The organism is Novosphingobium sp. GW835-FHT14H07, assembly GCF_058793515.1.
On record NZ_JBXAFX010000026.1, the window covers coordinates 1 to 53,671 of the forward strand.

Sequence of the window (53,671 nt, forward strand, 5' to 3'; positions counted from 1 at the left end):
TACGCCCTCCGCCGATCCCGACACACCGTATTCTCATCTTGATTGTCGCGCTTTCTCACCCTGATCGTCGCGCGACATGAAGCGGCTCACCAGCAATGGGAACAGGTCGCCGATGCCCTGCGCGAGAAGTTCCCGAAGCTGGCCGACATGATGGCCGGATCGCGCGAGGACGTGCTTGCCTACATGACCTTCCCGAAGGAGCACTGGGCGCAGATCGCTTCGACCAACCCGCTGGAAAGGGTGAACAAGGAGATTAAGCGAAGGGCCGATGTCATCGGGATCTTTCCGAATGACGCCGCCGTCGTCCGCCTCGTCGGAGCACTCATGCTGGAACAGAATGATGAGTGGGCGGTGTCACGCCGTTACATGACGCTGGAAACCCTCGGCTCGGTGAGCCATAACCCCATTGTCAGCCTGCCAGCTCTGGCTGCCTGACCCGAACCTGATCCTACTGCGGATCGACGGTTCCTACACCACCCCGTGGGACACGACCCATCGAGACGATCCTGATAAGGACCGATCCGCGGCAGCGGCTGGACTTTGCGCTGATAGTTGAACGCCGCCTCCGGCGACCGGATCGCTTTGCGGACGACCTTCCGCGACAAACGAAGGTCACGAGCGATCGCCTTGATCGCCTTACCCGCTGCATGCTCACGCCGAATCCGAACCACTGTCTCCACGATCAACATCCCGTTCTCGCCAACTGATCAAAACCAGTCGGCCGACTAAATCCCCGGGATGAAGGGGTCCTTTTTGCACGCCGATCACCCCACGAAGGGGGTGCCTATTGCACGCTGATCCTCAGTTCGTACCGATCAAATCGCCAGAGCAGCAGGCGGCGTTGTCAATGCACCGCAGTCGAGATTTGCTCGTCAAGCAGCGCACGCAGTTGGTCAACATGATGCGCGGCATTTTAGCCGAGTTCGGCATCGAGATCCCACAGGGCCTTCATCGCGCACTTGAGATGGCACGCGCGATCGTCGGAGGAGAGGCACCAGACGTACCGTCCGACGCCGTAAAGGTCGTCGCTCGGCTTTCGCAGCAAGCGCTGGACGCTCATGCCCAGCTTCGAGAAATCGAGCGCGACTTACTCGCGTGGCAACGCAGGAGTGACCTCGCAACTCGTCTCCTGACAATACCGGGCATCGGCCCTATCGGAGCAACGGCGATAGCAGCATCGGTTACCGATCCGCGCCAGTTTCGCTCTGGTCGCCAGTTCGCCGCCTGGCTGGGCCTGACGCCTCTGCAGAGCTCGAGCGGCGGTAAGGAACGGCTTGGACGCATCACCAAGATGGGCGACAAATATCTTCGCAAATTGCTGGTAGTAGGCATGACATCGATGGTGCGACGAGCGAAGAACAAGCCCCAAGCGGTAGATCCACGCCTCCTCGCGCTGATGGCGCGAAAACCGATGCGAGTGGTGACCGTCGCAATGGCGAACAAGACAGCCCGGATCGCCTGGGCAGTCATGGTGCGTGGCGAGGTCTACAAGGAGCGTCACGTGCCAGCGCTAGCTGCATAGAATGATGAGTTAGCTGAGGAGATCAGCTCAAGGAGTTGTGAGAGCAAAGCGAGATGATGGCGAACCGGTCAGACCGGGAACCGGGACAACCCAGCAAATGACGAAGGCGCTATAGCCTGCAAAGCAGTGTGGGACCCAGTTCGCGGATACCATCAGGGCCAGCAGTCTTTCTGACGACTGCACAAACAGGCCGGACAGAAGTCTGCACCCGACCAACTGCCAGATTTTCAATTTTGTGCTTGCAACGCGGGAGCCATCCACAGAGGTCACTTTGATGTGTGGCGAGGAACGACCGCCGGGTCTGGGGCGGCAGCTGCTGGTGCGGTGCTTACCTCGCCAAATCCATACGACGCTTGCGCCAGCTGAGCCTTCTCGATAACCTTATTCGGCGGTACTCAAGCCATGCCGAAAGGTGTGGTTATGAAATTCTACCTCATCGCAGCGCTCATCGCGCTCAGCAGCCAAGCGGCAGGCCAAGAGGCCAAGCTTGAAGACTTCTCGAGCAGCACACCCCCAGAATTCTCGGTCCTGGTGCCCGGAGTGCCTGTCAAACCCCCGACCGGGCAGCCGGAGGCCAAGCAGCCCGTTCCCGGGGGTGAAGGGACTGCCTTTGCGGAAGAGGCGATCACCCCTGTGAGTCCCACGCCCCCATTGTTCTACATCCCGTCCTGGATGAGACGCGGAAACTCTGCCGTCATTCCCACGCTGGTGAATGCATCAAGACTCGGGTCAGATCCCGATTGCCTCTCTGGAGGATACTTCCCGCGCCATGACCTGTCCGAGGTGGCACAATCGCGACGCCGTCTCTATTTCCGCCACGTCGCTGCAGCCGCTTGCGAAGCCGGCGTTCCTGTGCGGCTGTTTGACGCGCTCGTTGCTCATGAAAGCCGCTACCAGCCCTTTGCGCGCAGTCCTGCCGGGGCCATGGGCATGGCGCAGCTGATGCCGGGGACTGCAAGTTATCTTGGCGTTTCAGATCCTTGGGACCCTGTCGAAAACCTCCGCGGGGGAGCGCGTTACCTGCGTGAGCAGCTCGATCGCTATGGCTCGTGGCATCTTGCTTTGGCTGCGTACAATGCCGGTCCGGGCAACGTCGACAAGCATGGCGGAGTTCCGCCCTTTGCTGAAACGCGCAGCTATGTCCGCAGCATACTTGCATCGCTCAGCGGAAGCACTGCCGCGCCAGTCTCGCTTGCCCGGCGAGGAGCGGACAACCCCTTCAGGTCGGTCAGCCTTCTCGCGTTCGCTGGACGGTCAGATGTCCCAGAAAACTGAAAAACCTATGCAAGAGGCATAGTAGAGGCTGATAGCCAGGATCACCGGTGTGCCGGTGAGATAGTTGGCTTGCCAGCGCAGCCAGAGCTTCGGGAGCAACAATGCCTTGTCGAGTGTGCTTGTGCGCGCGGGAGCCCATCGGCCAATTCGCCAGTCATTCAGGGTCACGATTGTCGAAAGTGCGGCGCAGATCAGCGCCATGATGCCGACCGCGATATAGAGCGATGTCCAGGCAATGAGCGCTTCTTGCTTCACCGGCAGACTGTCCCTGATCCTGGAGGCGATTGCTCCGCAACGCCAGCTTGGCGGCGAACATATGCCAAGCTGCGTGTTCATATCATCAATGGATCAGCGGCGCTTCTACTAAGCGTGCGTGCTTGGCTGACGCTGCAATTCGCTTGCTCAGCCGAATGAGCGGTCAAACAGCGCAGGGTCGTGCCGCCGTGCTTCCAGCGCTGTATGGTGCCTGGCTATAGCGCTCGAGGTGCGCTGCGCGATGCCGTGGCATAGGGCTTCGCGGATGGGCTCAAAAGTCCCATCGCACGCGGCCATCTCCTCGCTGAGCTGAAGCGCGAGGGCAATGGCAAGGTGGGCAGAGGTTTCGCAGCAGGGGTCTTCATAGGACTCTGGGCTGACAAAGCAGTGGACGGCGATCGCTGCTCTGACGGGATCGATGCCAAGCCTTTCGTTGATCCGGTTAAACTCGGCTGTCGACATACTGCCATCAGCGATGCGCTCGAACAGACCGCTGCGGTGGCTGCTCTTGATGATCCCCTCGTCGACAAGCCTACGAAGACTGATCCCCTGCCGGTTCATCTGGTACTTGATCAAATCGGCGTACTCAGCTTGCAGCCTATGACAGCTCTTGCGCTCGTTTGGGTTCGCCCCCTGACCCATCCTTGCCTCCGTCAATTCTCCCTATGCAACTGCATGATGTGAATTCTAAAATGCGGCTTTGGCAAGAGAAATTTGGCGCAGACTGATGGCGAGGGCGCAGAAGATCACCGTCTCACGCACACCGCACTGGTCTCCCGTGACTTCTCCGAGGCGGGCCTTGAGGGTGTCAAATTCGGCATTCAGAGCGCCGCTTAATCTGAGATAGATCCTTACCCGCCCATCGCAGGGCCGGTGCCGGTTGAATGCGGCGAGCAACTCCCGATTGGAAAGATCTGGAGCGCGAATCACATCTGTGATCACATCTCTAAGGCGCTGAAACTTCGACCGTTCTATTGTCAGCCATTTGATGGCGTCCGCAATGATCACAAAAGCATCCCGACTCACCAGCAGTTCGTGGACGACCTCTTTTCCGCTGGCCATTGCGTTTCCTCCCGCCATTGTTCGCTACTGATCGGGGCCCCTTGGCGTCGGTTCCTTATCGCCTCGCCGAGCGGCTGCAACGATTCGGACCGGTGGTATGAAAAACAGACCCACGTGGTCATGGATTCATGACCAGGGTGGCGTGCTGGTGATACCACGTGGTCCTGAATCCATGACCACGTGGTCCTAAAAATCGAGCCACCCGGTATCAAAAATCGGACCACCTGGCATCAAAAACAGTGATTCGCGGACTTCTCCGACTTCGCTCTACACAACAGTGATTGAGAAAACCTTTCGGCTCCGGCCCCTTTGGTGACGACGCACCGCGTCATTTGGTCAACCAGAAGGGGAAGACAATGAAGGTCCATGATCTCAAAGAGGCAGGGGGGACGTTCGCCGTCGCCCTTGCTGTCGCCGCCGCCATGAGCGTCTTCGGTATCGAAGCTGCCATGGCCGGCACGGACGCCACGTTCAATACGGCGCTCACGCGGTTCACCGGCTTCCTTCAGGGGTCGGGCGGACGGATCATCACGGTGCTTTCGCTCGCCGGCGGCATCGTTGCCATGGCCAGCGGGCGTTTCTCGCTCGGCCAGGTCGCGATCCCCGTCGGCGTCGGCGTGGGCGCTGGCACCGGCGTGCCGATCGTCACTTCCACGGTCACAGCGACGATCTGAGCGAAAGCACAGGTCATCGCGAACGGGGGGCGCTGCTCCATTACCGGCATGGGAATGGCAGCAAACCTTTCTGGCGGAGACGATCTTTGGACAAGTATTCCATCCCAAAGCATCTCGACGATCCCGAACTGATCGGGTTCTGGTCGCTTGATGAATTCCTCGTGCTCGTGATCCCATTCACCTGGGGAATTCTGGCGCAGCATGTTGTCATAGGCCTGCTTCTGGCCGTTGCTGCATGGCTTGGGTACCGCAAACTCAAAGCTGGGCGCTCGATGTATTGGGTCCTGCATTTTGCCTATTGGCATTTGCCGGGTGAATTCTTCGGTCTGAAGGTCGCTCCGCCTTCCCACTTGCGTGTGATGGCGGGCTGACATGGAACTTTCATTCGCACACGAGGCGTCGCAGCGGACCCTCAAGCAGCGCAACATTCTGGCTCTGGCCTGCATCATTCTGGGCGCCCTGGTGCTGGTGATGTTCGTCGCGGCAACGACGCGGGACCGGGAGGTTGTCCTTCAGCCGATCCTTCCCAGCGAAATGGTGCTGAGCTCAGCGGCGGTCAGCCCCGAATATCTCGAGGCGGTGACCCGCGACACGGCACAGCTCGCGCTCAATCGGTCACCTGAGAACCTGCAGTACTGGCTCGACGGGCTCATTGCGATTGCCGCGCCCGAGGCGCGCGGTCCGCTCAAGGCCAACCTTCTCAAGATCATCGATGAGCAACAGGACTCGCAGGTCACCCAGTTCATCACGATCGACTGGATCCGCACGGACCCCGAGAATCTGACCAGTCAGGTCGGCGGCGTGCTCCATACGATCGTCGGATCGCGCGACGTTCGCCGCGAACACAAGATCTTCGAATTCCATTGGCAGCACACCGGCGTCTCGCTCCGCCTCAAGGGCTTTGGCGTGGTCGTCAAGAAGGAGCAGGAACAATGAACCCGATTGTGCCTTCGCTGCTGATTGCAACCGGCAGCATCCTCGCTTCCCGCATTGACTGCCATCTCTTGCGCCTGTGCGGGGTCGTACTGGTCGGCGGCGCGCTTGCTCTGACCGCCGTTCCGGCTCTCGCCGACGAGCATATTCTAGCAGCCGACAATGGCGAGGTGCGCTGCCAGGCGTCGAAGTCGGACCTTACCCGCATTTCGCTGAAGGATGACCAGTTCGTCTCGGTCTCGCGTGTCCAGGCGGGTGTTCCGCAGGAAGACTTCTCGATCGTGCACGAGCCGACCCGCGGCGACATCTATCTTTCCGTTCCGGACGGTTATTCCAAGCGCAAGATTTCGTTCTTCGGGACGACGCGCCGTGGCTTCGTCTACAAGTTCGACTGCGAGGTATCGGGTGAAGCGGCGCTGCAGGTCTTCGTCGCCAATGCGGATCTCGAAAACCCTCAGGGTGCGCCGCAGTCGCTCGAGGCCTCTGCAACCCTCGATGATCGTGCGGTCTCGCTGGTCCGGGCCATGTTCGAGCAGCGCCGCGTTGCGGGTTTCGAGATCAGCGATGCTGCCCGTGCCCCGGTCAATGTCGGCGACCTCAAGGTCCAGCTGGTCAGCGAATATCGCAGCCCGACCATGACCGGGAAAGTCCTGCGCATCGAGAACAAAGGCTCCGAGCCGATGACGCTCAAGGAAGAGATCATCGCCGGAGACGGCGCCATCGCGGTCAGCATTTCCAATCCCAACCTCGCCAGCGGCCAGGCCACCGCCGCTTACGTCGTCGTACCGTCAGGAGGGTAAGTCAGATGGATTTCCTCAAGCGCAAACCCAAGGACCTCGATGCCAGCGAGGCTGAGGAACATGACACCCTCGATGCGAGTGGTGCCATTGCAGAGAACTCACTGGTCCAGAAGCGGCAGAAGATGCTGATGTTCGGTCTTGCCGGCGTGATCGCGGTGGCTGGGGCCATGTATGTTCTCGATACCGAGGAGACCATCGAAGAGGCGACGGAGAAGGGGGCCAAGACAACTGTCTCGACTGATGCACTTCTGAACCGGCAGCGCGTCGATCAGGAATGGGTCGCGATGTACGAGGGCGAGATGAACTCGACCGACGTGCGTCTCAAGGGCCTTGAGGCGCAGGGCGCGCAGTTCGCCCAGATGCAATCCGAGATCGAGGCGCTGCGCGGCGAAAATGCGGCCATGGCGCGCGATGGCCAGCGTGTCCTGGAAGCCTACGAGCGCGAGAACGAGCAACTGCGCCAGCAAGTCCAGAGGGGCAACGCGCGGCCGACAGCGCCAGGACCTGTCGCGGCGGCCCGCGAGATGGGCGTGCCGGCGTCACCAGAGGCCGGAGCGGCAGAAGCCCCGCCCGTGCGCCGCGGGAGCGACGTCCAGATGGTCTCGTTCACGTCAGCAAGCGGGACGGCATCGCGTATCGACCCGACAAAGTCGCCCGCCGTCTATACGGACTCGCCCAACTATCTGCCCCCGAATTCGATTGCCAAGGCAACGGTGGTGGTCGGCGTCGATGCCACGACCAATACGCGCAGCCAGAGCGATCCGCTCCCCGTCCTGCTCCGGATCACCGGGCCAGCGCGCTCGGTCTACGGTGATGGGAAGCTCCTCGCGACCCGGGTGCAGGGGTGCATGGTCAACGGCGCAGCCTACGGGGACCTCTCCTCGGAGAAGGTCTATGTGAAGCTCCAGCGCATGACCTGCGCGCAGCCGGGCGGCCGCTTTGCGGTATCGGAGGTCAAGGGGTTCATCGCGTTCGGCGGCAAAGTGGGCGTGCGCGGTCGCGTGGTTAGCCGCGAGGGCTCGCTGACCACCCAGGCTTTTCTGGCAGGTCTCGTGAGCGGCGTCGGCAACGCGCTCAGTGAAGGGTTCAATCAGCCGATCATCGCGGGCGAGGGCCGACGGACCCCCGGCGCTGGCGAAATCGGGCTGCGTGCCCTGGGCGGCGGCGGACAGCAGGCCGGCACCACGGTCTCGGAATATCTCATCGAGCGCGCCGAGCAGTATCAGCCGGTTGTCGAGATGCCCACCGGGGCGGCGGTCGAGGTGGTCTTCCTCGACGGCACCTTCATCAGAAACTGAGGGGACCACCATGGAGCGTAAATGGAAGACATGGCAGATCGCGGCAGCCGGAGGTCTGGCAGCCAGTGGCCTAGCCGCTATCGCGGCCGTTGCTCATGCCTCGGCAGCGAGTGACCCCGCTTCGATCCAGGCAGCGCTGACCAAGCGCCTGCCAAAGACCGAGATCACATCAATCGACTGCAAGTCCATCGACGGCGTCTGCGAGATTCAGGCCCGCCAGAACCTGTTCTACATCGACCATAGCGCGCGCTACCTGATTATCGGGCGCGTCTACGACATGGAGACCAAACAGGACCTCACGGCTGCCCGTCTCCTCCAGATGAACCCTGACATGCTTGTCGGCGGTGCCGGTGCAAGCGATGAGCCCGAGGCCAAGCCGCAGGCAGGCGCTACTGGTTCGCCGTCAGCAGCAACCGATGCCCGGATTGATCCGGCAGCCCTTGCGACCTTGCCGAAGAACGGCAGCATCGTGATGGGCCGTGGAACCAGGACCATAACGGTCTTCAGCGACTTTCGCTGCGGCTACTGCAAGCGGCTTCACGAGACGCTGGGGACCCTCAATGTCAAGGTGATCGAGCGCCCGATCTCGGTGCTCGGCACAAGGCCAATCTCGGAGGCCGTGATCTGCGCACCCGACCGGCGCCGGGCAGTAACCCAGGCGTACGAGGGCGGGGCGGTCACATCTGCAGGATCGTGTGACACCAGCGGGCTCGATGCCAACGAGGCCTTCGCAAGGCAGCACGGCTTCAGCGGGACGCCGGTCATCGTCCGCGAAGATGGCGCGGTTCTCCACGGCTACCGCCCGCGCGACTTTCTGCTCAGCTGGATCGAAGGAAAGGCATCATGATGCACAGAAATCTGCGTTCGCAAGCTGCCATGGTCGCTGCGGTCCTCGGGGGCCTGCTGTCGGGTTGCTCGACGCTTGGGACTAATGTCAGCGCGAACTTCCGCTGCAATGCGCCCGACGGAATCTGCGCCCCATCGTCCGTGATCGACGATACTGCGCTTGCCCGGATCGAAGAGACCAGCTCGACCGACCTTCTCAATCCCGCCGGACCCTACCGGATGGATGACGGGATCGATGCACCTGTCCACGACACGCATTTGGCAAGTGCAGCACCTGTGGCGCGCAGCGCCCCGCGCTATCAACTCTCTGTCGTCTTCCCCGGTTTCACCGATGCCAGCGGCACGACGCATGCGCGCCGGGTCGTGAGCACCGAAGCACTGCTTCCCGGACGCGGGGACGCGATGGAACAGATTGCTCAGCGGGGTCCGAAGGTTGCGCGCAGTCGCGGTCTTCTTGCCGCAGCAGAAAGCGCTCCGCCTTTGCTCGCGGCGTTGCCGGAGGGGAGCGACGCAAAGGCCGATCCTCGCAAGGGCGCGGCCGGGACTGAGGTCGCCACGGCCGACGCGAAGAATCCGATCGCCGAAATTCAGGCGGAGGTTGCGCAGCGGCTTTCTGCCAAGGGATCCCGCGCCCGGCCCAAGCCTGCCGCTTTCAGCGGCGTCGTGGAGTAAGGCGCGATGTTGGGCTCGCTCGTCGATCTCGTTGTGGGAGACAGCCGCAAGCCGGAGCGCAGCGCCCGCGCGCCTGATGTGCCGATGCTGTCGCATTTTCTCGGCTATCGCTCCTTCGACGAGGAGAAGCGCATCTTCCACCAGGTCCGTTCGAAGGGCTTCATTCTTGAGCTTGCACCGCTCGTGGGTGCGAATGACCGGGTCAGCGAGATCATCGGCACGATCTTCTCCGATATTCTTCAGCCCGGAACGCGCTTCAGCGTGACAAACTTCTCAAGTCCCAGGGTAGCCGAGATGCTGCAGGCCTGGGCGCTGCCCCGGTTCACGGCTTCGGGCGTCTTCCGGACACTTGCGCGCCACCGCCTCGACAAACTGCTCGCCGGTGCCTGGTCAACGCTCGCGAGCGATGGACCATTTTTCGTGCGCAATTTCCGTGTCGTTATGTCGGTGGGCATCGGGCAAGGGTCCAGTCTCACCAATGATGACCTCGTCACGATGCGCGACGGGATCATTTCGGCGCTGGAATCGATCAACGTTCCGGTCCGGCAGTTCGCGCCAATCGATCTCATCCGCCTGTTCGACGAAATTCTCGCGCCATCGAATGGCGCAGGAGACGAGGTCCCTGACTACAACAGGTTTGATCCGATCAACGAACAATGTGTCCGGCGCGACCTGGTGACGCATGTCGAGAAGGACCGCCTTGTCCTCCATGCTCAATCGCTGCGGCCGACCGGCGCAGTCGCATCGGGTGTCCCCGAACTGAAGGACTTTGTGCCCGAGCGGTTCGACGTCCGTACCATGGCGGTGCGAGGATTCCCTGATCGCTGGGCACCTTGGGATACCCAGAAGATCATCGGCGACATCTTCAATCCCAAGCTCAGTCTTCCCTGCCCGGTGCTTCAGACGGTCTGCGGGATCATCCCGGGCCCGGAATCCTCGGAGGCAAGGGCAGGATACAAGTTCGCGCGAACGACATCGCTGGCCGATGGCAAGGGCGTCAAGCTCGTTCCCAAGTTACGCACCGAAGCCGCCGAATGGCAGTTCGTGGCCGATAGGGTCAAGCAGGGCGAGAAGCTGGTCTCCTGCTACTATGCCGTCTCGATCATTGCACCCAAGGGCCGGGGCGAGCCCTGCGAGCGCACGCTGAAAGCGCTCTACAAGGCCACGGGATGGGACCTGATCGACGAGACCCATATCCAGTTGCCCGCCTTTATGGCGCACTTCCCGCTGCTGCTTGCCGACGGGCTCGACCATGATCTGAAGCGCATGAAGCGCCTGCGGACGATGCGCTCGGCCAATGTTGCAGCGATCGCGCCGATCCAGGGAGAGTATGTCGGGGGGAATATTCCGCATCTGCTGTTCATTGGCAGGCGCGGTCAACCGCAGTTCTGGTCGCCGTTCCAGAATACTGCCGGCAATCACAATGTTGCGATTGCAGGCAAGTCCGGTTCGGGCAAATCGGTTCTCCTCCAGGATCTGACAGCGAGCTTTGCAGGGGTTGGAGCCAAGACCATCGTGATCGACGATGGCCGCAGCTTCGAGCATATGGCCAAGGCTCTTGGCGGCACGTTCACCGAGTTCAAGCTGTCCTCGGGCATCTCGATCAACCCGTTCCGGATGATCGATGAGCATCTTGCGCGCGAGGACGATGACTATCTGGTCGACTGCCTCGCGATGCTCAAATCGATCATCGCCCAGATGGCGCGCAACGAGACCCGGCTGAACGACACCGAACGGGGGCTTATCGACCAGGCGGTCAACCTCGTCTGGGAGGAGCATGGTCGTGACGGGACTGTCGACCAGGTGATCGCGGCGCTCGGGGAGGCCCGGCACCCGTGTGCTTATGATCTGGCTACCTCGCTCCTGCCGTTCGCGGCCAAGGGCACTTTTGGCCGCTTCTTTCTGGGCGATGCCAATCTTGACCTGTCTGCTGATCTGACGGTTTTCGAGCTCTCTGATCTTGCGACCCGCGAGGAGCTGCGCGGCGTTGTTCTCACGTCGATCATGTTCATCGCCTCGCAGGTCATGCGCCGGATGGATCGCGCCACACCGAAGCCTTTGATCATCGATGAGGCCTGGCAGATGCTCAAGGGCGGGGCGATGGCCGACTTCGTCGAGACCTATTCGCGCACGTGCCGCAAGTACGGCGGCGCGCTGATTACGGCCACCCAGTCGATCCACGATTACTACAAGTCGGAAGGCTCGCGGGCCGCGCTCGAAAACTCTGACTGGTTCCTGATCCTCCAGCAGAAGGGCGAGACCATCTCGGACTTCCGCAACTCGGATCGCTTCGAGATGGACAACCTCACCGAGGCGCTGCTGCGCTCGCTGAAGCGCAATGGCACCGATTATTCGGATATCTTCATCCGCGGGCCCGATACCGAAAGCATCGGACGGCTCGTCCTCGACCGCTATTCAGCAGCACTCTACTCATCGAGCCCTGACGTTTTCGCGCGCATCGAGGCTTACATCGAGCGTGGGCTGCCGATGCACGACGCGATCGAGGCCGTCGCATTTCCCGAAGGCTACCAGCAGGCGGAGGCGGCAGAATGATCGCGTTGCCTCGTTCCCGGCAGAGGGCGGATCTTGTCCAGCGCGGCCAGGACGCGCTGTTTGTGGCCCTGCGCCTCGCAGGGTGGGGCGCGACGACCTTGCTCGCGGCGCTTGGTACGGGGCTGCTCGTGTTCGTTGCGCTGGGCAGTTTCACCTTTGCAGGGCTGATGCTGCAGCTCGGCAACCTTGCATCGCGGTTCGCAGCAGCGGGCCCTGCCAGACAGAGTGAATTCGAGGCCCTCGTGCTGGCCATCTTCGCGACTGTCGTGGCGCTCACCGCCTTTTTCCGCCGCGCGAGCCTTCGCGCTGCCCTTACCGTGCCTCTTGTTACTGGGGGAGAGGATCAATGAGAGATCTGTTCGATGAGCTGCCACCGGCCCACGTGGCTGTCACGACAGCGGCGCGAAAGCCGACCGGAACGCTCATGCGACGCCGTTTTGCCGGCATGTCGACGCGGGAACTGGTCTTGCTTGTAGCCGGCATCGCCATGTTCATCTGGGGCACCTGGGTGACACGGAACATCGCAGCTTCGTCGGACTCGAGGCAGGAGTTCGTCCAGCTGCAACTTCAGGGGATCATCGGCGAATATCTGCAGGCGCAGTCCCGTTCGAGCGCGGACGAAACGACGGCTGCACGCGAGACGGCTGTCTTCATGGCGGCGCTCGATGAAACTGTCGCCAGCCTCTCCAAGAGCGGCAAAGTCGTGCTGGTTCACGAGGCCATCGTTGGCGGCAATGTGCCGGACGTGACGCAAAGCGTGAAGGCGGCCGTCTATGCCAAGGTCCCGCGGCCGACGCCCGCTCAAGCGATGCAAGGCATGGGATCGGGCGTGAGACCAAAGGGCTCCGCTGCAAATGCGGCTCGCGTCGAATCCGAGATGCAGGCCTTCATGGCCGCGAATGGCGGAGGGCAGGGTGGTGGAGCGCGCTGATCCCAAGGGCCTTTCGCTCGCACAGAAGCTCGCGGTCATCGCCGTGCTGAGCTCCCTCGCGATGGGATTCAGCGCGCTGGCCCGGTGGAGCGGAACGCACGCCCTCATGGTCAATGCTTCGGACTCGCTTCCGAACTGGGCCTTCCTGGTAGAGAGCGGCCGCTTCCCGAATCGCGGTGACTACGTGATTTTTCATCCGGGCCACGACCGGGTGACGACCAAGTACTTCGGCACCAACCCGCCTCCCTTTGCGAAGATCGCGGTCGGTTTGCCGGGAGACGTCGTGACGCGGCGGGGCGCAGACGTTCTGGTCAATGGTCAGCAGGTTGCATCGCTGAAGCCTGTGACCAAGCGCGGCGACGCGCTCGAGAAAGGCCCTCTGGGCATAGTGCCAAAGGGCTGCATCTTTGCAGCGACCTCGCACAAGGACGGGTTCGACAGTCGCTACGCGCATATCGGCTTTGTCTGCCGCGACCGTCTGGTTGGCACCGGAAGGGCAATCCTGTGAGGGGCGGGCCTGTGAAGCGCGGAATCCTTCTTGCGCTGCTGGCGCCGTTCGCGATCGGTGCAGGCGTGCCCGTTCCGCCTACGCGCGTGGGCGTCGATCATGGACAAATGGGTCAGACCTGGCCCGTTATCGAGCCTGACCTCCTGGCGGTCATCAAGGCCCGTCTCGATACGGCGCAGGCGAGCGGCAAGATCGATGCGCTGAACCGCCAGTTTGCCGAGAAGGTCAAGCAGCGGGTCATGCAGCCGGTGGCTGTTGTCGGAATGAGCCCTGCGGGTGAGACCCGCAGCTGGGAGTTTGATCCTGCCATCGTGGTCGAGAACGACATTCGCGACGATCACGGCAATCTCATTGCTGTCGCAGGTCAGCGCGTCAATCCGCTGAGCTATACGGGTCTTTCGAAGAAGCTCGTCTTCATCAATGGCAACGATCCGGCAGAGCTCGCCTGGGCCATGCAGCGGGGAGGCGATGAAGCGGCCAAGATCATCTTCGTCGACGGCTCGCCGTTCACCCAGATGCAAACGCATCGCCGGCGCTTCTACTTCGACCAGGATGGGCGCCTGATAACGCATTTCGGTATCCGCCACACGCCGGCCGTGGTCGAGCGCAAGGGTGATCTGCTGCAGGTCACCGAGCATGTCATCCGCCGCAAGGGGCAGCCGACATGACCGGGTGGCGCGATCTTTTGCCGGTGCCGCTTGCTGCCCCCGAAACCCCGATGCTGCGCGGTGCCCGCGTTCGAGTGATCATGGGCTGCGCGGTGCTCGCCGCAACAGTGCTCTTCTTTGGCGAACTGCGCACGCTGGCACGACCCCTGGCGCTTCCCTGGCTGGGCGCCATCGTCACCTTTGTCATTGTTCAGGGTTGGCTTTGGCTGAAGGCCAAAAATGCGGCCGACGATGCCTGGCTCATGCAGGGCAGGGAGGACCAAGATGCTACTTAGGCTTCTGGCTCCCATCGTTGCTCTGCTGGTAATGGCACTGGCGATGCCGGCAGCGGCTCAAGGTCTTCCGACCGGGCCAGGCCGGTGCTCGGGCAGCTTCGTCAATCCTGTCACCGATGTGTGCTGGGGATGCATGTTCCCGCTCTCGCTCGGCTCGCTCAAGATCTGGCCGTCCTCCCGGGCCGACACCAAGAATCCTGACCTCCCGATCTGTGCGTGCGGCACACCTGTTCCGCGCATTGGCCTCGCGATGGGTTTCTGGGAGCCGGTGCGGCTCGTCGACGTCACGACAAAGCCCTGGTGCTTCCCCAATCTCGGCGGGATCAAACTCAATCCCGGCTTCTCGATCGGCAGTGGCTATGCCTCCGATTCCTCACAGGTCGGCGGTCAGGCGCAGAACAGCGCCAAGTACCACGTCCATTACTACATCTACCCGCTGCTTTACTGGCTAGAGGTGGTCACGGACTTCCTGTGCCTCGAGGCGAGCTCCTTCGATGTTGCCTATCTGAGTGAGATTGATCCCCTCTGGCAGGATGATGAGCTGACCACTCTGCTCAATCCCGAGGCGGCCCTGTTCACTTCGCCGTTGGCGCAAGCCGCCTGCTCGGCCGATTGCATTTCGGCGAGCGCAAAGTTGCCGATGGATGAACTGTTCTGGTGCTCTGGCTGTCAGGGTCCGATGTACCCGATGAACGGCAACATCGGCGCGAACGTTGGCATGAAGCAATCTGCCCGGCTCGCAGCCGAGCGGATGATCTACAAGATGCACCGGCAGGGCCTGGCCTGGGGCACCAGCGGTCCGAAGGCGCTGTGCTCCAAGTACCTCATGCCGATCCTCAAGAAGAGCCAGTACCGCCTGCAGCAGGTGAACCCAACCGCAATGGTGAGCGGACGCGAGGCCTGTTCGCCCATCGGGGCCACAACGCTCCTGCCCAAGGCGGGGCAGGTCTACCCTGTGAAGGGTGAAGACGTGGGCTTCCTTGTCTGGCGCAAGCGCAACTGCTGCGTCCTTTAGCCGGGAGAGAGATAGTGAACCGCACGCTCGCTTTCTGTCTTACAGGTGTCGGTCTTGCAGGCTTTGCGGTGGCGGTCTTCGCCCAGACCGTTGAAGGTCTCGATATTCAGGCTATCGAGGCGCGCGGGCACGCAGTGCAGGCCGATGCGCAAGAACTGTTCGATTTCGCCACCGCGAGGAGCGAAGCGCATCGCAGTGAGGCGCAAGGTGTCGTCGATGCAGCCAAGGCTTCCGTGCAGGATCTCGATGTATCGGACATGGGCGGGGTCAAGGGCCCCATTGATTTCGACGCGATCGTAACCGGCGCAAAGGCCGGCAATGTTCAGCCGCAGGGCGCGCCGCTTTTCATTGCCTTTGCCAGCCTGTCGATGCCGGAGGACGCGCTCGCCCGGCTTATTGCGGACACGACCAAGGCTGGGGGCGTCGTGGTTTTCCGCGGCTTTTCCTCCGGCAATCCCCAAGCCTTCATCACGGGTATCCGCAAAGTTGTGGACCAGGCGGGGGCCACCAACGTCGCGATCGACCCGCGGCTGTTCCGCTCGCTCCGTGTCGACCGGGTGCCAACCTTCGTGGCGCTCTCGACGGATTTTGAGCCTTGCGACCAACTCGACTGCGTAACCGCGCCGCCACCCCACGACCGGATCGCGGGCAATGTGAGCGTGGCCTATGTGCTCGAAACTTTTGCTGACGCCAACGGCCCGGGCGCACCGGTGTCTCGGGTCGCGCTCGCGAACATGAGGACGGCGCGGTGAACCCGGTGCGTCTGTCATTTGCTTGTCTTGCGTTGTTCGCGTCCGGGCACCTTGCTCATGCCCAGATGACATCTGGCGATGCGCGCGCCGATGGCGAGGCCATGGCCCGCAGCCTGCGCGATGGCACGAACTCGGCTATTCTGAGCGCGGGCAGTGAAGCAAGTGTGCCCGGTTTTGGCGGGACGGACATTCCAGCACGGCGCTATGTCGATGACCCCAAGGGGTTGACGACGGCCGGCGAAGCACAGCGCTACCAGGAGCAATACCGGACGGTCGTGGATCCGCGCCGCAAGGTCGTCGATCCTGCGACGATCGATTTGTCGTCTGCCTCGGCAATTGAGGGCGATCCCGATCGTTACCTCGGGGCGGGAGCTGGGATCGGAGGGGAAGCCAACACCTGTTCGCCGCTCCCCCCGGGCGGCGATGGCGCAACGACCTATCTTGAAAGCTGCAACAGCGGGTCGCAGCCCTTTGACGCACCACGGACATGCAATGCCGCGCTTAGCGTTCAGACCGAAGGGCGGCGTTCATGGGAATATGCTTGTGAAACCGAGGAGTTTGCCGAGCGATCCGATATGTGCCCGATGCTTGCCAATGCGCAGGGTTCGGGTTCCTGCACCCTCGAGAGGAGCGTGCGCGTCGGTCAGCGGTGTCTGCAGTGGGTAGCAGAAGATAATGGCCGCAAATGGTGTTCGGAGCCTGGAGAGCCGATCTACCGCCAGGTCTGGCAATGCCCTTCAAGGCTCAGCGGCGTGCCGGGCGGAGTCGAGCGAAACAATGCTCGGATCGTCGGCGAAACGAAAGACGAAGCTGCTTGCCGGAGTGCCACCAATGGCGCCACCTGCACCCTTGCCAGCGAGGTCTGCACGGCCCCTGACGAGACGCGGGTGATCAATGGTCTTTCGGTTACGCGAAGCTGTTGGGAGTGGCAGCGCACCTATCAGTGCCAGGGTGTGGCACCGGCCAATGACTGCGCCGCGTTGGAAGCACGCTCTGATTGCAAGTTCAGTCATGATGAATGCCTGAGCTTCGATCCCGATGGCGTGACCTGCAATGTCCACGACCGCTGGTACCAGTGCACCCTTCCCCAAACGGGCACGTCCGCTTCAGCCGCCTATGTCTGCGCGGGCGACCTCTACTGCATCGACGGCGAATGCACGCAGGTGACGCGCGAGGCGTCCACCGAGTTCAAGGACGCGATGGTCGCCATGAACGTCATGGGGAACCTGCGCGATGGCTTCGATCCCGACCGGTTGAAGATCTTCAGCGGCGAGCATCTGCGTTGCACACGGAAGATTTTTGGCCTCTCGAACTGCTGTAGCGGGAAGGGCGTTCCGCTCCTGACACCGTTCCTGTGTGACCGCGAGGACCGCGAGGTCGACAAGCGCGATGATGCTGGCCTCTGCCACTTTGTCGGCACCTATTGTTCAGCGCGCGTCCTCGGCGTCTGTGTAACCCGCAAGCAGTCCTACTGCTGCTACGGAAGCAAGCTGGTCCGCATCCTCAATCAGCAGGGGAAGGCCCAGCTCGGGATGCAGTGGGGAACCCCGAAGCAACCTGACTGCGACGGCTTCCTGATCGCACAATTCCAGCAGCTCGATCTCAGCCGCATGGACTTCCGAGAGGTCTACGCCGAGTTCGTCGACGCGGCAAAGCTGCCCAGTGAGATCGAGATGTCGATCCAGATTCAGCAGAAAATCGAGAGCTACTATACTCGTCATGGAGGGACCGGATCATGACCGGTGCCACGGTCCTGCCATTCGGGAGAGAACGACCTTTCCCATCTGCTGAGGTTCTCGATCTGGCGGTTGCGGTTGCGATCGGTCGCGATCTCGCGCGGACCGAGGCCGATCTTCTTGCGCGGGTCGAAGACTGGTTCCTGCATCCGGCGACACGCAGCGAGGTCGCGAGTTCGGTTGCGCGCCTTCTCGACAAGGATTGGGCGCGCCGTTCGGGCACAGATGACTGCGGCCTGTGCCTGACAGAAGCCGGCGTCGCGGCCACGACCACTCTTTCGGGGGGAATGATCCGCATGATCGACCGCGGCCGTGGTCTCTTCAAAACCGCCTTCCTCCTCCAGATGCTCGACCTCGGGAAAGGACAATGCCCATGAATAAGCCTGTTTTCCTTGCCCTGAGCGCATTCGGCGTGGCGTTCGGTGCTCCTTTGGTGGCGCAGAGCGCATCCCCCGCCCCGCGCGATGCGTTCTATTGCGATGAGCGCAAGCTTGGCACCTGGTTCTACTGCAATTCGGAAGAGGCCAAACGAAAGGCGCGGGAGCGAAGCCAACCGCAGCCGACCCAGAGCCCGCCTGCGGTTGACCGCATGGCGGCAATTACCCGCCAGCTCGACGAGCTCAAGGCGCGCGCGATCCTCGAGCCGACCTCGGAGAACATCGTCAACTACATCCGCTTCCAGCGCGAGCAGCTCGATCGTGCGTCGACCTTCGCCGACGTCTGGAGCCGTGCAATCTGGCAAAACCCCGAGCTCGATTACACGCTTGAGCGTCCAGTCTCGACCCTCGCCAAGCAGACCTGGCTGACCGATCGCCGCCAGCAGCGCGAGGGATCGATGGCAGCGCTCACTCAGCGTTACGGCGTGTTCTACTTCTACTCCTCGTCATGCTCGGCCTGCCGGACATTCTCGCCAGTCATGCGGGCCCTGTCCGATAGTTACGGCCTCGAGGTTCTGGCGGTGTCGATGGACGGCGGCCCCAACGAGGCGTTTCCCAACTTCGTGGTCGATAGCGGACAATACCAGCGCATGGGGCTGCAGGGCGGGACCGTTCCTGCCCTCGTCCTGTTCGACACCCAGACGAAGCAGCCCATTCCGATCGGCTATGGCGTGATGGCGGCCGACGAGGTCATGCAGCGCATCTTCTACCTCACCAAGATCGAACCAGGGAGCGACTACTGATGGCACGCACCACCACGCCAAATTCGGCGACCCGGCTGCTCGCTCCTATCCTGAGGCGAGCGGGCATTGCCCTGTCAGCGCTGGCAGTTGCCAGCATGGCCGCCGGCCCCGTGCATGCCAATGTGGGGTCTGAGCTCAACAGCTTCTTCAATGACATGGGCGCGGCTGCGAACGCCACCGGGCCGGTTGCCTACCAGGGCCAGTCTGCGGGCTACTATTCAGGCGGCAATATCTGGACCCGCTTCCCGCAAAGGAGCGTCAACCCGGTCAATCTCCAGCTGCCCTCGGTCAAGGCTGGCTGCGGCGGGATCGATGTGTTTTCCGGATCCTTCTCGTTCATCAACTCGGACGAGATCGTGGCGATGCTCAAAGCGACGGCCAACAATGCGTTAGGGTTTGCCTTCCAGCTCGCGATCAAGTCGATCAGTCCGCAGATCTCGGCCACGATCGAGGAAATGGCGCAGAAGGCGCAGCAGATGAACCAGTTCAACATGAACAGCTGCGAGACCGCACAGAACCTCGTCGGCGGCCTGTGGGGCAAGTCCGATCGCATGTCGTCGGAGATCTGCAAGTCGATCGGGAACAGCCAGGGCCTGTTTTCCGACTGGGCCAAGGGGCGGCATGAATGCGGGACGGGTGGGCAGCGCGAGGCGACCCTGAAGGCGAACAAGGATCCCGCCATTCCCGCGGCAAGCTACAACTTCACGTGGGAAATGTTGAAGCAGAGCTACCCCAGTTTCTCGGTGAACTTCCGCGAATACCTGATGACCTTCGTCGGCACCGTAATCTTCTATCAGGACGGCGATGCCAGCGGCAAACGCGGCTACCAGTTCGTCGGGCAGGGAGACCGGGCACTGCTGACCGCGCTGCTGGATGGCGGGGGCTCGGTCACGATGCTGAAGTGCGACACGAACGACAAGTGCCTCAATCCCACCACGCAGAGTATGTCTGTTTCAGCCTCGCAGGCCCTCAAGCCGCGTGTGAGGGCGATGATCGAGAGCATGAACGGCAAGGTGCGCAGCAACGCAGCTCTCACGCCTGACGAGATTGGTCTTCTGGGGGCCACTACTATCCCGCTTTACAAGATCATCTCGGTCAACGCGGCCGCAACGCTTGGCGGCATGACGGCCAATGACATGAACGATCTTGCCGAGATCGTTGCGATGGACCTCCTCGATGCGCTGGCACAGCAGTATTACGGCTATGCCTCGCGCGGCGTCGGCTCCTTCCAGAATGCCAATGAGGAAGCACTGTCACAGTGGCGCGCGCAGATCGTCTCGGTCCGACAGGTGCTCGACACATATTCCCAAGGGATGAACCTCCGCCTCGAACGGACCCAGCATGTCGTTCAGCGGGCTGTTTTCCTCGAGGGCACGTTGCGTAACAACCTTTCGCCCCAGATGTCGGCTGCGCTGCGATTCAGCACATCCCTCTCAAATCAGGGCCTGCAATAGGCCCGGCGCGCGGCAGGAGGGACGAGCCATGATGGAGATCTTCACGATCGGTGGGGGCGAGTACCTGGTCAACATCTTCAATGCGGTCAGCGCCTGGACCGGGGGAGGGGGCTTCCGCGCGCTGCTGCGTGTCGTGATGGTGATCGGGCTCATTTATACCCTGCTCATCGTGGCGTTCAGTCTCGACTGGCGTGCTTGGTTCAACTGGTTTCTCGGCGCGACGCTGATCTACGGCGCTCTGGTCGTCCCAGTGACCTCGGTCCGGATTACCGATCGCCTCAATCCCTCGCTCGCGCCGGCCACGGTTGCCAACGTGCCCATCGGTCTGGCGATGATCGCTTCGGTCAGCAGCCAGGCCGGGGACTGGCTGACACGCACCGCCGAAACGGTCTTCGTGATGCCAGGTGCATTGCAGATGTCGACCAACGGGATGATCTACGGTGCGCGGCTTTGGGACCGGACCCGCGACTTTCAGATCCGCGACCCGCGTATCAGCGCGAACCTGGGTGAGTACTTCAAGCAATGCCTGTTCTACGACATTCTGCTCGGACACACCTCTTTCGACACAATCGCCAACTCGAACAACATCCTTGACGATATGGGGCCTGGGTCACCGGCGCGGGGAATGAAGTTTCTGCCTGCGAGCGGGCCACCGATCATCGTCACTTGCCAGAATGCCTATAGCGAGCTGCAGACTGGCATCACCGCCTATACCGAGCTGGGTCTGCAGCAAGAGGGCCGCAAGCTGTTCCCCGGCCTGACGCCGGCTCTGGCGAGAGCGAAGCTGGTTTCTGATCTCCCTGTCATCGCAAACCAGTTCCACGGGAGTTCGCAGACAGCTCAGCAGGTTTTCCAGCAGCGCTCTCTGGTGAACGCTTTCCTCGAGGCGCGGGCCAATCTTGGGGCCGCGGACGGCGATACCTTTGCGATGCTTCGAGCAGAGGAGCAGGCGCGCAACACCTACAGCTCGATCGCTCAGCAGGCGATGACATGGGTGCCGCTTCTCAACATCGTCCTGACGGTGGTCTTCTATGCGATGTTCCCGGTCATCTTTCCGCTGTTTCTCATGCCGCGGACAGGTACGGTGGCGCTCAAGGGCTACTTCACAGGGTTCTTCTACCTCGCTGCGTGGGGGCCGCTTTATGTGGTCCTGCACATGTTCATTATGGACCGCGCTTCCGATGCCCTGAACGCCACCGCACCGGGCGGGATGACCATGGCGGGGATGGCGGGGATCGATGCGGTCAATGCAGATACGGCAACGATCGCGGGCTTTCTAATGATGTCGATCCCCTTCCTCGCCGGCGGAATGGCGAAAGGAGCCATGGCCGTTTCGTCGCAAGCGACCTCGATGCTTGCCCCAGCGCAGGCGGCAGCCGAAGCGGCTGCCGTCGAACGTACGACCGGCAACTATTCCTACGGGAACGAGAGCTTCATGAACCTCTCGAGCTTCAACCGGCAGTCCGAACAATGGAATGCCGCTCCCTCTTTCACCGGCGGGGCGCCGGTCATGTCGACGGTCAATGCGAATGGGACGACGACAAAGACCATGACGGATGGTGCGAGCGTCTTTGACACGTCGCCGGGCATGAGCCGATTGGCGTTCGGCGCGTCGCTCAGCCAGTTCGCCAATGCCGAGCGGCAGCAGACCCTTTCTGAACTTGAGACGGCGCGGAACACTCTTTCGGAAGAGCGGTCGCGAGCGGTTGCCTTCCTTGACCGCGCGTCGACGCGGCAAACAAGCGGAGTGCGCAACTCCAGCGGAAGTGAAAGCTCGTCCGGGTATCGCTCGGGTGAGAACCTGCAGCGGTTCGACAATCAGTCGCTGGATGCCAGGGACACCGTCAGCGAAAGCGATCGTGTCACGCGGTCGAGGGGGGATCAGCAAACCAATATTGATCGTCTCGAGACGAGCCGCAGCGGCAGTGTCGGGTTGTCCGGCAGCGTTGCAGGCACTCGAGGTGGCGATGCCGGGCCTGGGGGCAAGGGGAGTGTGGGCGCCAATGGAGGTGTCCAAGCTGGCATCAGCGGTAGCCGCCAGCGAACAGACGTTGTCTCTCGAGGAAATGATCGGAACGAAACGCAGGGCTTCGAGTCCTCGACTTCGGACAATCGTTCGAATGGTTCGAATGTCACGCAAGACAGTGGGAGCTACGCTCAAAGCGGAAGCTTCAGCCGGAGTGAGGGCTATTCGGAGAACGCCTACTCGCGTGAACGTGCACTCGAGGAGATCCGGCGGATCGATCAGCGGATCGCCCAGATTGACGAGCTGGCGACATCACTCACCGATAGTACCTCTACACGGGAGGGATTTGGTGCCAGTCTCGCCTTCGACATGAGCCAGATCGTGGCAAGCCGCTATCAGGAAAAGGCGGCGGAACTCGGGATCACTGCACCCAGCCTTGCTCGAACCGACTACAGTCCGCAAGAGCAGGCTGTCTACGAGCTTGTCGCGCGCGAGATCATCTCCGACTACTACGATCAGCGGGTGGCGCCTTTCAATGATCTCATCCCGGAAAAGGGAACGCTTACCGGCAAAGTCGCCGGGCCCGGTAGCTTCACCGAAACTGACCTTAGGGCTCGAGCGCCACAGCGTTCTGGCGGAAGCTCCCGGAATCTTGTCGAGGGATCGACCGATGACTCGATTGGTGCTCGGATAAGCGAAGGGCAGGGGAGCCTGAAGGAGCGCTACGAGGCCAATGGCACCCGCTTTGATGATCGGCGTCGGGAATTTGACGGGGGTCGTTCTACTTCAGGTGGCGCTGACGAGCGCTTCAATGAACGGTTCTATGATCGAGATCAGCGGTAGAGCGGATGGGGAGTTGTGGCAGCGCCCGGATACGATCTCGCAGTTATCAGCTGAGCAAGCTGAATGCGATGAAACCGATGGAAACCAAAATCACGATCCAAGGTCCAGCGCTGTTTCTGGGGTGGCTATCCAGATGAGATCGGGCATCGTTTTCTGGAATACGTGATTTCAAGAAATCTGGATCACCATTCCCAGTCAGGTCGTCAGGTACTGCTCGTTTCGAGAAATCGACAGTTCGCCAGTTTTCATAGTCTTCCATCGTCTTTCTCCAATCTGAACATACCATTATCATGGTTCGATGACAACGATTGGAGGTGGTGTTGGGGACTGGCTGGAATTGAGCGAAGCAGCATAGGAGGCTGCATTTCGCAGGCGTTATGCTAAGTTGAAGCCCGTAGAGAGCGGCAAGCGCCATGGTGGGCGAGCCGTGGGGAATTCATGCTGTCGAAGATTGACGCGACCTATATCGAGCTGCGTGAGCGGGTCATGCTGGGCGACTTGCCGCCCGGTACGTCGATGACCGCTGACGACATTGTCGCGCATACCGGCGTGTCGTTGTCGATGGCTCGCCATCTTCTGGTGTCGCTGGGTGTCGGGGGCTATCTCACCAAGCGTGGCCGTGCCTATGTTGTTTCGACCTTCACGAGAGAACAGATCGAGGAATGGCGCCTTGCGCTGGGAGCGATCGTCGAGATCGGCGCCCTTCGTCTGGCATTGGCGGGAGGTTCGCGGTTGCAGGCGGTGGCCGAGAGCCTTGAGAAGGACGTCCGCAGCCATGCAGTGGAGGATGAGGCGTTCTTTCTCGGGGCGATGTCCTTCGCGACGATCATTCTGGGAGGACCGCAGAGCACCTTGTCCGAGCTGGTCGAGCAGTTCATCCCGCAGGCCTTTTTCAGGCTACTCTGGCTCTCGGACATCTATGCCGAGCGCACGGGTTTCCTGGTTGAAGCTGCGGACAGCTATCTGGTCGCGGCGTGCGCGGGTGATCTTGATGGCGTACGGAAAGCGAGCCGCTTCTTCTTCGATTCAACCGCGCCGGCGCTCCACAAGTTGATCGAGCAGATGGAGCGCAAAGACTTTCCAAAAAGCGCCCAGTATCACGCCCTTCAGGCCATCGAGCCCCAGGTCAGCGGATTGCCGACGTATACGGGGAGTACGAAGGCCGCGCGCCCGCTGCTTGGTCCACTGAGTGATGCCGGCGCGGCCGCGCATCCCTTGTAGCAGCGCTCACACCTCAAGCCGCAAAGGCGGGCTGCCGGGGGTGGATCCGCATGGCAGTCGCAGCGGCAGCGCAATCGCGCGCGTCGCCCTTACAAAGCAATTGGACCATGGTTCGGGCAGATGTCGTCATGCCCTCTATATCCGTCAGGTCCAGGGTCGCTGCTCGCGCATAGACCTGTGCAACGCTAGCGCGCCTTGCATATTCCTCGAGCGTGGCGACTTCGCCTGTCGCTGCGACGACACTGACCATCAATTTCTGGTGCGCGAGGAGTGAGGCGAGCGCTTTGCCGGAAGCCGTAGTTCGGTCGAATGCTTCTAGCCGCCTCTGTATTTCAGGGATGGCAGGAGAAAGGTCCATCGAGACCAGTCTGACGATAGCCGTAGCCTCGATCCCGGCTAGAACCGCCTGCCGCTCCCACATTTCGTTCTTCGTCGGCCGATACCAAACAAACCTAGCCACATCCGCCACAATGAAGCCAAATGCGCGGAGTTCGCCAAACGCATATTCCCCCCAATCCGCGCCTTTACCGGACGCCTCGGCGAGAAGGCGTGGGTCGGGCTCAAGGGGTACACCGTCGCCCCGGATCACCGCGCGGCGGAGATGCTCGATATCGGCATCAGCGCTTTTGGCGAGCTTCTCGATCGCGGTCCGATAGAGCTGGTCGATTCCGTTGGGCATTGCCGGAGGATAGCAGCGAAGGGTGGATCATCAACCGGTCAGCGGCCAATCGCCCCCGTTGAGCTCCTTCACCAATTCAGCAATCCGTTTCCATTCAATGGCGGTTTCATCAAAGGGATCATGGGTCAGAATTCGTGCGCAAGCAGCATCGATCTGTTCAGCGTCGACCGGAATGCTAGCATCGCTCCGATATGCTTCCAGGGCGGCCAGCAAGCGCTTGAAATCCTCGTAGTGCCCCATCAAAGCTCCCGCTGAGAACTGATCCAAATCTAGGCCCAAAATCCGCAGACTGTCGAGCCACTTTACAGGTGATCGACAGCTTCGCACCTGGTTACTTCCCTGTACTGTAATGCAAAACCCTCGCCTCTTGCCCACTTAGGCAGCCTGCCCGCGATCCAGAAGTCCGGGATGCGGCATAAGCTGCCCAGTTCGAAAACAGGACACGACCAATGGGATTTCTGACGCTCGCTTCGGCTGCAACTTTTGTCTGCACGACCATTGCTGTCTGGGACGGTGATGGCCCGATCTGGTGCAAAGAGGGGCCGAAAATCCGGATCGCCGGAATCGCAGCTCGCGAAATGGATGGAACCTGCTCGCGGGGGCACCCTTGCCCCCCATCCTCGGCTGTGGCGGCCAGGGACGCTTTGGTTCGATTACTCGGTGGCCCGAAGGGCGTGCGCGACACTGGTCATGTCATTGTGCGGGCACCCGCAATGCGGTGTTCGGCAGACGGGCAAAGCTACGGCCGTGTCGTTGCCAGTTGCAGGCTTTCCGACGGTCGAGACCTTGCCAGAGCAATGCTTGCGACGCGGACTGTGCTAGCTTGGAGACGATAAGCGGTTACGCGTTAAAGAGGTAGTGCGCTCTATGCCATTCAAGTTGGCGGCGATGTTCGTGATCGAGCGGGATTGGGCTCGTACTTTCAGGAGCCAACAGTTTCAGCGCAGCTTCGCTTAGCTCGGGCTTTAGAAGGGCGCGTCCTTGATCATCGAAGCTAACTAGTCCGCGATCAAAGGCTGCATCCCAGTGTGCTGCCAGAAGCAATCCGTTGTGGACGTCCAGACGCTCTTCATCGCTGCGACATTTGGCCCAAGGCACGATATGACTGGCGCGTAATAGAGCCTCGTCACTGATGCCTGTAAGTGGGCAACGGCCGTTCCAGTAATCCATCAAGGCTCGCCTGAAGTAGGACTGCCCTACCCGCTCCTTGACGATCCTCTCCACTTCGGTGTTCCCCAGCTCGGCAACTTCGGCTTCGTACTGCGCGAGGGGGAATGTCGGCAGGCTACGCGCCAGATGGAAGGCGCGGGATAACGCTGCGCGAAGCTCAGCCTGCGTCGCAAAAGCGAAGGCGCCCTTGAAATGCGCGGGTGGATTGACCGCCATTTCCGGCAACTCGCTTCCGAGTTTGGACGCTACACCAGCGTGCTCGACCGCCAGAAACCAGGGAGAACCGTCAGAATTAACACCGCTGGCGAGCGCCACTTCTCCAGGAACACCCTCGTCGGATTTGAACCAGAGCCACCCGTCTGCAACGCCGTTCGCTTTGCGGTAGCCGTGGTTGTAGGCTGCCTGATCGAGCTCGATCCGGAAGATTGGGTGCGCGGTGGTGTGCCTGAGTGAAAGAGGCTCGTTCATTGCCAGAGCGGCCTGTTTTGCCAATCTGCGGGAAAGCCCATTGCGGCAAGGTCAGTTGTGGGGTGGGTTCGAAGGTGCACGGCGAGATCCTGCATCCATGTGGAAGCGGGGGCAACGGTTCGGACTACGTGCCCGATCATGCACAGTCCATTGTATAGCCGGGCCGGAGCCTGCGTGGCGTTCTGATCCAAGGTTCTCATCAGGGGATCAGGCTTCTGCGCCAGCTTGGGGGGCATCCGAAAGCCTCGGTTCCAGAGACGGCCATGATGGGCACAGATATTGCGGACATCGACGATGTGACGCACCAACGGCACGAGGACAGTTTCGGGAAGGCCAAGCGGCTGCGCAATCCGATTGCGCAAGGCACGCTCCGCAAGGTTCGAGTACCACCGGGAAAGCTGGCCGAATGACATCATTTCGGCGACCATCCAGACTGGCGGCAAGGCCGGGTCGTGATAGTTTTCCCGGTAGTGTTTGATGTAGGTTTCGCTTGACCAACCGACCTCACCGGCAAGCTTGGCAAGATTGGCGTGGAACTCCTTGCGGTCTGAATAGAGGCTTGCGTCCAGATAACTGTGGCCGTCGCCGAGAAGGGCGAGCTGGTAAGCCCAGTTCCCGCGTAAAGCGACTTCAACGTGCTCCGTGCCCCGCATCACCAAGCGGCGCAACACTCGGTCGAAATCGTAGAGTGCGGTGACGGAATCGAAGCTGGTGCCGCGGCGAAAGCGTGGGCCATTCTGCCCTTTCGGATGTTCAAAATAGAGCCAATAGGCGCTGAGCCGGTAATAGCTGACATGGGTAAGCCAGTATCGCGCCTGGGCTTCGTCCTCGATGGCCATGCCTTTGCCGCGCAGATGCGCTATCTGCTGGTCGATGGTCAGCGCAGGTTTGGCAAAGCTGTCTGTCATGCTGCCGGTCTTGTATGTTCAAGCAGCTGAAAACAAAAGACCCGCCCAGTGTGCATATCCTTGCGGATAGAGGCCGGGCGGGTGCGATTGGCTTGCAAATAGGCCGTACTTCCCAACAAATCAATAACCGTCGTACTCGGCTCGTCCTGCAAATCCGAGTTAGTTGGCGCGGGCCTCACTGCGCGGCAGTACTTTTGATCAGCCGGACCGCCGCTAGCGCGGCCTTCCGGAACAGGGAAAGGTCCAGCCCGTCGCGGTAAACGGTCTCATCGTGGGTGTATCGAAACACCTTGTCGTCCTTGTCCCAGATCCAGCCAAGTGGCTTATTACCGCTCTTGAAAAGTGGCCTGCTTCCGCTCCACAGGCCGCACCCCAACTCCACGTCCGAGGTGGTAGCCTCGTTGGAACCAAGATAGAGCCACATGTCGGCTCGTATGCCCCTTGGTTTGAGCTCGAATCGTCGCTCGAAATAGCCCTCCGACCAACGGATCACCGGGTCGAGGCTCAGATCATCCACGGCGGGGTCATGCGGTACCGGCTGCCAGTCTCCGCCAAGGGCGGGCCAGACCTGATGCCACATTTCGACCATATCCTGCACAAAGTCGATCTGGGTCTGCCGAGCGGCTAGGCATGCCTTGTAGAAGTCCGCGATCTGCTTGGCCGTAAAAGCCTCGGGCATATATCCGATTTTCCGGTCAAGCAGGAGGTTGACCGCGTGGCGCACCTCCGGGCTTTCGAGATAACTCCGAACACTTTCACGGTAGACAAACGGCTTCGGTTTTCCGGTCATGATCCATAGGCCCTGTTCCAGACTGTCCGGCGGAACCGGCGATAGTCATCGCAATCGTGCTGCGGTGGAAGCTCCTGCTCCACATCGCACAGGAAGGTCCACCAGCTTCGGGAAGCCCAATCCGGATTGGCATCGAGCACGGCGCGGTTCAGGCTACCGGGCTGAGGAGCCACGACCAGAAACACCGATTGCTTGGAACACCAGTTCGGCCTGCTCGTGGCGTGTTCGTGATAGCTCCCGAGCTGGCGGGCGCTCAGTTCAGCGCCGAATTTGGCTTCGATCACCACCCCGGCGCATGAGCCATCGTCAAGGGTCAGCTCCAGCAGGATATCGATGCGCTTGCCTTTGCCCACGGCCAGCTCGGCTTCAGCCGCCACATGCGAAACAGTGCGGCCCCCCAAGAAATCGCATGAACGACCGGCAGAGCGGAATGCGGCCCGAAGGAAAGCCTCTGCACGTGACTTGCAGCGCGTCAGCAAGCCGCCGGTCAGGTAATGTACAAAGCCGCTAGTGATCTGCGGCTCGTGAAACCAGGCCCAGACGTGCGGTGCTACCGTGAAGCAATGGCCCTTCCGCTGAAGCCCGAAGGTGGAGCGCAGTGCGCCCAGTCCTTCTTGCCATACCGGCGGCGGCAAATCGTTGAGCCGGGATGACAGGATTTGTTCGTTGCCACCGAATAGCCGTCCGGCGTTCAAAAGTGCCGCTGCATCAAATGCCGGAGCCGGTCGCTTGGCGAGTCTTGCGATGTCGCTGCCTTGCAGGCCTGGCCCGGTACGTCGCAAGGCAGGCCCGCGCAGGCTCTGCTTACCGGCAATGCTCACCGATACCCCTCCACTCTCGGCCGCATGCCTTGCATCGTCAGTTCGTCGTAGGCGGCGAGGACGAGGCGGCGGGTGCGGTATTCGCCGTGGCGGGCGATTTCGTTCTTCTGGAGGACGCGGAAGGTTTCGCTGGGGTAGTCTTCGCCCATCACGTCCTTGGGATCGAGGACGTAGCGCAGTTCGTCGCGGGTGAGGCCGTAGGCGAGGGCATACCAGGCGTCGAGCTCGGCGCGCAGGTGCGCGCGGCGGTCGTCGTCCCATGCGAAGGGGGGGCCTTCGTAGCCGAGGTCGCGGGCGAAGGGGGCCATGGAGTGGCTGGTGTAGGTGAGTTCCAGCACGCGCGGGACGATGAAGGCGAGCGCGGCTTCGTCATAGGCGCTCGGAGGGAGGATGGGGAGTTGTTTCAGGTAACCATAGGTCAGGTGGAGCCCTGCGACCTTCATTCTCGCGATAAAGTCCAACGGCAAAGAGTTAAGGTTTCCCAGTAGTGCCGACGATAGAATTGCGCTCGTTCCTGGAAACATGAGCGGCAGGGTGTGGCCAACACCAGACATCGGAAGTGCGGTAGCAATTACCGTTCGCTCGTTAGTCGCAGAGGTCACATCTTTCCAGCCAAGTAGCCAATCGTAGTGCCACTTGTCACGAAGCCGTGCCTCAACTTTAGCCTTCGCAATGTGATAGTATGACTCGTTCTCAAACGAAGGATCTTGGTGATCCTCGAGGGTCGCATCCGGAAGAACCCGGTATCCTCTTCCCTCAGAACGCTTGAAATACCCAGATGCGCGATGGTCGAAGGCCGACACCATCTTGCCCTCGAAAAGTGGAAGATACCGGGATACGTCGGCGTCGGTCACCTTGTTTGACCGCACGAAGTCCTTCGACGACGAACCCATCATGAACATGAGCTGGAACTCAACCGACCATGAGTTCGCAGGGGAATCGCCCTCCGTCACGAAGGGTGGGATCAATAGGTGAACCTTCTTAGAAATCTCAGCGTCTGCCTTTGACCGAAAGGTCGGCGCGGTTCCCGTGTTAGGATTGATCTTCTGAATGGCCATTTTATCGAGCGCAAAAAATCGTTCTGACTCGCTCAACTGATTTACGTTCGATATAAAGCTAGCAAACTCGGCTTTATCGTGATCCCTGCCGAGGATCATCATTCCGAACTTGAAACGACTATCAACATCAGGGAACATACCTTCCCGATTTTCGAAATCGACAAACTTATGAATTCTCTTCTCGTCCATCAGCCGATTGAAGAGGACGGAGTTGAAGCTATCAGTCGTGATGCCCGATGGAACGATGAGCCCATTGAAATCTCTGGGGTTTAATGAGATGGACATCTCGAGAAAAAGCGGAGCCGTATTGAGGCGGCCAAACTTCGAAGTCGGATATCGACCGGAAGAACGGATGAAGTTCTGAAGTGTCCAAGTAGGACGCGCGTATTCGAGATAAGATGCATACGTTTCAGGACGCTCGACCTCCATGAGCTGGAAAATCTGATCCTTCTCGCTCTTGTTCAGACTTTCAGACTCGATTCCGACCGTCGATAGGAAGGCGGCGGGATCAATCTCGATTTGCTCCCACGGCGGATTGCCGAGCACCACGTCGAAACCGCCCTTGCCGACCATCACATCCGGAAATTCGAGCGGCCAATGCAGCACGCTCGCCGCCCCTGCGACTTCGCGCGCGGCCCCCTCCAGCGGGCCGTAGACATTGCCGCCCGCCAGTTTCTGCCGCACGTCGCCGGTGGTCGGCACCATGGCGCGCTGGTAATTGAGCGGCACCTCGGTCTTCGGCATCAGGAAGGCGGCCATGTAGAGATCGCAGGCGACCTCGGTGGCGTAGCGCGCCGGGTCATTCTTCCACGCCTCGAACGCCTGCCGCTTCTTCTCGACCTGGCCGACGGTGTCCTCGGGCATGGATTTGATCCGACCCAGTCCCGCCGCAATGGGCTTGGCGGGCATGGAACCGCCGCCGCCTGCGAAGTCGAAGCTGCCCTGCCCCTTCTTCGCGTCGCGGTTCAGCTTGAGGTAGAACTTGGCCGCGTCCTTGCTGTCGCCGGTGAGCGGCTTGTAGGCTTCGTCCGGGATACCCTCTTCGAGCACGGCGAGGTCGAACACGCCGAGCAGCGCATCGCCGCAGCGGATGTTGGCATCGAGGAAGCCGAGGGGCTGGCCGGGCGAGACGGACTCGATCCACAGCGCAACCTTGGCGAGTTCGACCGCCATCGGGTTGCGATCGACCCCGTGGATGCAGCGGGAGACGACATCGCGCAGGGCGGCCTGGGTTTCCTCCTTGCCTGCATCCTCGTTGCGCAGGCGCGCGACCCGGTCAGCCATGCGGCGGGCGGCGCCCAGCAGGAAGTGGCCCGATCCGCAGGCCGGGTCGATGACCTTGAGATCGAGGATGGCGGCGACTTTTTCCTCGGGCGTGGCGCCGGAGGCCTCGGCGCGTTCGAGCACGGGGTTGAGGGCAGAGTCGAGCAGGCATTCGACGAGGCTGTCGGGGGTGTAGTAGGAGCCGGAGGTCTTGCGGTCATTGCCCTTGGCGCCGCTGCCGAGCTGGAACTCGCCCGCGGCGGTGAGGCTGGGGCGGATTTCGAGGAGGCCTTCGTAGACGGAGCCCAGTTCCTCGGTCTTGAGATCGCGCCAGTTGATGCGGTGGGTGATCCCGTCCTTGCGGATGAAGCCGAGGCAGAAGAGCGCGGCGAGGAAGGCGCGGTTGGGGATGGTGGCGGCATTGAGGTGGGGGGTGGAGGACCCGGCGAACAGGCCGCCCAATGCGGGCAGGCCGAGCATCTCCTCGCCATGTTCGAGCGATGCGAGCGTGACCTTCATCGCCTCCCAGGCATCATGGTGGCTGTCGCGCGCGACCCTTCGCCGACTGCGCTCGCGCCAGAAGGTGAAGCTGTAGCCCTGGGCGTAGAGCTGGCGGGCTTCACGCGGGGTGCGGCGGGGGTGGAGAAGATCACGGTCCTCGGCGACGGCGAGGAAGATGAGGCGGTAGACGGTGCGGAGCAGTTCCGCGAACAGCGCCTGCATCGGGAGGGCGCCGGTGGCGAGTTTTTCGCGAAGGTCGGGGTTGGCGGTGACGATACCCTGCCCCAGTTCCTCCAGTGCGGTTGCGACATTGGCGTAGAGGTCCTTGCGGGCCTCGACGCCCTGCTTGAGCCCGGCTTCGCGCCATTGCTCGAGCGGGCAATCGGAGGGGGCGGCATCCTGCGCGCCGAAGCGGGTGGCGTGGGCGAGGAGCCAGAAGGCGGTGAAGTCCGCGAACATCTCATCGCGGAACATGTCGGCGAGGTTTGCCTCGATCCATGCCGGACGGGTGAGGCTGGCATTGTCACGCATGATCCGCACACGGTCGCCGGCGAAGACGAGGCCCCACAGGGCGTGCTCGGTGCCGTTGAGCCAGTCTTGTAGCAGCGCGGTGGGCGAGCGGCGAGGTCGACCACCTTCGCCATCGCCGAACTCAGGCTGCGATTTGGCGAAGGCATCGCTGCCCTCGACCGGAGCGGCGACGACTACGGGGACGCGCCCACCCTTGCCTTCCCATGCGATGCGATAGCGGCGGGTGCCCTCGCGGTGTTCGACTGGGCCTTGAAGGTCGGTGAAGCCGAGGCACTGGGTTAGCAGGTCACGGGCGAAGGCGGCGGTGCGGGCGATGGTCTTGGCATCCGCCTGATCGTAGTCGCGCCAGATCGCCTGACCAATGCGGAAGAAGCGCGCGATCTCGTCGCCGAGGCTGGTGCCTTTGGGGCAGGCGTAGCTGTCGGCGGTCTTGGGGGTGCGATCGGCGGCGATGACCTTCTGCACCTGTTCGGGTGCGATCAGCCCGCCCTCAATGGTGAGCGCGACGAGGCCGAGTTCGGTGGAGGAAGAACGACGTGCCATCAGTTGGCCTCCGGCACGAGGACGTAAAGGCCAATGACATCGGCGGGCAGCACCGGCACGACGGTAGTGGTGACGCCCTCGCCCCTAGTGGCGGACTTCACGCGTTCATGATCGTGCGAGAGAGCGGCAGCGCGTTCGGCGGCATAGGCGGCGATGGCGGGCTGAAAATCCGGATGGCGCGCGAGCGCGAGGTCGATCTGGCGCTGGTTCGCGGGCGGCTCGATACTGCGGGTGGCTTCGTGCTCCAGCAAGGCCAGTGCCTCGGCACCAACCGCAATGGGCTGATTGGACTGCGGGCCAAAGGCAATGCCGGTCGCCTCCTCGGCGAGCAAAGTACGGCGGCCGCTGGTGACCAGCTTGAAGCGCAGACGCAGAGCGAGGAGGACCGTCAGCTTGTCGACGCCGCGGGTCATCCACACGCCGGTTCGTCCGAGGGTCGCTTTGCCCTCGACACCGTTCGGATCAAGCGCGCCCTCGGCCATGGTCCCTGCGAGCGTTGCCACAAGCGGATGGGTGCGTCCGACCTGCGCGACGTCAGGGGGCAACTTGTCACGGAAACCGATGATGCGGGTGCCGTTCAGGCCTCGTGTCGCGAGCTTTTCACGCAGCTGCTGGGGCATATCGTCATAGCGCACACGCCAGTGTGGGCCTTGCTGCCCCAGCGGCACATCGAGGCGGGCGAGCGCGCGGCGGGTGAACCGCTCAACCTCGTCCGGCCCTCCGAGGAGATCGCGCAGCTTGTGCCATTCGGGGAGCACCTCCTCAGGCTTCAGCGCCGTCTGGGCATAGCGGGTCTGGCTCTTCTGGGCGTTTTCCTGGGCATTGCGCCACTGGGTCTCGAGCTTGGCCTCGGCATCGCCGAAATCGAACATGCCCTGCGCGCGCGGCCTGCTGGAGTGCAGCAGCATGGCCTGCATGAGCGCGTTGGAGACGCTCGACGAATCCTCAGGCACCGGGACGACAACGCCGGTTTCCTTCTGGATTCGCTTCATCTTCTCGGTGATGACCTTGATCACCGCGCCATCGATGATCGAGTTCGCGCCGAACATCATGACCGACCAAACTTGGTCGGCTTGCTGGCCGAAGCGGTCGACGCGGCCATCGCGCTGCTGGTGGCGGGTCGGGTTCCAGTTGAGGTCGTAATGGATCACGGCATTGAACAGCGACTGGAGGTTGATCCCCTCTGACAGGCAGTCCGTGGCGACGAGAATCCGATTGGCATGATCCTCTAGCGCCTCGACCCGCTCACGCCGCTCCTCGGGTGTCAGGCGACCGGTCACCACCTCAACGGTGTGCGACTTGAAGCGGGCACGCAGCGCCTCGCCCACGGCTTCAGCCGTTGCAATGAAGCGGCAGAAGATGACCGGGCGGGCTTCCTTGTTGCCCGTCAGGTCCTTGACCTGCGCCACTAGCTCGCGAAGCTTGGGATCATCGGCAAAACGGGAAGACAGATCCTCGGCCTTGGCGATCAGCTGGCGAAGTTCCGCAATTTCCTCACTGTCCCCCGCGGTGGCTGGCTCGATATCCGTGTCGGCGAATTCGTCGTCATCGTCGTCGAATAGGATGGGCCCAAGCAGCGCCTCTTCAGCCATGCCGGAGAGACGGTTGCGCAGCGCGCTCAGCGCGGCAGCAGGCGATGAACCCACGCAGCGCATGAGGGCGAGCGTGCCCCAGAAAGCCAAGCGGCGCGCCTGTGCGCCATCCGCCCTTGTTGCCACGCCGAGGCAATACTCAAGGACATCCTCCTGAAAGACCTGGAAATCACCCGTCAGACTGTAGGGCGCGTCCGCCTTCATGGGCTCAGCAAAGGAATCGCTCTCGCCCCACTTTCCCGCAATGTCGGGACGGCGACGCTGGACGAAGTGCTGGGCAAGCCGCCGCCGATAGCGTTCGAGCGCATTGGCATCGAGCGTATCCGGCGAACGCGACAGATCGGGATGAAGCAAGCTCAACAGGCGGGCATAGGCGTCCTGATTACCGCTGTGGGGCGTGGCGGTGAGCAGGAGCATGTGGCGAGCCTCATCCTCGACGAGGCGTTGCAACAAGGAGAAGCGCTGCTGGGTGCCCTTCTCACTGCCACCTACGCAGCTATGGGCTTCATCGACGATCACGAACTTCGGGCAAGCCTGCGCAAAGCCTTCGCGGCGACTATCGGCCTTGATATAGTCGAGGCTCACGACCGTGAACGGATGCACGCCAAAGATCGTATCGCCAAGGGCAATGCCCTGCTCCAGCGAGCGCGCCCGGGCAGAGGTGACCGCCACGGCATCGATGTCGAATTTCTGCGAAAGCTCGCCCACCCATTGGTCGACCAGATGCGGCGGGCACAGGACGGTGAAGCTGTCGATCTCCCCGCGATCCAGCATTTCGCGCAGGATCATGCCGGCTTCGATCGTCTTGCCGATCCCGACATCGTCCGCGATCAGCATCCGCTTGACCTCGAGCCGCAAGGCCATAAGCAGCGGCACGAGCTGATAGGCCCGCGGTTCGACGCCCAGATGGGCCGCGCTGCGGAATGGGCCCGCACCCCGGCGCAAGGAAAGCCTCAGAGCATCGGTCAGCAGCCGCGCGGCATCCTGGGTGTCCAGCTGCGCTGCGTTGGGCAGCGCAAAGCTGGCCTCACGCACGGGCTGGCGTTCCAGCCTCGGGGCAATGAGGATCGCATCGTCCTCGGAGCCGGACAAAGGCCGAACGCGCAAGAGGCCCTCAGACGGCTTTGCCAACACAATCCACTCGCGTCCCCGGGCATGCACCAGGTCACCGATCTGGAGCTGGCCGGGGGCAACGGAAACGGACGTCATGCAGAAACTCCCAATGCGTTCGCCAGATCTGATGGCGGCGTCGTGCCGGGTTCATCGGGCAGGACAATCAATTCTCGGCCGAGCTCTGCGCAGCGATCACGCAAGGCGTCTGATGGGGGTTGGGTAACTGCCATCACCATGTGGCCCGGCCAGACCATGGAATACTCGGTCCCCGCACTGGTCTCGCTCGAGGGCGCAGGCAGACCCCAACTAGCGAAGGCAGCAAGCCAGGGAGAAGAATGAGGATCAGCGCTCGCTGGACCTGCCGCCGGCCAATCTCTCTCGCACGCGGCAAGCCCGAGTAGCGCCTCAAGAACTGCGTCGTCACGCCGGTCGATCATTTCGTGATCGGGCTGATTGTAATAGGACAGAACGCAGCGGTAGCAGCCGGCGACACAGGCATCCTCTTTCTCGACAAGCCTGCCCTCTTCAAGCCGGTAATGCATGAGATCGAGGGCAACCTCGGCCAGACGCTGCCAATGCTCTGGCCCATCCATCAGCCGCTTGAGAACCCCCGCCCCGCCTTCCGAGGCTTCGTAGAGCAGGATCGCGCGGCGATCATCCTTGGTTGGCAGGGGTTCGCCGAGCAGCTCCCCGGCTTCAAGCACATGCTCAGTCTCAATGGCGCGAACCAAGGCGTGCTGGATGGTCGCCATCTGACTGTTGTCGAGCTCGACCGGAGGCATGAAACGTAAAAGAAGCGCGTTCTTCGTGTCTTCGACAACCGGCACGATAGTCTGACGCTTGGCACCGCTGTCGACGTGCCCCTCATCCTCGCCCTGCGCTTCATTCTTGAGCCAGCGGCCCGTGATCGTGTCGATGTCGAAGCCCGTGTGCTCCTTGTGCGCCCGGCGCCTCAAGCCAAGGTTCACGCGCGAGAGCTTCGTCTGAGGGCCGTAGCTCAGGGCTGCCAGCGGTCCATCCTGCGTCTTCAGCAGCAGGTTTTCTTCACGCGCCTTATCCCACTCGAAGATTGTCCTGAGGTCGAAACCGCGCCGCTGGCGGTCCTCGTCATTGGCCGTGATCCGCGATCGCGGAGAGGCATCGACGTTCTCGATCCGGTAGAGCTTCGAAAGCCGCCCCTCCTCGGTGAGCGGCTCATGACAGACGATGCACCGTTCGATCGTCTCGCTGCTATGGGCTGCGCCGCAAGCCTGGCAGCAGCGCATTGTGGTCGTGATGAGCTTGTTGTCGTTGTCCCGCGTGCCCGCAGGCAGCTTGGCGCGATTGCAGCTGAATGCCTTGCCCTCATGATATACGAGACTGTTTGGCCCGAACTCGGCAATGGCAAGGAAACGTGGACGCTGCAGCACTGCCGATCCGCGGTCACTGTCGACGAAGGCGTAGAGCGGAAGGCGCGGGAAATTGTAGCCTGGCAGGAAGCCTTCGGTGGCGAGGTAGCGGTAGGCATAGAAGTCCGAGCTTGCCGACGACACGCCCTTGGCCAGCAGCTCGACCTGCTTGTCGGCCGCATTGTAGCGCATCCGGGCATCCTTACGCTCCTGCGTGGAGAGACCCGGACGATCGCCGATTGCTGATGCTTCCCGGCGCTCTTCATTCGCTGATCGATAGAGGGTGCGCCAGCGCTTGAAGGCCAGATCAATGGCCGCCGCTGCCCCTTCCCAGCGAGTTGCCACGAATTCCTCGGGGCTACCGATCATCGGCGAACCCGAAGCGGGAAGCGCCGAACCAACGATCCTGATAGCTCGCTCGCGCGCTTCCATATCGCTGGTCGCCGTCGCGAATGCCGTGATCAGCCGTGAAGAGATCGGCAAAGCCTCATCGTCCATGTCGAGATTTTCGGGGATCGACTTGCCAAGCCCCTCTTTCGCAGCGGCTAACCACTCTGCATTGACGTGAGATACCAGCAGGTCGGGATTGACGAGATCGATTGCGGGCGCACGGACGATCCCCGCGACAAGATCGGTACGGCGCTCGAAATAGTACTGGTCGTGCGGGCTTTGTGCCGCGCAGTAGGTGACCACCAGAGCGGCTTGGCCGCTTCGGCCAGCGCGGCCGGCACGCTGGGCGTAATTTGCCGGAGTTGGCGGGGCATTGCGCAGATAGACGACATTGAGCTGCGAGATATCGACGCCCAGCTCCATGGTCGGCGAACAGTAGAGCAGTGGCAGGAAGTCCCGCTTTTCCGCCATTACTTTGGGATCGGCGGCGATCTCAGCCATGCGCTCCTTGTCGCTGGCTCCGAAGCGGAAGCGACATTCACGCATCTCGCGGAGCAGGGATTCGACCTGCGCCGTATGCTCGCGCGCTTCGAAGGCCAGGGACAGACCTCCCGGGGCAGCGAGCCGGACCGCCACATCGGAGTAAAGCTCGGCGAAGAAACGGTTGTCTTGCCCCCCTTGGGGTTTACCCTCACCACGCACGAGCCGCAGAGCTCCGGGGGCAAGCCTCCAGCCAAAAAGCGGACCGGCGGCGAACTCGCGCGCCATCTGGTGGCGGCCTGCGGCCAGCAGCATCGCCTCAATCAGCGGCTCACGATCAGCAAGCGGCAGGTCACCCACCACAGCGGCGATCGCCTTTGCTAACCCGCCGCGCGCCGAAGCGCGGACGATATGGTCATTCTTGTTGCCTTGAGTGCCCACGACCAGCGCTGTCTGTCGGCTGAGATCGTAGTTTTGCTCCTCCTGCGAAATGGCCCAAGGGTCTTTCAGGAACTGCCGCGACTTGCTCGCCACGGCTTCGAGCTCGGTCGGATCGAGCGCATCAACCGCGATCGCCAAGCCTTTGCGCATGTGGTCGAACAGCAGGCGGAACATCTTCTCGCGCCTGTCTGCCGGAACTTGCGCCAGGATCGAAAAGCCACGCTCTTCGGTTTCGCTCTTGCGCTCGCGATGTGCGCCCGAGCATGTCGCCTGATCCTCGGCGAGCATTCGGATCCCGGGATAGACGATCTTGATCAGATCGAGCTGGTCGAGGTTCGGGTTGGTGAAGCGCCAGCCCCTGCGCAGGTCGTTCCAGAGCCGGTGTGCCAGCACCCGGTTGATCGACTTCTTGGCTTCGTCGATCGCGGAGAAACTGACCGGGTCGGGATCTGCCATCCATTCAGTCCGGCGCTCCCGCACATCGGGGTCAAAGCCGAGCGCCTTGCGCAGTGCGTTACCGAACTCCTCGTGAGAAAGGCCCTCCTCGCCTGCCGCCCTTACCGCCTGCAGCATCGCCCCGCGCAGTAGCGTGACGAAGATGAAGTCGTTGAAGTGGCCTGACTGGAGCGCAGCGTCCTGACGATTGTCCGTAAACCCGAGCAGTTTGCGGCGATGGAACTCGGCCGGTTGCCCGGCCCGCTCCATCCAGTCGAGCGCTGCTGTTGTGATGAGGGTCGTTGCCGAGCTTCTACCCTCTGCCGATAACCCCGCCAGCTTGTTGATATCACGCGCTTGCGGCGCGGGCTGGCTCTTGCAGTGCGGGCAGAAGCGATATTGGCCGGGGAAGAACCAGCATCGCAGACCGTCCGGATCATGCCGCCCATCCCGGCCAAGGTACATCCGGCGGCCGTCATGCTTGCCGCGGTGGGAGCTCTTGAGGCGCAGCTGCCCGGTTGCGGTGGTCTCCTGCCAGCTGTCAGGATAGTCCTCGATATCGCCCGCAAAGTTCAGATCGCCGCTCGCGTCGGGAACGAGAAAACCGTGCTCAACGTCTTCGTTCGTCCCGTCAGGGCGCGGAGCGACGTCGATCGGGCGAGCGATGACGCTGCCCCAGTTGTCGATCGAAACGCTGTGGACTTCCTGACCGCACTCCCGGCAGAAATAGACGGGATAGAGCCGTGCGTCGGTCTCCTCCCGGTCGAACTTCTCGCCCACCAGCGAGACACGGCGGCTGCCTGCAGGCGCCAAAGTCGTGTGCGCCGTTCCGGCCCCCGAGAGGAACCGATGGAGCTTGAACGCCATGAACGCCTGGTCGCGGTCATTGCGACATTCGTTCATCGCTATCAGCCGGTCAGCTAAAGCGGCGCGGCACTGCGCAGGCTCCAGCTGGGCAGCTTCGGCAAGAGCCGCCGCTGCCTCGGTCAGTGTCTGAGGGGTGGCGCGCTTCAGCACTTCGCCGCCAGCAAGGCCGATATTCATCTCGATCCAGCAGGCGAGCGGATCACGCGCGAATTCTTCGAAGGTCGCGGCTTTGGTCGGCTCAAGAACAGCCGCGCGCAGAGCTACATCAGAGGGCGTTCCCTCCGTCCGGCGCACGAGGCTTTCGGTGATCACATCATCGGACAGAACAGGGCTGCCAAACAGGATGCTCCCGACCTTCGAGACAGCCTGCCGCCCGGCATCCTCCTCACCTGACGCCATTGTGGCAGAGGTGCCGATACACAGCATCTTGTCGGAACCCATGCGCTCACGCACCCGGCGAACGAGCATGGCGACATCCGCGCCCTGCCTCCCGCGATAGGTGTGAAGCTCGTCGAGCACGAGGAACTCCAAACCCTTCATGTTCTCGATGACCTGCCGATCGAGGTCATCCTGCCGGGTCATGAGCAGCTCAAGCATCATGAAGTTGGTGAGGATGATGTCCGGTGCGTTGGCTGCTACCTTCTGGCGCTCGCTGTCCTGCTCCTGACCGGTGTAGCGCGCGAATGTTGGCTTCAGGCTGGCATCCAGACCGCAATGCTCGATGAATTTCTCGAGCTCCTCGCGCTGGGAATTGGCGAGGGCATTCATAGGATAGATGACGATCGCGCGTGTCCGGCGCGGCTCCCCTGCGCGCCGCGCCTGAAGAATGCGGTTGATGATAGGCACGAAGAAGCAAAGCGATTTGCCCGAACCGGTACCGGTCGTGACGATGTAGTTGCGGCTCTGCAGCGCCTTCATCAGCGCCTGCTCCTGATGCAGGTGCAAGCTGATCGGGGTGCGGGGCGAGCCAAGCGAGAAGACGGTCTCGAGATCGCGGTCGACCACGCCCTGCCGGGCCAGTTCGGCGACAGAACGCCCGCGCTTGAACTCCGGGTTGAGCCCGATCAGAGGCTCGGGCCAGAATTTGCCCCCCTCATAGACGGCATCAATCTGGCTGCGCAGATCTTCAGCGCGGATCGAAGTGAACGAACGCGCGAACTTCTCGTATCTGGCGATCAGATCAGCATCGAGTTCGAAAACGTTCATGACAACCCCTTGAGTACTTTGACCATCATAGCCGCCATTGCGCGAATTGCAGCGGGTAATCTGGGATAACTAGACCACGGCCCGGCCCGCGGCAGACAGCCTTTCGCGCATCATTGCGCGCAGTTCCTCCGGCCCCTCGATCCTCACCTCGCCACCCCAGGTGAACAGGTGCTCGGCGATCTCGCGCAGGCCACCGGAATTGAAGCGCACGACCAGCTCCTCGCCGTCCTGCTCGATCACCTGCAGCGGATGGAAACGCCACTTGCGCGCGCGCTGCGCGCTTTCGGGAGCAACGCGCAGGACGATGTCGTGTCCCTCCTCGCGCCAGATGCCGAAGCTTGCGCTCATCCACTGGTCGAGGTCCCAATCTTCGCCCGCCGCACCATGTTGATTGCTGACCCGCGCTTCTGTGATCCGATCAAGACGGTATGGCGCAGGCTCAAGATCGCGGCCGGGGATCTTGCCGATCAGATAGGTCGCAGGTCCGTGGATGAGGCCAAGCGGGATCACGCGCCGCCACTTCGGCTCCGCCCCGCCATCGGCGAGGTAATCGAATTCGAGGCACATCCCGGCCATCATCGCGCCTTGCACCTGAGCCACGGTCTCAGGCGAATGTTCGATCATCGGGCCAGCGGGGACATGATGGCGCTGAAGGCGGACGAGCGGGTCGAGGTCAGGTGCCATGCGGCTCTTTACCTCGCGCCTGAGGCCGGCCTGCACCTTGCCGAGGAGGCTTTCGAGCAGCGTTGCTTGCGCCGATCCCGCCTTGCGCGCCGTATCGGCAAGCGATTGCAGGGCTGCAATCTCGGCGACATTGGGCTGAGTGAACGGAGACGGCAGCGCGCCGGGGATGCGAAAACGCTTGTGGCGGTCGTCGACGCTTTCCTCGAGATCGAAGTGGACGAGGATGAGATCACGCAGCCGCTCGGCGGTGCGGCGGTTGGCGCCGATCACCGCAGCCATCTCGTCAAGCGTCAGACCTTCGGCGCTTTCCCCGAGCGCCTTGACCAGTGTCAGCAGCCGGTCGAGCTTTGCGTTGCGTGCCATCAGCGCCCTACCCCACTGTCATCACTGGCGGCACAGGCGCAATCATCTCGGGCGGCATGACCAGCCCGCGGAGTGCTTCCACTAGAACCTTCTCGTCCAGCGAGACGTCCGCCGTCGCGATCCTGAGCCGTTCGCTGCCGCCTGCCATCCCGAACTGTGCGCGCTCGGCGCAGCCCTGCCCCGGCAGACCCGGGTAGAGCAGCATCAGCTCGGCCGTGCGGTAGAGCCGAGCATAGGCCATCAGCTGATAGACATCGGCCTGGCTTACCCCGTGCTTGCGGTCGATCGGGTCGAGGCTCAGCTTCTTCCACTTGGTGTCGATGATGGCCACGATCTCCCGGCCACGCCGCAGCATGATATCGGGCTTGGTGCGGAACACCTCGCCGCTGTCGAGATGCGCACCAGTGAAGGTGCCAAGGCAGGCGCGGTGGCCGCCCTGGTCGATCACCTCGATCCCGCTCCCCGCCAGCGCCCGGCGCAGCAGCACCGCGATGTATTTCTCGAACAGGTCGTTCATCGGGAACAGCAGGGTCAGACCCTCGGGGGCCTTGGCCTGATGATGGGTGGCCTGCCAGTCGCGCTGGAGCAGCAGACGGGCGAGCCGGAACAGCGCCTCCCAGCGCCGATTGGTGCGATCGATCCGTACCGCTTGCCACGGCAGGCGGTTGATCGGCATCAGCGGGATATCAGCCAGGGCATGGCGAAGCTCGTCGAGCTTGCGCCGGGTGGCGAGCGAGCGCGTATGGCGGGCAAGGAACACGGTCGCTGCCGCCATGATCCGCATCAGCGGCGTGTCCGCCTCCAGCTGATCAAAGCGGCAGGCGAGCCGGTCGGGGCGCACCGCATTGCGGGTAAACTGGCGGGTAGCATCAAGCCGACCGCGCAAGGCAGAGAGGTCTTCCTCGCATTGCCGATAGGCCCGCGGCAGCCCGCGCCGCACCTCGGCCAGCAGCCGCGTAGCAAAGGCGTCGATCAGGATTTCGAGCAGGGTGTTCTTCTGCCGCGCGATGGCGGCTTCGGCCCCGATATCGAGGTTGAGGCCGAGCGCCACGTCCAGCATCCGCACGAGCCGATCGCGAACCTTGCCCTCGGGTTCCCCTAGCCCACTTTCAGGATCGACCTTGGGGAGAATTTCGAGGCTGCATCCCTTGGCCGAGACCATCCCCACCATCTGGCGGGCGATGATCCGGTCGCGGCCGAGGACGAGGATATTGGTCGCATCATCATGCGCCAGCGGGTGCTCACAGGCAGCGGCATGGAGCGCATGGGCGTGCTCGCGGGTGAGCCCGCGCTCGCCGAATCTGGCGTGCCCCCACTCGTGGATCGTCAGGTGCGTCACGGCGCGAAGGCCTCATGCACCGCGCGGGCGTGATCAGCCGCCTCTCCCCTGAAACAGGCCAGCCATCCGCGCCATGAGCAGGCGGCAAAGCGCACCCGGTTACCGGCCACGATGCCATGGAAATCCTCGATCTCCCGGCGGTGGGCGAGGAAGGCCTCCTGCGGATTGCGGCAAGCATCCTGCGGCTCGGCGTAGAGATAGACCAGCACGGGCGACAGGCCCGACCGATTGCCTTCGGTTGCAAGGCCCAGCGCGTGCTTCACCAGCTGCGCAGCGTCGAGATGCTTGTAGCGCCGGGGTTCGGCCCGCAGCAAGTCGCGCATGGCGCACCAGCCCTGCATGCCCTCGCTCCAGACGTCGCGATCATAGGCGTCGGCCAGCTCTGCAAGCTTGCTGTCGCGATACGGTTCGTAGCGCTTGGATTCGACGCCGATGACATGGGTGTCGGTCCACATGACCGCATCCAGCCATGGATGACGCCCGCCGCTCCAAGGGAAGCGCAGTTCGCGCTCGATCTCCACGACGGTGACAGGGCCGCCAAGGTCCGCGACGGGTGCAAACAACGGACAATCAGCGGGCCGGTCAAGGAACCAGCCAAAGCCATTGGCAGCCAGCGCCGCGCTGCTCTGCGGACTGGCGAACTTGCCGCTGGCGATCTCGTTGCCTGCAGCACGCCCATAGATTGCGCGCACCTTGTCCTCGGGCACGCCGGGCAGAAAGATCGGCTGCGCCCCGCTCAAGCCTGGTTCTCCAGATCGGAGGGCGATGCGGCGCGCGCGGACACGAGCCGGGTATAGGCCCCGTCATCGAAGTAGGAGCGCACCCGCCAGCTCTTCAGCGGCTCCCCGCCCTCACCCATCGGATCCTCGATAATCTCGCAGGTGAGGAAATTGCCGCCCTTGTCCTTTTCGCCGAGCACGGCCGCGAGCCGATTCCAGTCGTCAAAGAAGTATTCCTGTAGGAGCGGGATCACTTTGTCGCGCATTACCGCGTCAACGTCAGCCTTGGTCTGGCAGCCGATGAAGAACGCGTGACCTATGCGGTGATCGCGGTCGACGAGGTACTCGATCCGTCGGTTGATGGTGTTGAGGACGTCGCTGAGCGGAAGCCCGGTCGAGTTCTCTGCAGCGACGAAGGCCGGGATCGACGTGTCGGGCGCCATTTCCTCGAACCGGAACCGCCGACGCAGAGCGGTATCGAGCAGCGCAATCGAGCGGTCGGCCGTGTTCATGGTGCCGATGATGTGGAGGTTGGCGGGCACGCCAAACTCGCGCTTCGAATAGGGCAGCCGGACCTTCAGCGCATTCGGCATGCCGAGCCGCTTGTCGGGCTCGATGAGCGTGATCAGCTCGCCGAACACCTTGGAGACATTGGCGCGGTTGATCTCGTCGATGATCAGGACGTGGGGCAAAAGATCTCCGCCCTCCTGGCCGATATCGCCCTCGCCATCCGACGCGCTGTTGAGCAAGCGCTCGAGGACCTGCAAATTCAGCCGTGTTCGGGGCAGCTCATAGATCGTGTCTAGGCTGAAGCGGGTATCGGGGCTGAGCTCCCCCACCGGCACGCCGTCCGGATCGCTCCACAGCCAAGCCACCTTCCGGCGGTGCGAGTATCGGCCGTCCGGGCGCGGCGCATATTCGTAGTCCCCTTCGACGATCCCGATCGCCCTGAAGGCATTCAGACCCTTCGATGCAACGATAATGTCGCCGATCTTCAACTGATTGCGAAAGCGGTCGGGGGACTTCACCATGCCCATCTGGGAGGTGATGCGTTCATCCGGGAAGCGGGCTTCCAGTTCGGCGAAGATGGCGTCGCGATTGGCAAACCGCGGATCGCTCCAATCAACGTCCCTGAACCCGAAGATCGCATAGCCCTGCTCAAGCGAGTCCTCGAAGACCCAGGCACTGTGCGGATCGTTCGACTGGCCCAGCGACATCTTGAATATGGCCCGATCATCGAGCGAGACGCGCTCGGCACCGCGCTTCACTCGCATCTGTGCTCTTTCGGCAAGCCGAGCGAAGACTCCGCTTTCGGGCTTGAGGTTGAAGCCGCCGGTCTCGTTCGTGCCGTCCGCTTCCGGCCTCAGTCCCTCAACAAATTCTTCGTAGCTGAAGCTTTGATGGAAAGTGACCATCTCGATCTGACGGGCATCCACCAGTTCACGATACCGCAGCATCAAGGCATCGCGGCCCTCGGCCGTATCGGGATAGTCCGCCGAGCCATCACACAGGCGAACCGCCTCAAGGGCCGTGCGGTAGGTCTTGCCAGTTCCCGGCGGGCCATAGAGGATGAGGTTCGTGGGTTGCATGGTCGGCATCTCGTCGTTTGCTCCGGCGCCGAACAGCCGGTCGCGCCAGAAGGGATCGTTCAGAAACAGAGCGTGGTCTTGGGGTTCGCCATCGAGCAGGAACCGCCGCAACTGATCGGCGTAAACGCTGTCGCCGGGCTCGCGCAGCTTCCAGACCGCGTCATTGTTGGTGTAGAAGAACCAGGTGCGCGGTTCCGGCCACGCCTGCCAGTCGACACCGACCCGGAGGCCGTCTTCACTCACCTCAGTGACGGTGCCCTCGGCGCGGAAACGCAGCGCGGTGACGATCCCCGTCCCGACATCAAAGGGCAGATCGCGGGCGCGGGGCACGAAATCCTTGAGGAAGATCCGGTCGCCGACCTGCATCTCGCGGACACGGCGGTTGTTCGCGCTGCCGGTGTCAGTGAGCAGGCTCCACTCGGCCCGCTCGATAAAGCGTGGCAGCCCGTCTTCCTGTCCCCACAGCGAAGTGACCATCCAGACCGGCACCGGATCGAGTTCGCGGGGGGCATCTGGATTGGCAGCGACCCAGATGAACCCCTGCACGTCGAACATGTCTTGCGGGTGCCACCCGAATTCCTTGTCGAGCAGCCCGAGCAGCGCCCGCATCAACTGCAGCCATTCGGCGAGGTCAGCGTCTCGGAACGCGGTTTGCGGGAAGAGCCTGCGGCCGAACAGCCGCCGCCCCATCTCATCGATCTTGGCAATCTTGAACCAGCTCGCCTGATCGGGGTGCAGCGTGGCCCAGACGGTGATCGGAATGGAGAGCACTTCGCCCCGGCGCAATCCTGCAATTCCGGCGTCACGCAGGGCCTCGAGCTCACGCGCCGCGGCGGGAACAGCTTCTTCCAGCGGGCCGTCGTTGCGTGCCAGCTCCCCCAGCGCGGTGTAGAAACGGTCGCGCAGCTCGGGATCAGCGTTCTGGACTTCGGACAGAGTCCGCCAGCTAAGCGGCAGGCCAGATCCGCCGACTGAAAGCAGCCGATAGAGGGCTTCGCCCACTGCCCGGTCGTCATCTTCGCGAGCAATGATTACCTTCGCCTGCTCGATCAGACCGTTCTTGTAGGCGCGCTCCACATCCCAATAGGCGCCCGCAGCGGCACGGAAATCGCTGAAATCCGGCATCTGGCGCAGGAAGGTATCGCGGGCACGGTTGAGTTCGGGCCAGTCGATTACGACAAAGCCAAGGCGCTCAAGCGCGGTCTTGCAGTCGCCGCCGCCAGGGAGCCAGTCGCTGCCGCGTCTCGACAAAGCATCGCGAACGATGGCCTTGCTGGGGTAACGCGTACCATCGAGAACGAGCCAGTATCTGGTCGGCTGCCCGAGCTCGAGAGCCGCAACGTACTGAGCGACATCGCCCACGGCGTCGCATGCTGCCACCGCTTCAAGAACCGCCTCGCGGTCGAGTTCGCCAAACCTGCCCTGGGGACGAGCCTCGGTTTCGCAGAAGCGGAAATAGGCCCGTGCAGCTGCGCGGCAGGCGGCAAGATTGGCGTAGAACGAACCGCTTAGGTCAATTGCGCTAGGGTTGGGTCTCCCCGCAGCGTCGTCGGACCGCGAATAAGCCATCTCAGCGAGGATCGAAGCCCCACCATCTCGATCAAATTGCTCGTCGAGACCATAGGCGCCATCGACCTTGCGCCCGTCGGAAAGCCACGTAGCGATGGATGTCGAAGCATATCCTTGCGCAACCAGCCAAGCTTTGAATTCAGCCTCTCTCACTCGTAAGTTCCTGTTGTTCTGCACATGACCTAATGTCGCATCGCGATACGACAGATTCGGTCATCGAAATGATAATGCTCGAAAAACAAAGCCGTTTAGGCGGGAAATTGCCTCCCTGCTCTCGATTCACCCCCAAATGCCATCCGATGCCATGGCAATCATTGTGCCCCCGGCCTCAGGTACCAGCCAATGCCCGCGCAACGGCAACCATCGCCCAGGTGTCACGCGCGCAATAGGCCCTGAGCGCCTCTTCCAGAGCCTCTCGCCGCAGCGGGTCGCAGGCGGGATCGGCGGCCTCAAACCAAGCCGCCTGTGCGTCGCCCCCATCCTTCACTTCAAGCGCACCGTAATCGAGCTCGGAGGCGATGGTCGGTAGCACCGCCTTGATCGACCAGCTGCCGCGCTGGTCGCGGTGATACCAGTGGTTGCGGGCGACAGGCAGCAGATCGACCGTGGCCTCGGCCATGGCTTCGAGGCGGGGAGCGAGGTCAGGGAAGGCTTTGGCCAGATCGCGCAGGACGCTGCGTTCGAAAGCGGCGTTGTAGGCGATGATCGTCGAAGCCTTGGGGATGTGCTCGACGAGCGCCTCAGCACAGGCACGGCGCGGATCCGACCCATCACAGCTCAGAAACTCGTGATGCGTCATGCGCCCGCCGCGCCGCTCGAGGTGGAGCGAGAACTGGAACGGGATCTGCTGATAGGGGCGCGTGCCGATCCAGCGCGGAACCGCAGGCGCGACGGTCTCGAAATCGAGCCAGGCGCGCGGCCAGCCCCAACCCGCCATCGCCTTGCGCGCGCCTTCGGCGTCGTGGAACGGGATGCCGTCGCGAGTGGCGGCAAGGATGCGGGCGTGCCGGTCGTTCAGGTCGGCTTCGGCGAGATCGAGCAAATCCTCGATCCCGCGCTCCAGCCAGCGCTTACCGCCGCCATAGGGGAGTACGGTCACCGGCCATTCCGGACCCTGCGGGAGGTCGCGGCTGCAATAGGCAGCGAACTCGCAGGGGAAGGGCGTGCTGCAATGATCGCCCATCTCCCGCTCGGGTTCCTCGCCGGCCAGGGTGGCGCGCGCCTCGGCAACCAACGCCGGACGGGTGGCAATAGTGTCCTCCAAGTCCGCAAGCAGATCGGCATCGGTGAACAGCCCGGCATAGTCGCCCTCGCGGGTGAGGACGAAGCCGGTATCGATGTGGCGGATGGCGGCCTGCTTCAGCTCGATCCCCGCTTCGCGCATCACCCAGACCTGCGTTGCGAGATCGCCGCGGTGGTAGTCCTTGACCTTACCCGAGCTCTTGACCTCAGCCGCCGCCCAGCCCCCACCTTCGACCTTCTCCAAGACATCGACGCGCACCAGCACGCCATCATGTTCGAAGGTCGCCTCGAAGATCGGGCCGGGATGCCCGCCGGCGATCAACGACGAGGTCTTGGCCAGCGCCTCGGAAAGCGATGGGGGATCGACCATCACACCGCTTGGATGGAGCGCGCAGGCTATCTCACCCACGGCATTGCCGGCGGCGAAGCGCGCCTCGGCACCCTCGTCCTGCTCGGCCAACTCCGGCCGATGGGTCGCGAGCCACAACTTCTTGGGGCACAGCTCGAAGGCGGTGATCTTCGATTTAGAGAGGCCGAAACGGCGGTTGCGTGTTTGCGTCATGCCGCGAATCCTACAGGCCCATTACGACAGGAATGGTCGTTCAATCTTCAATGACAGGATACATCGGCATCGCCCAGTCCTCATCCGGGTTGTCCATCATCAGGTCTAGGAACAACGGCAACAGGTGGCCGAGGATCGCTGCACCATCGCGTACCTGCGATCGGTTGGCGGCACTGTTCCAGGTCGCACCGCCGTGGAGCAGCTGGTTGCGCAGGACATAGAGCCGGTCAAACAGGATTGATAGCACGACTGGGGTGTCGCCCGCCGCCAGTGCGGCATGGGCAGCGCGCTTGGCCGCCTCGAACGTGATATCCCACCCTGCTCCGCCCGGCAGCCCAGCATGGTGCTTCCAGAACGGCGCAAAGACATAGCGATTGTCTAGCAGGATGCGGATTTCCTGCGGGAAGCGCGCCCAAAGCGCCTTGTAGAGCCGACCATCTCCATCCAGCCTCACGAGATCGCGGAAGAAACCATCAAAGCGTTGGCGCTCATTGGCAACGCCGGACCGACTCCCTGCCCACTCATCGTTATCTAGCGCGCGCTCGAGATCCCCAGCATAAGCGGCGTTGAACCCGATCCACAGGTGGATGAAGCGTGTATCAAGATCCTCCTCCTCGCGATGGGCACGCAGCAGCCAACTGAGTGCGCGGTGCACGCGCAAGGTCAGCGGCAGAGCGAAGCCATCACGAAGGGCGCGTTGTTTGTTCTTGAGGCGTTCGGGGTGGAGCGGATCGGTAGTCGGCATCGCCGCAATCATTGCGCCAGAAGGTTTGATCCGACAATATTTATCTCGTTTTCCCAGATGCTTCCAGTTAGCGTCTTCCGAATGGTGGAACACAGAAGGACGCGGGCGACCAGATTTGTCGCAACTATGATCGAATATCTTCCCGGTACTTGCTCAGCCCGATTCCGCGGAGATGTTTTCTGATGCACGAAATCACGATGGCCGAGCCCACGGATGATTTCCTCGCTATGTGGAAAGCGGCCGGCAAGCACATCCAAAGCTTCTTTGAGGACGGGTTGCAACGCTGGCTCAAGGTCGACCCGCGCCCGCCTTTTCTCGAACACCTTTCGTTCCGGCTTGGTAACCAGGTGTTCTTTCTTCGAGTGGAGGATGTCGAGGAGCAGGCCGAGGTGCCAGGGAACCGTGAGGGCCTTGAGTTGGTGGCAGAAGGCTGGAACGGCTATCCCTGCCTGATGCCCATGCGCCGAACCTTGAGGGGGTGGGTGCCTGACCGACCGGGCTGGGGTTTGATCGGCCTGCGCGACGAAAAAAACATCAATCCCTCGATGCTGGTGACCGAAGAACCTGTCGCCATGACCGACTGGGAGTTGCTCGACTTCGCGGTGCAGGTGGTTCGGAACGACTTGAAGGAGCGCGGCTACAAAATCTTGTCCACGCACTCAAATCCGCAAGTCGATCCGAACATCTGGTTCGTCGCCGACATCGCAAAGGGGCTGGAATGGGTGGTTGTACGCGCAGCCCGCTTCCCTGACCAGAAAGCCCGCACCTCCCCCAACCTCAACGCCATCGCAAGGAACGTCGCGCACTTAAGCGGGAGCGGCCACTTCGCATCCGTCACCTTCGCAGGGATCAATGATCCACAAGGCCCGCTCTGGCGCGGGCATGGCCTGGAGGTGGGGTTTGATGGGCTCGAGCCAATGATGCGGGTGCAGTGACAGTCTTTGGAGGAACAACAGATCGATGAGAACAGTGCTCGGGATCGATGCGGCGTGGACTCAGAAAAATGCTTCTGGCGTTGCGGTGGCCATCGAAGGGGCCAACGGATGGCAGCTTAAGGGCGCATGGCCGTCTGTCGCTCACTTCCTCGCCGATGCTGATGGGCAGCCCTCCCCCGATAAGGCGTCGGGAGGTGCGGCCTCCGCTGATGAGCTACTTGCCGCAACCAACGCGCTCGCAGGTAATGCGCCAGATCTGGTGGCAATAGATATGCCTATGGCGCTGAATCGGATCACGAGCCGGCGCGGGTCCGACCAAGCAATCTCTCGTGCCTATGGCGCAAAGTGGTGTGCAGCGCACACCCCCAGTGCCTCGCGCCCAGGTCCGATCAGTGACCGCCTCCGGCGAGAGTTCGGAGACGCGGGATATGGGCTGTGCATTAGCGAGATCACCACTCCAGGCCTGATCGAGGTCTATCCGCATCCGGCATTGGTGGAGCTGTGCGACGAACCAAAGCGCCTACCCTACAAGGTCGGGAAGATGCGCTCATACTGGCCCAAGGCAAGCCCGGCGCATCGCCGTCTCCTTTTATCGGGCGAATGGAGCGCGATTGGAGCAGTGCTCGAACCCTATCTCCAAGGGGCTGAAGCGTATTGCAATGCTTTCGACTTAACCCCCAAGCAGTTGAAGGCGCAGGAGGACATGATCGACGCGATTGTCTGCTGCATCTGCGCGATCCGTGCCCTGAATGACGGGGCCAAGCCACTTCGTGACGACGAAAGCTCTGCTATCTGGGTGCCGCTCGCTGACCCGGTTCTCCAGTCGCAGACATTGTTGCCAAGTAGTCCGCACTCGGCACGTGCACAAATGCGCCGAGAAGTCTTTCACGACAATATGCTAGAGGATCCGTACCTTGCGAAAATCGTCTAGCGTGACCGGTTTGGTTTCAATTCAATATCAGGCTGAGGAAAGCTTGGCATGACTACGGCAGAACAAGCTGCATTTGGCGGCGAAGAGATGAATTTTAGGTCGACCGGACTTGTCCACACGGTCACCAGTGACATCAAAGCTCTACAGCGGAACCTTCGCGAGAGTTACGGCTCCGGGTTCACTATCTTCAAAGAGCTGCTGCAGAATGCTGACGATGCAGGCGCAACGACTTTGACTCTGGTTGCGCATGACGGCTTTAGCGAAGCAACAAATCCCCTTTTGCGAGCCCCCGGGCTTGTGGTTGCGAATAATGGAGTGGTCTTAGCGAAGCACATGGATGGCATCACTCTGGCCAGCGGAGGTAGTAAGGCCGATGAGCGTGTCACAGTAGGACGTTTTGGACTGGGGCAGAAGTCTGTCTATCACCTGTGCGATGCCTTTTTCGCGCTGGGCTGGGTAAAGGACAAAGAAGACAAACCGAGTCTTCTGCTAATGAACCCTTGGGCGGGCATGCCCGAAGCCCAAACCGCCAGCGGTGAATGGCAAGCACTGACACTTCAAGACAAAGAGGTCCTTCTCAAGGCGGCCAAAGTGATCGCTGGATCAAAAGGGATGGTTTTGTTTCTGCCATTGCGAACGGCCAAATTGCGTCCAGGTCAAATGGCGTGTTTATCTGAAAGCAATTGGGATCCGGACACAGCCATAGATGATATATTGGCCGGGGAGGAATTGTCCGTTACCCTATGCTGTCTGCGCAAGCTTGAGACCGTGCGCATAGTTCGTCGAAATGGCGTGGAGCGGTTAATCAACCTAAGCAAGGGTGCCCGCCGATTGGCAGGCCCCGACAGCACAGTGCATGAAACTGTGATTACTGGCGCGGTAACTGGGGTCGGACGGGAAGTTTCTTTTTCAGGCCGACAACAATGGGCGCGCCAGGGCCTCGCAGAAGGCTTACTCCAACAGCCCGGTTGGACGCCGGATTACACCCTGGATCACAAGCCTATCCCGCCAAAGGCTGATCCTCACGGCGCAGTGATTGTGTGCCGGAAGGAGGCCGAGAAAATCCCGGCGCGGCTGACGGTCAGAAACGCTGTCTACCTGCCGCTTGGAGAGCCACTTGAGTCGTTAGACCTTGATGCTGGCAATCAGGATATCGAGCTTGTCCTACATGGCTATTTCTTCGTATCTTCTGACCGCAAAACGCTACGACAAGACGATCACATAGAAGCACGCTGGAACGATGCGTTACGACGCGAAGCAACCCTCCCTCTCGTTCTGGATGCCCTAGCCGATGCTCTGCCTGCCCTGAACGGGGATCAGGAACGTTATGCAGTGGTTCGTGCCTTGAGCGCCACCCGCCACCAGTGGTGGATGAAGAATGCCGCTGATGCTTGTTGCGGACGGGCACTTGCTCGGTGCTCGACTGGCCAAAGGACACCCGACTGGCAGGTGGTGCAGGCAGATGCACTACGTCCTGTGCCAGTGGGCATTGCGACCACGCTCCCGCGGCTAAAGGAGGCAATCCCAGATCTGGAAGCTTGGTGCATCGCTCGGCGGTTGATGCTCTGCTTTGGTACGGTGCTGGCAGAAGCCCCACCGTTCTGGCCTGACGGAGAACTCGCAGAGCTTGTGAGAAAAGCTGGCCCGGCGACTTTTACGAGAGGCTCGGTCGCGGAGACCATGGGCGCTCTGTTGGAAGGCCAAGGAGGCCCTCAGACCCGTGAGGCTTTGGCCGATCAATTGCGTTTGGCATGTGCCGACCCCGATTCAAATTTCGCTCCGACAGAGCGCCTCAAGACCATCGTTCGGCAACTGCCGCCAGAACAGTTGCTCTTAGAGCCCGAACCGAAAGTTGTTGAGCAATACCAGCATGTTGTGATTCACGCCTCTTTGCGAAGAGAAGGAGTGAA

At 61.9% G+C, this 53,671-nt stretch carries 44 protein-coding genes and 3 pseudogenes; 27 read left to right on the plus strand and 20 right to left on the minus strand.

From position 1 onward, the window contains the following. Positions 1-78: 78 nt before the first annotated feature. Positions 79-435, plus strand: a pseudogene (locus AC1Q5P_RS17605) (transposase); the annotation flags it as partial. 59 nt (positions 436-494) lie between these two features. Here the strand turns inward: AC1Q5P_RS17605 and AC1Q5P_RS17610 are convergent. Continuing rightward, positions 495-689 (minus strand): annotated as a pseudogene (locus tag AC1Q5P_RS17610) (IS21 family transposase); the annotation flags it as partial. Between the two features lie 113 nt (positions 690-802). Between AC1Q5P_RS17610 and AC1Q5P_RS17615 the strand changes: the two are divergent. Further along, positions 803-1,522, plus strand: a pseudogene (locus AC1Q5P_RS17615) (IS110 family RNA-guided transposase); the annotation flags it as partial. Between the two features lie 420 nt (positions 1,523-1,942). Further along, positions 1,943-2,797, plus strand: coding sequence for a lytic transglycosylase domain-containing protein (locus tag AC1Q5P_RS17620; RefSeq protein WP_492519627.1), 855 nt, complete (start codon positions 1,943-1,945; stop codon positions 2,795-2,797). Here AC1Q5P_RS17620 and AC1Q5P_RS17625 read toward each other — a convergent pair. The 3 genes from AC1Q5P_RS17625 to AC1Q5P_RS17635 form a co-directional block, all read right to left on the minus strand. Next, positions 2,777-3,052: a hypothetical protein gene (locus tag AC1Q5P_RS17625; RefSeq protein ID WP_492519628.1), complete on the minus strand. Its 276-nt coding sequence runs from the start codon at positions 3,050-3,052 to the stop codon at positions 2,777-2,779. The genes AC1Q5P_RS17620 and AC1Q5P_RS17625 overlap by 21 nt on opposite strands. 147 nt (positions 3,053-3,199) lie before the next feature. After that, entirely contained in the window at positions 3,200-3,694 is a 495-nt protein-coding gene (locus AC1Q5P_RS17630; RefSeq protein ID WP_492519629.1) for a hypothetical protein, read from the minus strand. A 45-nt stretch (positions 3,695-3,739) separates the two neighbouring features. Continuing rightward, positions 3,740-4,114 carry a hypothetical protein gene (locus AC1Q5P_RS17635; protein ID WP_066650715.1) on the minus strand — a complete coding sequence of 125 codons (375 nt, stop codon included), beginning with the start codon at positions 4,112-4,114 and terminating at the stop codon, positions 3,740-3,742. A gap of 422 nt (positions 4,115-4,536) precedes the next feature. On the opposite strand from AC1Q5P_RS17635, the gene AC1Q5P_RS17640 reads away from it, so the two are divergent. The 20 genes from AC1Q5P_RS17640 to AC1Q5P_RS17735 all read left to right on the plus strand — a co-directional run bounded on the left by AC1Q5P_RS17640 (position 4,537) and on the right by AC1Q5P_RS17735 (position 23,218). Then, positions 4,537-4,788, plus strand: a complete 252-nt coding sequence (locus tag AC1Q5P_RS17640; RefSeq protein ID WP_231729329.1) for a hypothetical protein — start codon at positions 4,537-4,539, stop codon at positions 4,786-4,788. 86 nt (positions 4,789-4,874) lie between these two features. Then, the gene (gene traL, locus AC1Q5P_RS17645; protein ID WP_039330815.1) at positions 4,875-5,159 is read left to right on the plus strand and encodes a type IV conjugative transfer system protein TraL; all 285 of its coding nucleotides are present in this window, start codon (positions 4,875-4,877) and stop codon (positions 5,157-5,159) included. A 1-nt stretch (position 5,160) separates the two neighbouring features. Beyond that, positions 5,161-5,724 carry a type IV conjugative transfer system protein TraE gene (locus AC1Q5P_RS17650; protein ID WP_292944124.1) on the plus strand — a complete coding sequence of 188 codons (564 nt, stop codon included), beginning with the start codon at positions 5,161-5,163 and terminating at the stop codon, positions 5,722-5,724. Next, the gene (locus AC1Q5P_RS17655) at positions 5,721-6,521 is read left to right on the plus strand and encodes a type-F conjugative transfer system secretin TraK (RefSeq protein ID WP_492519630.1); all 801 of its coding nucleotides are present in this window, start codon (positions 5,721-5,723) and stop codon (positions 6,519-6,521) included. The genes AC1Q5P_RS17650 and AC1Q5P_RS17655 overlap by 4 nt, the downstream gene beginning before the upstream one ends. Before the next feature lie 5 nt (positions 6,522-6,526). After that, positions 6,527-7,819, plus strand: coding sequence for a TraB/VirB10 family protein (locus tag AC1Q5P_RS17660; RefSeq protein ID WP_039330809.1), 1,293 nt, complete (start codon positions 6,527-6,529; stop codon positions 7,817-7,819). Between the two features lie 10 nt (positions 7,820-7,829). After that, positions 7,830-8,666: a DsbC family protein gene (locus tag AC1Q5P_RS17665; protein ID WP_298171459.1), complete on the plus strand. Its 837-nt coding sequence runs from the start codon at positions 7,830-7,832 to the stop codon at positions 8,664-8,666. Continuing rightward, positions 8,663-9,337 (plus strand): hypothetical protein, encoded by a 675-nt coding sequence (locus AC1Q5P_RS17670; protein ID WP_492519631.1) that lies wholly within the window; start codon positions 8,663-8,665, stop codon positions 9,335-9,337. Before AC1Q5P_RS17665 ends, AC1Q5P_RS17670 begins: the two co-directional genes overlap by 4 nt. 6 nt (positions 9,338-9,343) lie before the next feature. Then, the gene (gene traC / locus AC1Q5P_RS17675) at positions 9,344-11,890 is read left to right on the plus strand and encodes a type IV secretion system protein TraC (RefSeq protein WP_066214294.1); all 2,547 of its coding nucleotides are present in this window, start codon (positions 9,344-9,346) and stop codon (positions 11,888-11,890) included. Beyond that, a complete protein-coding gene (locus AC1Q5P_RS17680) occupies positions 11,887-12,240 on the plus strand; it encodes a hypothetical protein (RefSeq protein ID WP_066214291.1) in 354 nt (117 codons plus the stop codon). Before traC ends, AC1Q5P_RS17680 begins: the two co-directional genes overlap by 4 nt. After that, complete coding sequence (locus AC1Q5P_RS17685; protein WP_492519632.1) at positions 12,237-12,821, plus strand: TrbI F-type domain-containing protein; 585 nt, start codon at positions 12,237-12,239, stop codon at positions 12,819-12,821. The genes AC1Q5P_RS17680 and AC1Q5P_RS17685 overlap by 4 nt, the downstream gene beginning before the upstream one ends. Next, positions 12,808-13,329, plus strand: a complete 522-nt coding sequence (locus AC1Q5P_RS17690; RefSeq protein ID WP_237741133.1) for a S26 family signal peptidase — start codon at positions 12,808-12,810, stop codon at positions 13,327-13,329. Before AC1Q5P_RS17685 ends, AC1Q5P_RS17690 begins: the two co-directional genes overlap by 14 nt. Before the next feature lie 11 nt (positions 13,330-13,340). After that, positions 13,341-13,997 (plus strand): type-F conjugative transfer system protein TraW, encoded by a 657-nt coding sequence (traW, locus tag AC1Q5P_RS17695; RefSeq protein WP_492519633.1) that lies wholly within the window; start codon positions 13,341-13,343, stop codon positions 13,995-13,997. Further along, on the plus strand, positions 13,994-14,272 hold the full coding sequence (locus AC1Q5P_RS17700; protein WP_492519634.1) for a hypothetical protein: 279 nt from the start codon (positions 13,994-13,996) through the stop codon (positions 14,270-14,272). Before traW ends, AC1Q5P_RS17700 begins: the two co-directional genes overlap by 4 nt. Next, complete coding sequence (traU, locus tag AC1Q5P_RS17705; RefSeq protein WP_492519635.1) at positions 14,262-15,287, plus strand: conjugal transfer pilus assembly protein TraU; 1,026 nt, start codon at positions 14,262-14,264, stop codon at positions 15,285-15,287. Before AC1Q5P_RS17700 ends, traU begins: the two co-directional genes overlap by 11 nt. A gap of 14 nt (positions 15,288-15,301) precedes the next feature. Then, complete coding sequence (gene trbC / locus AC1Q5P_RS17710) at positions 15,302-16,039, plus strand: type-F conjugative transfer system pilin assembly protein TrbC (RefSeq protein ID WP_492519636.1); 738 nt, start codon at positions 15,302-15,304, stop codon at positions 16,037-16,039. Between the two features lie 65 nt (positions 16,040-16,104). Beyond that, positions 16,105-17,778: a conjugal transfer protein TraN gene (locus AC1Q5P_RS17715; RefSeq protein WP_492519637.1), complete on the plus strand. Its 1,674-nt coding sequence runs from the start codon at positions 16,105-16,107 to the stop codon at positions 17,776-17,778. Then, a complete protein-coding gene (locus AC1Q5P_RS17720; protein WP_022678001.1) occupies positions 17,775-18,152 on the plus strand; it encodes a hypothetical protein in 378 nt (125 codons plus the stop codon). The genes AC1Q5P_RS17715 and AC1Q5P_RS17720 overlap by 4 nt, the downstream gene beginning before the upstream one ends. After that, complete coding sequence (gene traF, locus AC1Q5P_RS17725) at positions 18,149-18,955, plus strand: conjugal transfer protein TraF (protein WP_086740819.1); 807 nt, start codon at positions 18,149-18,151, stop codon at positions 18,953-18,955. The genes AC1Q5P_RS17720 and traF overlap by 4 nt, the downstream gene beginning before the upstream one ends. Continuing rightward, positions 18,955-20,409, plus strand: a complete 1,455-nt coding sequence (locus AC1Q5P_RS17730; RefSeq protein WP_051146467.1) for a conjugal transfer protein TraH — start codon at positions 18,955-18,957, stop codon at positions 20,407-20,409. The genes traF and AC1Q5P_RS17730 overlap by 1 nt, the downstream gene beginning before the upstream one ends. A gap of 28 nt (positions 20,410-20,437) precedes the next feature. Continuing rightward, the gene (locus AC1Q5P_RS17735) at positions 20,438-23,218 is read left to right on the plus strand and encodes a conjugal transfer protein TraG N-terminal domain-containing protein (RefSeq protein WP_492519638.1); all 2,781 of its coding nucleotides are present in this window, start codon (positions 20,438-20,440) and stop codon (positions 23,216-23,218) included. 46 nt (positions 23,219-23,264) lie between these two features. Here the strand turns inward: AC1Q5P_RS17735 and AC1Q5P_RS17740 are convergent, their stop codons facing one another. Continuing rightward, entirely contained in the window at positions 23,265-23,477 is a 213-nt protein-coding gene (locus tag AC1Q5P_RS17740) for a hypothetical protein (RefSeq protein ID WP_492519639.1), read from the minus strand. 227 nt (positions 23,478-23,704) lie between these two features. Between AC1Q5P_RS17740 and AC1Q5P_RS17745 the strand changes: the two genes are divergently transcribed. Further along, on the plus strand, positions 23,705-24,439 hold the full coding sequence (locus AC1Q5P_RS17745; protein ID WP_492519640.1) for a GntR family transcriptional regulator: 735 nt from the start codon (positions 23,705-23,707) through the stop codon (positions 24,437-24,439). A gap of 13 nt (positions 24,440-24,452) precedes the next feature. On the opposite strand, the gene AC1Q5P_RS17750 is transcribed toward AC1Q5P_RS17745, so the two are convergent. The 15 genes from AC1Q5P_RS17750 to AC1Q5P_RS17820 all read right to left on the minus strand — a co-directional run bounded on the left by AC1Q5P_RS17750 (position 24,453) and on the right by AC1Q5P_RS17820 (position 49,895). Continuing rightward, positions 24,453-25,118: a hypothetical protein gene (locus AC1Q5P_RS17750; RefSeq protein WP_492519641.1), complete on the minus strand. Its 666-nt coding sequence runs from the start codon at positions 25,116-25,118 to the stop codon at positions 24,453-24,455. A gap of 30 nt (positions 25,119-25,148) precedes the next feature. Beyond that, the gene (locus AC1Q5P_RS17755; RefSeq protein ID WP_492519642.1) at positions 25,149-25,358 is read right to left on the minus strand and encodes a hypothetical protein; all 210 of its coding nucleotides are present in this window, start codon (positions 25,356-25,358) and stop codon (positions 25,149-25,151) included. Between the two features lie 600 nt (positions 25,359-25,958). Next, positions 25,959-26,756 carry an HNH endonuclease gene (locus tag AC1Q5P_RS17760; RefSeq protein WP_492519643.1) on the minus strand — a complete coding sequence of 266 codons (798 nt, stop codon included), beginning with the start codon at positions 26,754-26,756 and terminating at the stop codon, positions 25,959-25,961. Continuing rightward, positions 26,753-27,595, minus strand: coding sequence for an Abi family protein (locus tag AC1Q5P_RS17765; protein ID WP_492519644.1), 843 nt, complete (start codon positions 27,593-27,595; stop codon positions 26,753-26,755). Before AC1Q5P_RS17765 ends, AC1Q5P_RS17760 begins: the two co-directional genes overlap by 4 nt. A 244-nt stretch (positions 27,596-27,839) precedes the next feature. Next, positions 27,840-28,454 carry a hypothetical protein gene (locus AC1Q5P_RS17770; protein ID WP_492519645.1) on the minus strand — a complete coding sequence of 205 codons (615 nt, stop codon included), beginning with the start codon at positions 28,452-28,454 and terminating at the stop codon, positions 27,840-27,842. Further along, a complete protein-coding gene (locus AC1Q5P_RS17775; protein WP_492519646.1) occupies positions 28,451-29,275 on the minus strand; it encodes a PDDEXK-like family protein in 825 nt (274 codons plus the stop codon). Before AC1Q5P_RS17775 ends, AC1Q5P_RS17770 begins: the two co-directional genes overlap by 4 nt. Then, positions 29,272-33,171 (minus strand): Eco57I restriction-modification methylase domain-containing protein, encoded by a 3,900-nt coding sequence (locus AC1Q5P_RS17780; protein WP_492519647.1) that lies wholly within the window; start codon positions 33,169-33,171, stop codon positions 29,272-29,274. The genes AC1Q5P_RS17775 and AC1Q5P_RS17780 overlap by 4 nt, the downstream gene beginning before the upstream one ends. Further along, positions 33,171-35,972, minus strand: coding sequence for a DEAD/DEAH box helicase (locus AC1Q5P_RS17785; RefSeq protein WP_492519648.1), 2,802 nt, complete (start codon positions 35,970-35,972; stop codon positions 33,171-33,173). The genes AC1Q5P_RS17780 and AC1Q5P_RS17785 overlap by 1 nt, the downstream gene beginning before the upstream one ends. Continuing rightward, positions 35,969-41,083, minus strand: coding sequence for a DEAD/DEAH box helicase (locus AC1Q5P_RS17790; protein ID WP_492519649.1), 5,115 nt, complete (start codon positions 41,081-41,083; stop codon positions 35,969-35,971). The genes AC1Q5P_RS17785 and AC1Q5P_RS17790 overlap by 4 nt, the downstream gene beginning before the upstream one ends. Before the next feature lie 69 nt (positions 41,084-41,152). Continuing rightward, positions 41,153-42,130: a helix-turn-helix transcriptional regulator gene (locus AC1Q5P_RS17795; RefSeq protein WP_481135841.1), complete on the minus strand. Its 978-nt coding sequence runs from the start codon at positions 42,128-42,130 to the stop codon at positions 41,153-41,155. A gap of 7 nt (positions 42,131-42,137) precedes the next feature. After that, positions 42,138-43,469: an McrC family protein gene (locus AC1Q5P_RS17800; RefSeq protein WP_481135840.1), complete on the minus strand. Its 1,332-nt coding sequence runs from the start codon at positions 43,467-43,469 to the stop codon at positions 42,138-42,140. Next, entirely contained in the window at positions 43,466-44,209 is a 744-nt protein-coding gene (locus AC1Q5P_RS17805; protein ID WP_481135839.1) for a PGN_0703 family putative restriction endonuclease, read from the minus strand. The genes AC1Q5P_RS17800 and AC1Q5P_RS17805 overlap by 4 nt, the downstream gene beginning before the upstream one ends. Then, the gene (locus tag AC1Q5P_RS17810) at positions 44,206-47,499 is read right to left on the minus strand and encodes a DUF8426 domain-containing protein (RefSeq protein ID WP_481135838.1); all 3,294 of its coding nucleotides are present in this window, start codon (positions 47,497-47,499) and stop codon (positions 44,206-44,208) included. The genes AC1Q5P_RS17805 and AC1Q5P_RS17810 overlap by 4 nt, the downstream gene beginning before the upstream one ends. A gap of 175 nt (positions 47,500-47,674) precedes the next feature. After that, the gene (locus tag AC1Q5P_RS17815; protein ID WP_481135837.1) at positions 47,675-49,150 is read right to left on the minus strand and encodes a DUF2779 domain-containing protein; all 1,476 of its coding nucleotides are present in this window, start codon (positions 49,148-49,150) and stop codon (positions 47,675-47,677) included. Positions 49,151-49,190: 40 nt separating this feature from the next. Next, complete coding sequence (locus AC1Q5P_RS17820) at positions 49,191-49,895, minus strand: hypothetical protein (protein ID WP_481135836.1); 705 nt, start codon at positions 49,893-49,895, stop codon at positions 49,191-49,193. Positions 49,896-50,077: 182 nt separating this feature from the next. Here AC1Q5P_RS17820 and AC1Q5P_RS17825 point away from each other — a divergent pair, with 182 nt between their 5' ends. The 3 genes from AC1Q5P_RS17825 to AC1Q5P_RS17835 all read left to right on the plus strand — a co-directional run. Next, positions 50,078-50,830 carry a DUF8840 domain-containing protein gene (locus AC1Q5P_RS17825; protein WP_481135835.1) on the plus strand — a complete coding sequence of 251 codons (753 nt, stop codon included), beginning with the start codon at positions 50,078-50,080 and terminating at the stop codon, positions 50,828-50,830. A 25-nt stretch (positions 50,831-50,855) separates the two neighbouring features. Beyond that, a complete protein-coding gene (locus tag AC1Q5P_RS17830; RefSeq protein ID WP_481135834.1) occupies positions 50,856-51,761 on the plus strand; it encodes a DUF429 domain-containing protein in 906 nt (301 codons plus the stop codon). Positions 51,762-51,809: 48 nt separating this feature from the next. Next, a partial coding sequence (locus AC1Q5P_RS17835) for a sacsin N-terminal ATP-binding-like domain-containing protein (RefSeq protein ID WP_492519650.1) occupies positions 51,810-53,671 on the plus strand: 1,862 nt, incomplete at its 3' end.

Excerpts from the sequence above, each read along its gene's own strand:
- AC1Q5P_RS17620 (WP_492519627.1), top strand. The coding sequence starts at position 1,943 with ATGAAATTCTACCTCATCGCAGCGCTCATCGCGCTCAGCAGCCAAGCG.
- AC1Q5P_RS17630 (WP_492519629.1), bottom strand. The coding sequence starts at position 3,694 with ATGGGTCAGGGGGCGAACCCAAACGAGCGCAAGAGCTGTCATAGGCTG.
- AC1Q5P_RS17635 (WP_066650715.1), bottom strand. The coding sequence starts at position 4,114 with ATGGCCAGCGGAAAAGAGGTCGTCCACGAACTGCTGGTGAGTCGGGAT.
- AC1Q5P_RS17640 (WP_231729329.1), top strand. The coding sequence starts at position 4,537 with ATGAGCGTCTTCGGTATCGAAGCTGCCATGGCCGGCACGGACGCCACG.
- AC1Q5P_RS17650 (WP_292944124.1), top strand. The coding sequence starts at position 5,161 with ATGGAACTTTCATTCGCACACGAGGCGTCGCAGCGGACCCTCAAGCAG.
- AC1Q5P_RS17655 (WP_492519630.1), top strand. The coding sequence starts at position 5,721 with ATGAACCCGATTGTGCCTTCGCTGCTGATTGCAACCGGCAGCATCCTC.
- AC1Q5P_RS17660 (WP_039330809.1), top strand. The coding sequence starts at position 6,527 with ATGGATTTCCTCAAGCGCAAACCCAAGGACCTCGATGCCAGCGAGGCT.
- AC1Q5P_RS17665 (WP_298171459.1), top strand. The coding sequence starts at position 7,830 with ATGGAGCGTAAATGGAAGACATGGCAGATCGCGGCAGCCGGAGGTCTG.
- AC1Q5P_RS17670 (WP_492519631.1), top strand. The coding sequence starts at position 8,663 with ATGATGCACAGAAATCTGCGTTCGCAAGCTGCCATGGTCGCTGCGGTC.
- traC (WP_066214294.1), top strand. The coding sequence starts at position 9,344 with ATGTTGGGCTCGCTCGTCGATCTCGTTGTGGGAGACAGCCGCAAGCCG.
- AC1Q5P_RS17680 (WP_066214291.1), top strand. The coding sequence starts at position 11,887 with ATGATCGCGTTGCCTCGTTCCCGGCAGAGGGCGGATCTTGTCCAGCGC.
- AC1Q5P_RS17685 (WP_492519632.1), top strand. The coding sequence starts at position 12,237 with ATGAGAGATCTGTTCGATGAGCTGCCACCGGCCCACGTGGCTGTCACG.
- AC1Q5P_RS17700 (WP_492519634.1), top strand. The coding sequence starts at position 13,994 with ATGACCGGGTGGCGCGATCTTTTGCCGGTGCCGCTTGCTGCCCCCGAA.
- traU (WP_492519635.1), top strand. The coding sequence starts at position 14,262 with ATGCTACTTAGGCTTCTGGCTCCCATCGTTGCTCTGCTGGTAATGGCA.
- AC1Q5P_RS17715 (WP_492519637.1), top strand. The coding sequence starts at position 16,105 with ATGACATCTGGCGATGCGCGCGCCGATGGCGAGGCCATGGCCCGCAGC.
- AC1Q5P_RS17720 (WP_022678001.1), top strand. The coding sequence starts at position 17,775 with ATGACCGGTGCCACGGTCCTGCCATTCGGGAGAGAACGACCTTTCCCA.
- traF (WP_086740819.1), top strand. The coding sequence starts at position 18,149 with ATGAATAAGCCTGTTTTCCTTGCCCTGAGCGCATTCGGCGTGGCGTTC.
- AC1Q5P_RS17730 (WP_051146467.1), top strand. The coding sequence starts at position 18,955 with ATGGCACGCACCACCACGCCAAATTCGGCGACCCGGCTGCTCGCTCCT.
- AC1Q5P_RS17735 (WP_492519638.1), top strand. The coding sequence starts at position 20,438 with ATGATGGAGATCTTCACGATCGGTGGGGGCGAGTACCTGGTCAACATC.
- AC1Q5P_RS17740 (WP_492519639.1), bottom strand. The coding sequence starts at position 23,477 with ATGGAAGACTATGAAAACTGGCGAACTGTCGATTTCTCGAAACGAGCA.
- AC1Q5P_RS17745 (WP_492519640.1), top strand. The coding sequence starts at position 23,705 with ATGCTGGGCGACTTGCCGCCCGGTACGTCGATGACCGCTGACGACATT.
- AC1Q5P_RS17750 (WP_492519641.1), bottom strand. The coding sequence starts at position 25,118 with ATGCCCAACGGAATCGACCAGCTCTATCGGACCGCGATCGAGAAGCTC.
- AC1Q5P_RS17755 (WP_492519642.1), bottom strand. The coding sequence starts at position 25,358 with ATGGGGCACTACGAGGATTTCAAGCGCTTGCTGGCCGCCCTGGAAGCA.
- AC1Q5P_RS17760 (WP_492519643.1), bottom strand. The coding sequence starts at position 26,756 with ATGAACGAGCCTCTTTCACTCAGGCACACCACCGCGCACCCAATCTTC.
- AC1Q5P_RS17765 (WP_492519644.1), bottom strand. The coding sequence starts at position 27,595 with ATGGCCATCGAGGACGAAGCCCAGGCGCGATACTGGCTTACCCATGTC.
- AC1Q5P_RS17770 (WP_492519645.1), bottom strand. The coding sequence starts at position 28,454 with ATGACCGGAAAACCGAAGCCGTTTGTCTACCGTGAAAGTGTTCGGAGT.
- AC1Q5P_RS17780 (WP_492519647.1), bottom strand. The coding sequence starts at position 33,171 with ATGGCACGTCGTTCTTCCTCCACCGAACTCGGCCTCGTCGCGCTCACC.
- AC1Q5P_RS17785 (WP_492519648.1), bottom strand. The coding sequence starts at position 35,972 with ATGACGTCCGTTTCCGTTGCCCCCGGCCAGCTCCAGATCGGTGACCTG.
- AC1Q5P_RS17790 (WP_492519649.1), bottom strand. The coding sequence starts at position 41,083 with ATGAACGTTTTCGAACTCGATGCTGATCTGATCGCCAGATACGAGAAG.
- AC1Q5P_RS17795 (WP_481135841.1), bottom strand. The coding sequence starts at position 42,130 with ATGGCACGCAACGCAAAGCTCGACCGGCTGCTGACACTGGTCAAGGCG.
- AC1Q5P_RS17815 (WP_481135837.1), bottom strand. The coding sequence starts at position 49,150 with ATGACGCAAACACGCAACCGCCGTTTCGGCCTCTCTAAATCGAAGATC.
- AC1Q5P_RS17820 (WP_481135836.1), bottom strand. The coding sequence starts at position 49,895 with ATGCCGACTACCGATCCGCTCCACCCCGAACGCCTCAAGAACAAACAA.
- AC1Q5P_RS17825 (WP_481135835.1), top strand. The coding sequence starts at position 50,078 with ATGCACGAAATCACGATGGCCGAGCCCACGGATGATTTCCTCGCTATG.
- AC1Q5P_RS17830 (WP_481135834.1), top strand. The coding sequence starts at position 50,856 with ATGAGAACAGTGCTCGGGATCGATGCGGCGTGGACTCAGAAAAATGCT.